Annotated in this window: 67 protein-coding genes (2 of these 67 running past the window's edge); 16 read left to right on the top strand and 51 right to left on the bottom strand. The window is 70.3% G+C overall.

All coding sequences use genetic code 11. The annotated features are described in order from the left end of the window. A protein-coding gene (locus tag ACIGG8_RS27450; protein ID WP_396551488.1) for a hypothetical protein crosses the window boundary here: on the top strand, positions 1–184 show its 3' portion. Its footprint begins 296 nt before the window's first position; only the last 184 of its 480 coding nucleotides appear in the window; its start codon lies beyond the left edge, outside the window; its stop codon occupies positions 182–184. Between the two features lie 130 nt (positions 185–314). On the opposite strand, the gene ACIGG8_RS27445 is transcribed toward ACIGG8_RS27450, so the two are convergent. From ACIGG8_RS27445 to ACIGG8_RS27395, 11 genes are all read right to left on the bottom strand, one after another. Further along, positions 315–593 (bottom strand): hypothetical protein, encoded by a 279-nt coding sequence (locus ACIGG8_RS27445; RefSeq protein ID WP_396551487.1) that lies wholly within the window; start codon positions 591–593, stop codon positions 315–317. A 112-nt stretch (positions 594–705) separates the two neighbouring features. Further along, on the bottom strand, positions 706–1,110 hold the full coding sequence (locus ACIGG8_RS27440; RefSeq protein ID WP_396551486.1) for a hypothetical protein: 405 nt from the start codon (positions 1,108–1,110) through the stop codon (positions 706–708). Beyond that, a complete protein-coding gene (locus ACIGG8_RS27435) occupies positions 1,107–2,315 on the bottom strand; it encodes a recombinase family protein (protein ID WP_396551510.1) in 1,209 nt (402 codons plus the stop codon). Before ACIGG8_RS27435 ends, ACIGG8_RS27440 begins: the two co-directional genes overlap by 4 nt. Before the next feature lie 5 nt (positions 2,316–2,320). Further along, positions 2,321–2,563, bottom strand: a complete 243-nt coding sequence (locus ACIGG8_RS27430) for a hypothetical protein (RefSeq protein ID WP_396551485.1) — start codon at positions 2,561–2,563, stop codon at positions 2,321–2,323. Continuing rightward, on the bottom strand, positions 2,563–2,994 hold the full coding sequence (locus ACIGG8_RS27425; RefSeq protein WP_396551484.1) for a hypothetical protein: 432 nt from the start codon (positions 2,992–2,994) through the stop codon (positions 2,563–2,565). The genes ACIGG8_RS27430 and ACIGG8_RS27425 overlap by 1 nt, the downstream gene beginning before the upstream one ends. Before the next feature lie 80 nt (positions 2,995–3,074). Further along, entirely contained in the window at positions 3,075–3,665 is a 591-nt protein-coding gene (locus ACIGG8_RS27420) for a hypothetical protein (protein ID WP_396551483.1), read from the bottom strand. 53 nt (positions 3,666–3,718) lie between these two features. Continuing rightward, positions 3,719–4,252, bottom strand: a complete 534-nt coding sequence (locus tag ACIGG8_RS27415; protein WP_396551482.1) for a hypothetical protein — start codon at positions 4,250–4,252, stop codon at positions 3,719–3,721. Continuing rightward, positions 4,249–4,983: a hypothetical protein gene (locus ACIGG8_RS27410; RefSeq protein WP_396551481.1), complete on the bottom strand. Its 735-nt coding sequence runs from the start codon at positions 4,981–4,983 to the stop codon at positions 4,249–4,251. The genes ACIGG8_RS27415 and ACIGG8_RS27410 overlap by 4 nt, the downstream gene beginning before the upstream one ends. Further along, complete coding sequence (locus ACIGG8_RS27405; RefSeq protein WP_396551480.1) at positions 4,980–5,708, bottom strand: hypothetical protein; 729 nt, start codon at positions 5,706–5,708, stop codon at positions 4,980–4,982. The genes ACIGG8_RS27410 and ACIGG8_RS27405 overlap by 4 nt, the downstream gene beginning before the upstream one ends. After that, complete coding sequence (locus ACIGG8_RS27400; RefSeq protein WP_396551479.1) at positions 5,689–6,210, bottom strand: hypothetical protein; 522 nt, start codon at positions 6,208–6,210, stop codon at positions 5,689–5,691. The genes ACIGG8_RS27405 and ACIGG8_RS27400 overlap by 20 nt, the downstream gene beginning before the upstream one ends. A gap of 124 nt (positions 6,211–6,334) precedes the next feature. Further along, positions 6,335–6,994, bottom strand: a complete 660-nt coding sequence (locus ACIGG8_RS27395) for a hypothetical protein (protein WP_396551478.1) — start codon at positions 6,992–6,994, stop codon at positions 6,335–6,337. Between the two features lie 98 nt (positions 6,995–7,092). Here ACIGG8_RS27395 and ACIGG8_RS27390 point away from each other — a divergent pair, with 98 nt between their 5' ends. Continuing rightward, positions 7,093–7,254: a hypothetical protein gene (locus tag ACIGG8_RS27390; protein ID WP_396551477.1), complete on the top strand. Its 162-nt coding sequence runs from the start codon at positions 7,093–7,095 to the stop codon at positions 7,252–7,254. Between the two features lie 131 nt (positions 7,255–7,385). Here ACIGG8_RS27390 and ACIGG8_RS27385 read toward each other — a convergent pair whose 3' ends face one another. The 5 genes from ACIGG8_RS27385 to ACIGG8_RS27365 form a co-directional block, all read right to left on the bottom strand. Beyond that, a complete protein-coding gene (locus ACIGG8_RS27385) occupies positions 7,386–8,090 on the bottom strand; it encodes a hypothetical protein (RefSeq protein WP_396551476.1) in 705 nt (234 codons plus the stop codon). Next, positions 8,087–8,605: a hypothetical protein gene (locus tag ACIGG8_RS27380; protein WP_396551475.1), complete on the bottom strand. Its 519-nt coding sequence runs from the start codon at positions 8,603–8,605 to the stop codon at positions 8,087–8,089. Before ACIGG8_RS27380 ends, ACIGG8_RS27385 begins: the two co-directional genes overlap by 4 nt. After that, positions 8,602–9,240 carry a hypothetical protein gene (locus tag ACIGG8_RS27375; RefSeq protein ID WP_396551474.1) on the bottom strand — a complete coding sequence of 213 codons (639 nt, stop codon included), beginning with the start codon at positions 9,238–9,240 and terminating at the stop codon, positions 8,602–8,604. The genes ACIGG8_RS27380 and ACIGG8_RS27375 overlap by 4 nt, the downstream gene beginning before the upstream one ends. A 110-nt stretch (positions 9,241–9,350) precedes the next feature. Continuing rightward, on the bottom strand, positions 9,351–9,776 hold the full coding sequence (locus tag ACIGG8_RS27370; RefSeq protein WP_396551473.1) for a hypothetical protein: 426 nt from the start codon (positions 9,774–9,776) through the stop codon (positions 9,351–9,353). A 33-nt stretch (positions 9,777–9,809) separates the two neighbouring features. Continuing rightward, positions 9,810–10,166, bottom strand: a complete 357-nt coding sequence (locus ACIGG8_RS27365; protein ID WP_396551472.1) for a hypothetical protein — start codon at positions 10,164–10,166, stop codon at positions 9,810–9,812. A gap of 171 nt (positions 10,167–10,337) precedes the next feature. Here ACIGG8_RS27365 and ACIGG8_RS27360 point away from each other — a divergent pair, with 171 nt between their 5' ends. Next, positions 10,338–10,652 (top strand): hypothetical protein, encoded by a 315-nt coding sequence (locus ACIGG8_RS27360; RefSeq protein ID WP_396551471.1) that lies wholly within the window; start codon positions 10,338–10,340, stop codon positions 10,650–10,652. A 147-nt stretch (positions 10,653–10,799) separates the two neighbouring features. Here ACIGG8_RS27360 and ACIGG8_RS27355 read toward each other — a convergent pair whose 3' ends face one another. Beyond that, positions 10,800–11,270 (bottom strand): hypothetical protein, encoded by a 471-nt coding sequence (locus ACIGG8_RS27355; protein WP_396551470.1) that lies wholly within the window; start codon positions 11,268–11,270, stop codon positions 10,800–10,802. A gap of 187 nt (positions 11,271–11,457) precedes the next feature. Between ACIGG8_RS27355 and ACIGG8_RS27350 the strand changes: the two genes are divergently transcribed. Next, positions 11,458–11,895, top strand: a complete 438-nt coding sequence (locus ACIGG8_RS27350; protein WP_396551469.1) for a hypothetical protein — start codon at positions 11,458–11,460, stop codon at positions 11,893–11,895. A 22-nt stretch (positions 11,896–11,917) separates the two neighbouring features. On the opposite strand, the gene ACIGG8_RS27345 is transcribed toward ACIGG8_RS27350, so the two are convergent. From ACIGG8_RS27345 to ACIGG8_RS27310, 8 genes are all read right to left on the bottom strand, one after another. Continuing rightward, positions 11,918–12,274 carry a hypothetical protein gene (locus ACIGG8_RS27345; protein ID WP_396551468.1) on the bottom strand — a complete coding sequence of 119 codons (357 nt, stop codon included), beginning with the start codon at positions 12,272–12,274 and terminating at the stop codon, positions 11,918–11,920. Positions 12,275–12,391: 117 nt separating this feature from the next. Beyond that, positions 12,392–12,727, bottom strand: coding sequence for a hypothetical protein (locus tag ACIGG8_RS27340; protein ID WP_396551467.1), 336 nt, complete (start codon positions 12,725–12,727; stop codon positions 12,392–12,394). A gap of 80 nt (positions 12,728–12,807) precedes the next feature. Next, the gene (gene mihF, locus ACIGG8_RS27335; RefSeq protein WP_396551466.1) at positions 12,808–13,122 is read right to left on the bottom strand and encodes an integration host factor, actinobacterial type; all 315 of its coding nucleotides are present in this window, start codon (positions 13,120–13,122) and stop codon (positions 12,808–12,810) included. A 302-nt stretch (positions 13,123–13,424) separates the two neighbouring features. After that, a complete protein-coding gene (locus tag ACIGG8_RS27330; protein WP_396551465.1) occupies positions 13,425–15,611 on the bottom strand; it encodes a hypothetical protein in 2,187 nt (728 codons plus the stop codon). Positions 15,612–15,627: 16 nt separating this feature from the next. Next, on the bottom strand, positions 15,628–16,638 hold the full coding sequence (locus tag ACIGG8_RS27325; RefSeq protein WP_396551464.1) for a hypothetical protein: 1,011 nt from the start codon (positions 16,636–16,638) through the stop codon (positions 15,628–15,630). A 16-nt stretch (positions 16,639–16,654) separates the two neighbouring features. Continuing rightward, positions 16,655–17,101 carry a hypothetical protein gene (locus ACIGG8_RS27320; protein ID WP_396551463.1) on the bottom strand — a complete coding sequence of 149 codons (447 nt, stop codon included), beginning with the start codon at positions 17,099–17,101 and terminating at the stop codon, positions 16,655–16,657. A gap of 140 nt (positions 17,102–17,241) precedes the next feature. Then, a complete protein-coding gene (locus ACIGG8_RS27315) occupies positions 17,242–17,457 on the bottom strand; it encodes a hypothetical protein (protein WP_396551462.1) in 216 nt (71 codons plus the stop codon). A gap of 136 nt (positions 17,458–17,593) precedes the next feature. Next, positions 17,594–19,258: a hypothetical protein gene (locus ACIGG8_RS27310; RefSeq protein WP_396551461.1), complete on the bottom strand. Its 1,665-nt coding sequence runs from the start codon at positions 19,256–19,258 to the stop codon at positions 17,594–17,596. Positions 19,259–19,373: 115 nt separating this feature from the next. On the opposite strand from ACIGG8_RS27310, the gene ACIGG8_RS27305 reads away from it, so the two are divergent. Beyond that, on the top strand, positions 19,374–19,571 hold the full coding sequence (locus ACIGG8_RS27305; protein WP_396551460.1) for a type II toxin-antitoxin system prevent-host-death family antitoxin: 198 nt from the start codon (positions 19,374–19,376) through the stop codon (positions 19,569–19,571). A 672-nt stretch (positions 19,572–20,243) separates the two neighbouring features. Here the strand turns inward: ACIGG8_RS27305 and ACIGG8_RS27300 are convergent. The 4 genes from ACIGG8_RS27300 to ACIGG8_RS27285 are packed head-to-tail and all read right to left on the bottom strand — an operon-like array spanning position 20,244 to position 22,793. Further along, positions 20,244–20,681 carry a hypothetical protein gene (locus ACIGG8_RS27300; protein ID WP_396551459.1) on the bottom strand — a complete coding sequence of 146 codons (438 nt, stop codon included), beginning with the start codon at positions 20,679–20,681 and terminating at the stop codon, positions 20,244–20,246. Positions 20,682–20,712: 31 nt separating this feature from the next. Next, on the bottom strand, positions 20,713–20,835 hold the full coding sequence (locus ACIGG8_RS27295; RefSeq protein WP_396551458.1) for a PmrA: 123 nt from the start codon (positions 20,833–20,835) through the stop codon (positions 20,713–20,715). Between the two features lie 45 nt (positions 20,836–20,880). Continuing rightward, a complete protein-coding gene (locus tag ACIGG8_RS27290; RefSeq protein ID WP_396551457.1) occupies positions 20,881–21,708 on the bottom strand; it encodes an endonuclease/exonuclease/phosphatase family protein in 828 nt (275 codons plus the stop codon). Further along, positions 21,705–22,793, bottom strand: a complete 1,089-nt coding sequence (locus ACIGG8_RS27285; RefSeq protein WP_396551456.1) for an aldo/keto reductase — start codon at positions 22,791–22,793, stop codon at positions 21,705–21,707. Before ACIGG8_RS27285 ends, ACIGG8_RS27290 begins: the two co-directional genes overlap by 4 nt. Positions 22,794–22,854: 61 nt before the next feature. On the opposite strand from ACIGG8_RS27285, the gene ACIGG8_RS27280 reads away from it, so the two are divergent. Beyond that, positions 22,855–23,466, top strand: a complete 612-nt coding sequence (locus ACIGG8_RS27280; RefSeq protein ID WP_396551455.1) for a hypothetical protein — start codon at positions 22,855–22,857, stop codon at positions 23,464–23,466. 53 nt (positions 23,467–23,519) lie between these two features. Here the strand turns inward: ACIGG8_RS27280 and ACIGG8_RS27275 are convergent, their stop codons facing one another. From ACIGG8_RS27275 to ACIGG8_RS27220, 12 genes are all read right to left on the bottom strand, one after another. Beyond that, a complete protein-coding gene (locus tag ACIGG8_RS27275) occupies positions 23,520–25,718 on the bottom strand; it encodes a radical SAM protein (RefSeq protein ID WP_396551454.1) in 2,199 nt (732 codons plus the stop codon). 173 nt (positions 25,719–25,891) lie between these two features. Then, on the bottom strand, positions 25,892–26,527 hold the full coding sequence (locus ACIGG8_RS27270; protein ID WP_396551453.1) for an HAD family hydrolase: 636 nt from the start codon (positions 26,525–26,527) through the stop codon (positions 25,892–25,894). Next, the gene (locus ACIGG8_RS27265; protein WP_396551452.1) at positions 26,527–28,470 is read right to left on the bottom strand and encodes a hypothetical protein; all 1,944 of its coding nucleotides are present in this window, start codon (positions 28,468–28,470) and stop codon (positions 26,527–26,529) included. Before ACIGG8_RS27265 ends, ACIGG8_RS27270 begins: the two co-directional genes overlap by 1 nt. Next, positions 28,467–29,249: a class I SAM-dependent methyltransferase gene (locus ACIGG8_RS27260; protein WP_396551451.1), complete on the bottom strand. Its 783-nt coding sequence runs from the start codon at positions 29,247–29,249 to the stop codon at positions 28,467–28,469. The genes ACIGG8_RS27265 and ACIGG8_RS27260 overlap by 4 nt, the downstream gene beginning before the upstream one ends. Then, positions 29,239–29,652, bottom strand: a complete 414-nt coding sequence (locus ACIGG8_RS27255) for a hypothetical protein (protein WP_396551450.1) — start codon at positions 29,650–29,652, stop codon at positions 29,239–29,241. Before ACIGG8_RS27255 ends, ACIGG8_RS27260 begins: the two co-directional genes overlap by 11 nt. A 49-nt stretch (positions 29,653–29,701) precedes the next feature. After that, the gene (locus tag ACIGG8_RS27250; RefSeq protein WP_396551449.1) at positions 29,702–31,207 is read right to left on the bottom strand and encodes an NAD(P)-dependent oxidoreductase; all 1,506 of its coding nucleotides are present in this window, start codon (positions 31,205–31,207) and stop codon (positions 29,702–29,704) included. Between the two features lie 47 nt (positions 31,208–31,254). After that, on the bottom strand, positions 31,255–32,112 hold the full coding sequence (locus tag ACIGG8_RS27245) for a GNAT family N-acetyltransferase (protein ID WP_396551448.1): 858 nt from the start codon (positions 32,110–32,112) through the stop codon (positions 31,255–31,257). Continuing rightward, positions 32,105–32,668: a hypothetical protein gene (locus ACIGG8_RS27240; protein ID WP_396551447.1), complete on the bottom strand. Its 564-nt coding sequence runs from the start codon at positions 32,666–32,668 to the stop codon at positions 32,105–32,107. Before ACIGG8_RS27240 ends, ACIGG8_RS27245 begins: the two co-directional genes overlap by 8 nt. Continuing rightward, positions 32,665–34,578 (bottom strand): glycoside hydrolase family 15 protein, encoded by a 1,914-nt coding sequence (locus ACIGG8_RS27235; protein ID WP_396551446.1) that lies wholly within the window; start codon positions 34,576–34,578, stop codon positions 32,665–32,667. Before ACIGG8_RS27235 ends, ACIGG8_RS27240 begins: the two co-directional genes overlap by 4 nt. Before the next feature lie 232 nt (positions 34,579–34,810). Further along, positions 34,811–35,221: a roadblock/LC7 domain-containing protein gene (locus tag ACIGG8_RS27230; protein ID WP_396551445.1), complete on the bottom strand. Its 411-nt coding sequence runs from the start codon at positions 35,219–35,221 to the stop codon at positions 34,811–34,813. A gap of 14 nt (positions 35,222–35,235) precedes the next feature. After that, entirely contained in the window at positions 35,236–36,042 is an 807-nt protein-coding gene (locus ACIGG8_RS27225) for an ATP-binding protein (protein WP_396551444.1), read from the bottom strand. A 1,056-nt stretch (positions 36,043–37,098) separates the two neighbouring features. Then, positions 37,099–37,758, bottom strand: coding sequence for an ATP-binding protein (locus ACIGG8_RS27220; protein WP_396551443.1), 660 nt, complete (start codon positions 37,756–37,758; stop codon positions 37,099–37,101). A gap of 343 nt (positions 37,759–38,101) precedes the next feature. Between ACIGG8_RS27220 and ACIGG8_RS27215 the strand changes: the two genes are divergently transcribed. The 4 genes from ACIGG8_RS27215 to ACIGG8_RS27200 all read left to right on the top strand — a co-directional run bounded on the left by ACIGG8_RS27215 (position 38,102) and on the right by ACIGG8_RS27200 (position 40,052). Further along, positions 38,102–38,983 carry a helix-turn-helix domain-containing protein gene (locus tag ACIGG8_RS27215; RefSeq protein ID WP_396551442.1) on the top strand — a complete coding sequence of 294 codons (882 nt, stop codon included), beginning with the start codon at positions 38,102–38,104 and terminating at the stop codon, positions 38,981–38,983. A 37-nt stretch (positions 38,984–39,020) separates the two neighbouring features. After that, the gene (locus ACIGG8_RS27210; protein ID WP_396551441.1) at positions 39,021–39,263 is read left to right on the top strand and encodes a DUF397 domain-containing protein; all 243 of its coding nucleotides are present in this window, start codon (positions 39,021–39,023) and stop codon (positions 39,261–39,263) included. A gap of 295 nt (positions 39,264–39,558) precedes the next feature. Then, positions 39,559–39,717: a hypothetical protein gene (locus tag ACIGG8_RS27205; RefSeq protein ID WP_396551440.1), complete on the top strand. Its 159-nt coding sequence runs from the start codon at positions 39,559–39,561 to the stop codon at positions 39,715–39,717. Next, entirely contained in the window at positions 39,714–40,052 is a 339-nt protein-coding gene (locus ACIGG8_RS27200) for a hypothetical protein (protein WP_396551439.1), read from the top strand. The genes ACIGG8_RS27205 and ACIGG8_RS27200 overlap by 4 nt, the downstream gene beginning before the upstream one ends. A gap of 414 nt (positions 40,053–40,466) precedes the next feature. Here ACIGG8_RS27200 and ACIGG8_RS27195 read toward each other — a convergent pair whose 3' ends face one another. From ACIGG8_RS27195 to ACIGG8_RS27170, 6 genes are all read right to left on the bottom strand, one after another. Next, on the bottom strand, positions 40,467–40,802 hold the full coding sequence (locus ACIGG8_RS27195) for a hypothetical protein (RefSeq protein ID WP_396551438.1): 336 nt from the start codon (positions 40,800–40,802) through the stop codon (positions 40,467–40,469). Continuing rightward, positions 40,799–41,077 (bottom strand): hypothetical protein, encoded by a 279-nt coding sequence (locus tag ACIGG8_RS27190; protein WP_396551437.1) that lies wholly within the window; start codon positions 41,075–41,077, stop codon positions 40,799–40,801. Before ACIGG8_RS27190 ends, ACIGG8_RS27195 begins: the two co-directional genes overlap by 4 nt. Positions 41,078–41,213: 136 nt before the next feature. Then, the gene (locus ACIGG8_RS27185) at positions 41,214–42,188 is read right to left on the bottom strand and encodes a hypothetical protein (protein WP_396551436.1); all 975 of its coding nucleotides are present in this window, start codon (positions 42,186–42,188) and stop codon (positions 41,214–41,216) included. Positions 42,189–42,359: 171 nt separating this feature from the next. After that, positions 42,360–42,863, bottom strand: a complete 504-nt coding sequence (locus ACIGG8_RS27180; protein ID WP_396551435.1) for a hypothetical protein — start codon at positions 42,861–42,863, stop codon at positions 42,360–42,362. A 240-nt stretch (positions 42,864–43,103) separates the two neighbouring features. Further along, positions 43,104–43,478 (bottom strand): hypothetical protein, encoded by a 375-nt coding sequence (locus ACIGG8_RS27175; RefSeq protein WP_396551434.1) that lies wholly within the window; start codon positions 43,476–43,478, stop codon positions 43,104–43,106. Further along, positions 43,475–44,017: a MarR family transcriptional regulator gene (locus tag ACIGG8_RS27170; protein ID WP_396551433.1), complete on the bottom strand. Its 543-nt coding sequence runs from the start codon at positions 44,015–44,017 to the stop codon at positions 43,475–43,477. The genes ACIGG8_RS27175 and ACIGG8_RS27170 overlap by 4 nt, the downstream gene beginning before the upstream one ends. A 1,676-nt stretch (positions 44,018–45,693) precedes the next feature. On the opposite strand from ACIGG8_RS27170, the gene ACIGG8_RS27165 reads away from it, so the two are divergent. The 6 genes from ACIGG8_RS27165 (at position 45,694) to ACIGG8_RS27140 (ending at position 50,967) form a co-directional block, all read left to right on the top strand. Next, the gene (locus tag ACIGG8_RS27165) at positions 45,694–46,323 is read left to right on the top strand and encodes a GNAT family N-acetyltransferase (RefSeq protein WP_396551432.1); all 630 of its coding nucleotides are present in this window, start codon (positions 45,694–45,696) and stop codon (positions 46,321–46,323) included. Positions 46,324–46,794: 471 nt separating this feature from the next. Beyond that, positions 46,795–48,132 (top strand): hypothetical protein, encoded by a 1,338-nt coding sequence (locus tag ACIGG8_RS27160; RefSeq protein WP_396551431.1) that lies wholly within the window; start codon positions 46,795–46,797, stop codon positions 48,130–48,132. A 15-nt stretch (positions 48,133–48,147) separates the two neighbouring features. Further along, entirely contained in the window at positions 48,148–48,627 is a 480-nt protein-coding gene (locus tag ACIGG8_RS27155; RefSeq protein WP_396551430.1) for a hypothetical protein, read from the top strand. Positions 48,628–48,642: 15 nt separating this feature from the next. After that, complete coding sequence (locus ACIGG8_RS27150) at positions 48,643–49,083, top strand: hypothetical protein (protein ID WP_396551429.1); 441 nt, start codon at positions 48,643–48,645, stop codon at positions 49,081–49,083. 252 nt (positions 49,084–49,335) lie between these two features. Continuing rightward, positions 49,336–50,238 carry an NUDIX domain-containing protein gene (locus tag ACIGG8_RS27145; protein WP_396551428.1) on the top strand — a complete coding sequence of 301 codons (903 nt, stop codon included), beginning with the start codon at positions 49,336–49,338 and terminating at the stop codon, positions 50,236–50,238. Between the two features lie 171 nt (positions 50,239–50,409). Next, complete coding sequence (locus ACIGG8_RS27140; RefSeq protein ID WP_396551427.1) at positions 50,410–50,967, top strand: hypothetical protein; 558 nt, start codon at positions 50,410–50,412, stop codon at positions 50,965–50,967. 87 nt (positions 50,968–51,054) lie between these two features. Here the strand turns inward: ACIGG8_RS27140 and ACIGG8_RS27135 are convergent, their stop codons facing one another. The 4 genes from ACIGG8_RS27135 to ACIGG8_RS27120 all read right to left on the bottom strand — a co-directional run. Beyond that, a complete protein-coding gene (locus ACIGG8_RS27135) occupies positions 51,055–51,345 on the bottom strand; it encodes a hypothetical protein (RefSeq protein ID WP_396551426.1) in 291 nt (96 codons plus the stop codon). 55 nt (positions 51,346–51,400) lie between these two features. Next, complete coding sequence (locus ACIGG8_RS27130) at positions 51,401–52,147, bottom strand: protein phosphatase 2C domain-containing protein (RefSeq protein ID WP_396551425.1); 747 nt, start codon at positions 52,145–52,147, stop codon at positions 51,401–51,403. A gap of 88 nt (positions 52,148–52,235) precedes the next feature. Next, positions 52,236–52,580 (bottom strand): MazG-like family protein, encoded by a 345-nt coding sequence (locus ACIGG8_RS27125; RefSeq protein WP_396551424.1) that lies wholly within the window; start codon positions 52,578–52,580, stop codon positions 52,236–52,238. A gap of 34 nt (positions 52,581–52,614) precedes the next feature. Beyond that, positions 52,615–53,141, bottom strand: the 3' end of a protein-coding gene (locus ACIGG8_RS27120; protein WP_396551423.1) for a lanthionine synthetase LanC family protein. Its footprint extends 697 nt past the window's final position; the window shows 527 of its 1,224 coding nt (coding positions 698–1,224); its start codon lies off the right edge, out of view — the gene reads right to left on this strand; it ends in the stop codon at positions 52,615–52,617.

Genomic DNA, 53,141 nt, shown 5'->3' with positions numbered 1-53,141 from the left:
TCAGGCCATCCAGATGGTCGAGGTCGTGGCAAGCGTGTCGGCCCGGCTGGTGGGGCACCCGGCCGATCCCCAGGTACTGGCAGTGGCATCGGCGTTCACCACAGAGCTGGCGCAGGACGTGACGGCCGAGCGGATGACCGTGGCTGGGCGGACCGTCGCCTGGCCGGGTCACATCTTGCAGTAGGCACGGACGGCGAAGGCGCGTAGCAGCAGCACGATCAGGGCGACGCCGGTGGCCCCTGGTGGGGGACGGTCGACGCTCCGAACTGGCTGGGGCGCCGCAGTCGGTCCGCCGCTCACAGCGGCGGACCGCCTCATCCGGACCGGACTGCGCCGTCGCAGATCGGGCAGACCCGCCCGGCCCACCGTGGCGGGTACCACCGGCTGCCCGGCCCGGGCGGCTGCCAGTGCTCGACCAGCATTGCGCCACTGTCGCGACCGCACAGCGTCGTCGGCCCGGGATCGCCCGGCACGTCCGGATCGGACGGCGCAGCATGGACCTGCCGGACCGCTGAAAGCTCGACCGGTTCCCCGCTCGCCGTGATGGTTCTCGCGTCGGCGGGCTCTGTGAGTTCCAGGAGCACGATCACCATGGGTCCACCGTGCATCGCAGGGGAGGACGGCGCACTCGGGGGCAGCTGGTAGGTCTAGGCGGGGCGCCGGCCGCGCTCGGCGCGGCGCCCCGCAGACCGCCTGCCACGGCCCCTATCCGCTCGGCGTGAGCGCGGCTGGCATCGGCGGTGCCGCTTCGGCGGCGCTGGGGTCCTCGCCGGGCGCCGAGCGCCTGGCGAGGATCCGCTTCACTCGGCTGGGCGGCACGCCGGTGGCCTGGGCGATGTCGCCCAGCGTCGTCCGCCGCAGCAATAGGGCGGCCACCGCCTCACCCAGGGCCGCCTCGTACGCGGCCTCGGCCGACCGCAGGTGCTCCAGCTCCGGCGTCACCGCGGTGATGGTGACCGGCGCGGTCACCCCGACGAGGGCGAGTCCTTCTTCGGTGTTCTCGCGTGCCGCTTTCAGCGTCCGCCCGTGCCCGTACACGTCGTGTTCGGGGACGTGCACCACCCAGGTCCGGCCGCGCCGGACGGCCTCACACTCGATGCTGTCGCTCACGCTGCGTTCCTCATGGTGTCGATGACTTGCTGGGCGACCATGTCCGGGATGGGCGTGGGCAGAGCCACCTGTCGGTTCCCGATCCGGTACAGCGTGTGCGTCTCGCTGTCACGGATCGGGGTGACGGTGAGCCCCAGGTGGCGGGCAGCAGCGCGGATGCGCAGCAGCGGGCCTCCCGCGTCGGCCCCGGCCCGAAGGCTTGCGGTGACCTCCTGGGCCAGCTTCCACTCCTGTACGGTGACCACGGGCTCGTGCACGATGCCCGGTGACCACACCCACTTCGAGATCGGGTTCAGCCGGGAGTGCCCTTGTCGGCCCGTCCGGGAGCACTTCCGGTTGTACACCTGGTAGCCCGTCAGCTTCGGGTTGGCGCAGAGGCCCTCGACCAGGTTGTGTGTCCACCGGCCCGGGTACCGGTCGGGCTCGGCCGACAGGATCGCGATGATCTCCGCAGCCTTCAGGTGCTCTTCTCGCCGCAGCCGGCACAGTTCGCGGGCTGCATCGAACCGGCGCGGGTCGGGGTGCGGGGCCAGCTTGTGCTTGAGTCGCTGCGCACCGAAGCGTCCGCTCTCCCGTGCCGGGGCGTTCTCATCGATGACCCGCACGTACGGGTACGGCGCGTAGCCGTGGTTCCAGCCGGCGAGGGCGTGCTGGCACTGCCCGCCCATGGACATCTCCATCAGCGTCTTCTTGAAGACCTCCGCCTCGACCTGGCCGTACCGGCGGGTGCGGAGCCTCCCGGACTCGGTGCCGCCGGTCGGCTCGTTGGCGTACACCACCTCCACGCCAATCCGCTCGAGCTCGTACTCCACGGTGAGGCTGGTCAGCATGGCGCGGGCGACCCGGTCGGAGCGCTCCGCCAGGACGTGGGTGAAGCCCATCAGTTCGGCCCGGTCCACCAGGTCCTGCAGTCCGCCGTGCCGAGGGGTCGGGACAGCGAGCGCGTCGTACATCTCCTGCGACCCGAGTCCCCGCAAGTGCGGGGGCAGCATGCCGGACTCGACGTCCCAGAAGTACGCGGCGAACTCCTCACCGGGCTCCAGGCGTTCGGAGGCGAGGGCAACCTGCCGGGGGATGGACGTAGCCGGGTTCTGGTTGTCCTTGGTGGAGACCCTGCCGACGAACACCGGCCGGCGAGGACGGTCGTCCTGCTGGAAGATCAGCAGGTCACTGAGATCGATAGGCGGCCCGAACAGGGCGGTCATGTTCGTCACGAGCGGGACTCCCGGTGGTCGGCACAGTCGTGGGTGGACCAGGCGTACTCGAGGGAGGTGCGGGGCGAGCCCGGGCGGCTCCAGGTGCAGGCCGTGCAGTGGGCGAGGTAGTCGCCGCGGCCGGCGCAGCCGCTCTCGGGGTCACGTGGCTTGCCGCTGGACGTCAACCGGTGGGGGCAGACGGTCTTGTCGGGGTGCCTCGACTGGACGAGCATGCGGCGGACACTGCGCTGGGGCATCAGTCGGTGTCCTCGCTCGGCTCGGGCAGGCCCCAACGGGTCAGCAGCTCGCTGACGATGCCCTGGAACTCCTCTTGGTGTCGCTCTCGCAGCACCTGGAGGGCTCGTTGCTGGATGCCCTGCAGGGCGGGGATGGCGTCCAGTGCGATGTCGACACCGAGCACCTTGTAGCCGACGGCCGTGCGGGGGTGGTACCAGCAGAATCCGTTGAGCTTGCGGTACGGGAGGGGGTAGCCGAGTGCGGGAAGGTCGCGCTTGCGCACGGTCTTGGCGGACATGCGTCGCATGACGGGTCCGAGTTCGACGGGCTTGACTCGCAGCGGGTGGCCGGCGTCGGTGCGGGCGTGGTTGAGCTGGAGGGCGATCTCGTGGATGTCGAGTGGGCGGTCGGCGCGGGCGAGGACGGCGAAGATTTCTCGGCTCAGGTTCATGGGGGTCTTCCGGTGGAGTGGGGTGCGGCGGGCGCTGCGTCCGGCCGGTTCGGGTAGCCGGACGCAGCTGGGGCGGCAGGTCAGCGGGGCAGGCGGCCCTCGAACTCGACAGTGAGGGCGGCAACCGACAGACGGCGCCAGGCCACGACACCGGACGGGGGCGTGAACACCTCGTCGTAGTGGGCGGGCCAGTGCTTGTCGGCGGGGTAGTGCTCGATCACGCGGATCGCGGTGTCCGGGTGCCACAACTTGCTCAGGGCGGCACGGACCTCACGCGCAGCGTTGGTGATGCTCATGCCGGTGCCGTGCTCGGTGACGAAGCAGGTGACGTGACGGGGGCCCGTGGCGAAGGCCCGCATGGGCCTGGTCGCGGGGCCGGAGGGGGTGTCGTACACGACCTCCGTCTGTTCCATCTGGGGGTACCTCGGCTCGCCGGCCGTCGGGCTCGGCTGTGCAGGGCACTGCTGGCTGTGCTCGATGACGGCCCGCAGGATCGGGTCGAGCTGTTCCTCGGGGGCGATGTCGGCCGTCGGGCCGTTGCACGGTTCGTGGATCAGCAGCAGGTCTGTGTCGTTGGCGGCACGGGTGAAGACGTAGGTTCCGTGGGCGAGGAGCCGCAGAGCCTCGGCGAGCTGTTGGTCCTGGGTTGATCGGTTGTCGGCACTGGACATGGCGGACCCTTCCCGGGGCGTTGGGGATGTGCTGGCGGGGGCGGTGACGTTGCTCAGATACGGAGCGACGCGTCGAGCTGACCGGTGCGCAGTTGGTCGTAGATCTGCTGAGTCGTACGCGCGAACTGCTTCGGGTGGCTCTTGGCCAGGACCTGCAGGGCGGCCTGTTGGGCCTGCTCCCAGAGCGCTTCGTCGTTGTGCTGCTCGTTGCGTTCCTGGATGGCCAGGGCGCGGCGTGCGGTCACGTAGTAGGTCGCGCCGACCTGTAGGTAGCCGCTGGTGTAGCCGCTGTCGCGCCACTCGTGAGCGAGCTTCCCGACGATCAGACCATCACGGGCCATTCGGTCGAACAGGCGCTCCGCGGCCGGGTAGTCCATGGTCCTTCGGGCCCAAGAGACGGTCGCGGTCGTGTCGTCGGGAAGACCGAACAGCTGGGCGCAGGCCAGGAGCGCCTGGGGCTTGGTGACGAGCACGGCGCGGGCGCTGTCCAGGACTACGAGGATCTGTTCCTTCGTCGGGGTTGGCTTCTCCACGGGTGCCGTTGTCAGGGGATGCTCGGCAACCGGGTAGGTGAGGGCTCGGGTCACTGCTGCTCCTGACCGGGAACACCCAGGACCTCTCGGACCTCTTCGAGGCGCTCTTGCAAGGTGTCGTTCGCCCGGCGCTCAGCCGCAGTGGACTCCGACCCTTCCCCGCAGAGCATCGCGAAGGTCTCGGCGAACTCCTCGAGGAACTTCAGCTCGTACCGGGAGATCGAGATGGTGAGGGTGTAGCCCTTGCCATGGGTGCGGCGGCGGCCGCCGCCGTAGACCGTCTTGAAGTCGATGGCGTCCTGGCCTTCGGAGGCGGTGTCCTGGTAGGCAGTGGTGCCTTCGAACCAGTCGCAGAACGGGCCGGGCAGGACGATGGTGGTCTTGGGGTCGTCGCTCATGTGGGTCTTGGTCTCTTTCAGGTGGAGGAACGGGTCGTCGGTGAAGCCGTGCACGGGGTCTTCGTAGACGGTGTGCAGGGCGACGACGGTGAGTACTCCTCGGCACACGCAGCAGTCGCAGGCCGGCCAGGCCCGGCACACCGGGCAGGTGTGGGAGTCGCACAGTGCGTCGGTGGTGAGTCCGTCCCAGCGGGTCTGGACGTAGTGGAGCCGGTCATAGAGCGCTCCGTGGCACAGCGGGTGCCCGGGGCAGCGGCCTTGTCCACCGTGGGCGTCGGCCGCGGCCCGGTTGGTCCAGGTCGCTCGGCACTCAGAGCAGCGAAGGCGCCCGCCTGCGACGGTCACCAGCTCGTGAGGGGTCACGGCGCTGACGGTGGGCTCGGTCATGTCCGTGACTTCATGCGGTGCCCGGCGGTGCCGAACACGGCCTGCATGGCAGCCTGGTGGCTGCGCCGGGACTGGTTGTCATCGAGGTGTTCTCCGCGGATGCATCCGGGCTGTTCACAGGCCCGGGTTACGGGGCCGACCGGTTCGCGCTTCCAGTGCGCCCTGAACGCGATGCGCCTGGCCGTGTAGCTGACGCCGTTGAAGGTGAGCATCTGCTGCCCTTGGGAGGTGACCGTTCCGGTCCATAGGACATGGCCGTCCTCGGTCGGCTCGGTGAGAGCAGCGAGTTTCGCCTCCGCACTGGCGTACTGGACGCGCGGCGTGTGCACGGGCCGATGGTCGGCCGTGTCGCGCTGATGAGTCGGCTCCACGCAGTCCGGCATCCCGCAGCCGGGCTTCGCGTAGCCCTCGGGGTCCTTGCCGTGCGCGATGCGGTAGGCAACCCTGGTGGCGCTGTAGGCCTTGCCGGAGTGACGCATGACCGGCTTGCCGCCGGCCGCGGTCCTCTCGCCCGTCCACTTCAGGTGGCCTTCGGGGACCTTGCGGGTCCGCTGGCGCCACTTCTGTTCGACGGTCAGCGGCTGCCGGGGAACGTCGGGCAGGCCGAGTTCGCGGCGAATTTGGCCGACGGTCTGCCGTTCCATGCGCAGCTGCTTGCCGATGGCCTTGTTGGTGAGGCCTGCAGAGATCAGCTTGCGTACGGCTTCAGTCTTCGGGTGAGGCATCGAGGGTGTTCCCGTCGGGCGTCGGGGCGTCGTCGGCGGGGACTTCCCACGGCTTGATCATGTGGGGCCAGTCGCCGGTCTGGGCCATGAACTCGGCGGCGCCCAGGTGCTGGGCGTGCCCGTCGGCCAAGTCGAAGGCGTTGCCGTAGCCGAGTCCGGCGGAGCGCAGGCCGTCTCCGTGTGCCCAGCGGCGGACGATCTCCTCGCGTTTCTCGGCGACGGCTTCCACCAGGCCGAGATCGTCGTCCAGGTCCTCGCAGGCCGCAAGGTCGGTAGCCCGGTGGGCGACCGCGTTCCACACGCGGTTCGTGGCGATCCGGACGGCCGCGGTGCGTAGCAGGTTGAACGACAGCGGCCGGGAGTTGTCGCTGAGGCTGACCGCGATGATCAGGGACTCGGCGGCCGTCTTGGCGGCTTCCTCAGCGGCCTGCAAGCTGGTGGCCTTTTGACGGCGAAGGTGGGCAGCAGCGTGCTTCTCGGCCGCGTTGGCGTGACGTGTCATCAGAGCACTCTCGGGTTCTGGGACGGGGGTGACGGGTGCCGCGTTGTCGGCGGCACGGCTGCTTGGGAGAGGGTGCGGCGGGGGCTGCGCCCGGCCGGTTCGGGTAGCCGGGCGCAGCGCTGGTTCAGCGGACGCGGAAGCCGCCGTGGTCCTTCGCCCGGTCGAGGTAGTCGATCCACCGGGCCCACGCCTGGGGACTCAGACGGCAGGCCTCAAGGACCCGGGTGATGTCCAACTCGTCCTGGGCGCGGTAGACCGCGAGACCGGCGGTGATCTCGCTGGGGGTCACGAGCCAGAAGTCATCGCTGCTCTCGTCGAGCTTGTGGCGGGCGATGCCCCCGTGGGTTTCGTCCTGGCCGTGCCAGCTGCGCACCTGTTCCCGGGCCTGCGCGAAGGCGACCGCTTCGGGCAGCGGAGTGCGGGTGGGGAACTGGTCGGGGTTCGTCGCGATGGCGATCTCGCCGTCGGTGAGCCCTTCGGGCTCCTCGGGCCACGCCGGGTGGGAGCCGTAGTCGTGGCACAGGCCGAGGAGCTGGCTGGCGATGGCGTGAAGGCCCATCTCCCCGCGTTCGAAGCAGAAGATCGGGGTGGGGAAGCCCTCCATGATGGCCGCGGTGCGGTTGGCTTCCGCCTCGGCGGCCTTGTAGTCGGCGTGGTCGGGCGGCACGTCGAGGGCGTGCAGGGCACGGTGCGCCTTGACGGCCGTGTCGCGCGCGGCCGCGAGTTCGGCTTGTTCCTCCTCGGTGGGAGCGGGTGTTTGCTCGAACAGCAAGTGGTGTCGCATGGGGTGCCCCTTCGGTATTCGGGCTGCACGGTGTCGGCCCGTGTACTAAGTTAGTGCCTAGGCACTTTATTGTCAAGAAAAGAAATGGACAAACGATCATGGTTCGCGCTCACCACACCAGCTACGCCTTGCCCGCTCTCCTCACACTCGCGGCCCTGACGCTGCTGCTCGCACACCCGAGCAGCAGCACCCTGGACTCGCCCCAGGACCACCCCACCGCGACCGTTGCCCCCGGAAAGCCGCCCGACCCGGGTCGGTGACCCCGCCCGGGGCCCGGCGGAAGACCTGCCGGAGCCCGGGTATGAGCCGGTGTTCGTGGACGGGTCCGATCCGGGCACATCGGCAGACGAGAACGGAGGCGTAGGCCTCGGGTGGCTCCCCCTGCTAACGGTCAGAGCTGGCGGTCGCAGTCCAGGGCCACCAGGTTGTAGCGGTCCACGGTTATCCAGTCATGGATCTCGTGGTCGTCCCCGCAGCTGGCACACGGAGAAATGCCCCACCAGGTCGTTCGCCCTGCGAGATGCCGGATCGTCTCCGCGTCGAGCCTGCGCCGACGGCGGCGGGCCACCCAGCCGGCGGCCTCCGCCAGCGTCGCCCAGGTGGACTCCCAGACGAAGGTGACCGGCTCGGACTCCGCGAAGACCAGCTGCTTCGGCGGCGCGTCGGCGGGCCGCGTCCTGCCCTCCCACAGCCCGGTCTCCGCGTCGTAGGTCAGCTCGCCGATCACCTCCGCCCGCTCCGGCCGTCTCACGCCCGGGCGGGTCACAAGGTAGGAAAGTGGCTGCCCCTCCAAGTCGCCGGTGCCTTCCGGTCCGGGCCACAATCGCACTCCGGCCATGTCCTGGTAGCTCTGGTTGAAGCCCGACTCGCTGGCGGTGGTGGTCTGCTGCTCCCAGGCGGCGGCGGTGTAGACGTGCTGCGCCGTGCAGATCGGACAGCACAGCCGGACCGCCAGGCTGCCGCTCTGCTTGTCGGGCCGCAACTGCACCTCCCACTGCCCGGAGCAGCGTTCACCAGCACCGGTGGTGATGTGGCCCGGCTCGATCCAGCCGAGCCAGGTCTCCTGAAGAGTCAGCAGCGGAGAGTCGCCGTTCATGTGCGGGCCTCCAGGGTGATGGCGCCCTCGGCGTCAGCGGACGCGCAGTCCTCTTCGATGCCACACCGGTGGTAGCCCATGGCCAGGCGGTTGATGAACTGCTGCACCGGGCGCGGCGTGTCCTCGGCGTGGGTGACCGCCTGCCGGTACCAGGCGTGGTCCGGATTCTCGTCCTCGCTGCCCGGCTCAAGGATGTGCCACACTGCCGGTCCCGCAAGATCGTCGGGTTCGGCGTTGGTGCCCTGGACGAACACGTGAACCTCGGTGCCGGCGTGATCGTGGTCCACGACCACGTCCACCCGGGGCCAGTACGGGATCGCACGGGACGCGCCGGATGTCATGTCGATCTCGACCGCGGTACGGGCCAAGACGTCGTATACCCCGAAGCAGTTCACCGGCCGCGGCCCAGGCCTGCGCATGATCTCGATCGCCTCCCCGACGGCGGCTTCGGGGTCGGTGCCGCAGACGCCGATCGACCAGGTCACGGTGTAGGCGCGGCTGGGTTCGGCGCTCACCGCTCTTCGCTCGCTTCCTCGCTGAGATCGTTCTCTTCGCCGCTCTCGTCCTCAGCCGGGCAGTTGCCGTCGCAGCCCTCGGCGTCCCGGTGGTAGCCGAGGGCGATCTCCTCGATGGCCTCCCGGACGGTCATCGGGGTGCCGCCCTCGTGGTCGATGCGGGATTGGTAGAGGTCGTGATCGTCTGCGTCGGCGGAGTCGAGGTGGTGCTCGACGATGTGCGTGCCGTGGTCCTCGGCGTCTGAGCCGTCGAAGTAGACGTGAATGCTGATGGAGCCGTCCTGGTCGTCGACGATGACGTCCACCCGCTGCGGACGGCCGTGCTCCTTCGCCTGGGTGAGGTCCCTCTCCAGCCGGGCGATCTGGCGCAGCAGGGAGCGTCGCTCGACCTGCCAGTCGGTGTCGTCGGCCTCAGGGTGCGGATGGACGCTGGTCGGCAGGGCGGCCAGCAGCTCCGGCGGTAGGGCGCGCAGCGCCATGTTGAGGTCTCCGAGCGCACCACAGTTCGGGTGGCGCAGCGAGGCCTCGCGTGCGCCGGCCGCGAGGCCGTGTAGGTGCTGGCTGTACTGGCGGATCAGCTCGCGGTGCTTCTCGTCGTGTTGGCTCTGGAGGGCGAGGGTGTTGGCGCTGGTCATCGGCGTCCTTGGTCGAGCGGTCGAGGAAATCGGGATGCGGCGGAGGTGTCCGAAGAGCGCGCTGCACCCGGCGGGTTCGGGTCGCCGGGCGCAGCGCGTAGGGGCGGCGGCTACAGGGTGAGGTCGAGTCGTGTCGTGCCGCCGACCGGGGACCCGGGGGGCTGGACATCGAACTCGAACGGGTCGCTGGGGCTCGTGGGGGCGGCCTCGCGGGGCCGGTAGAACTCGGCGCCGCGCCTGGCCCACTCGGGGGCGTCCGCGAGGGAGGCGCCTCCGGGGGTGGGGTGGCTGCGATAAGTGCTCTGGGCCGCCAGCTTCCCCGGCTGGTCGTTGGCCTTGATGACGAGGCCGGAGAGTTCGATGCTGTGCACAGCCCAGGCGTCGCCGTCCGGCCGATACTCGAAGCGGATGGTGTCAGCCTGCATCGTTCGGCCACGGTGAGCATGGCCGGTGATCACCGTCCGGGGTTCGCCCTCCAACGGGATCCTCTTGACCCGGCTGGTGTCCCACTCGGTGCTGTCAGGGTTGATCTTCATGGCGTTCCGTTCGAAGAAGGGTGCTGTGAGTGGTCAGGACAGGTCGACGGCGTCGGCGATGAGGCCGGCTGCGGCCGCCAAGCGGTTCGCGGTCTCGGCGTAGGCGTGAGCGGTGAGCGGCTCGGGGCACGTGAGGGCCCGGCCGAAGGTGCGTGCGACGTTGCCCCAGTTCTGGGCGGCCATCTCCATCTGGGTGGCGAGACCGTGGTAGTGGTCCGCGGACTCCCGGGCGGCGAGTGCGGCTTGCACGTCGGCTTCCAGGGCTGCGGCGTAACCCTCGGCGCGCAGCTTGGCGGCCTTGGCGAGTAGGTCGCGTTCGCGCCAGGCGGCGCCTCGTACTGAGCTTCGCCACACCTCGGCGTTCGGTGGGGGCGGTGCGTCGGGCGGCATCTGGGTGTCTCCAGGGGTTGGCAGGGACCGGTGGTGAGACCGGCGTGAGCGCTCGGGCTGCGCTCACTCTTCGAAAGTAGCGCCTAGGCGCTACTGCGTCAAGGAATATACTTGCTCTATTTGATGGGGGGCACTTGCTTCACCACCTGCCAGCTGGCTACCCTCGGCACCATGGCCGCTCCCAAGACGAACCCAAAGCCCGCCCCTCTGCCCGAGCTGTTCAAGGACCTGGAGGGTCTCCTCCGCTACTCAGACACTCCCGAAGGCCGCATGGCCGCCGCCAAGCGGCTGACCCAAGCGCTCAAGGAGATCCCCGAGCTGCAGACGGCGATCAGTGACGCGCGGCAGAAGGCGGTCCAGGAGATCTACCTGCGCGAAGGGATGACGTACAAGCAGATCGGCGCGGAGCTGGGCGTTGGCGCGGAGAGGGCGTCGGCCATCGCGCGTGGGCAGCGGTCACCGGCCGACCGGCGAAAGGCGCAGTAGGCGCCGGCGGTGCGGCCCCGGCCTGGCCCGGACACCGAGATGGCCCGCACCCGTTCCTGGGTGCGGGCCATCTCGTCGTCTGTTTTTCTGAGCGTCTGTCCGACGGCTGGGCGGTGATGGCCGGGAACACCGCCGAGTGCCCGCCACTCACACTGGGGCGTTCTCCTCGGCCGCCGCGTAAACGGCCAGCCGCAGCGCAACGTCCTCGGTGAGGTCGCCGATCTCCACGGCGATACTTTGCTGCTCGGTGAGCTGGATGCCCTCGGGAACCGGGGTCTCGGCTGCATCAAGCGGCAACGCGTCGAGCCGCCGTTCGGCCTGCAACTGCACCGCGGCGGCCACATCCTCGGGCCGGGGCACCGCCGCCCCGGCGACCAGCCTGTGAGCCTCATCGAACATGCTGCCCTGGGCGTCGATGCGATCACACAGCCAGCCATCGGATTCGGTCCAGAACACAACGTGGGTGCCGCCCAGACCGATGCAGACCGCTTCCGTGGGCGTCATGTAGCGGTCGGACCAGGTAAAGCCAGTGGTCGGCCCGGCCAGCGGACCGAGCGCGGCGAGCACCGCGCGTTGATAGGCGGACGCGGGCCGCTCGGGCTGGAGGAGGTTGTTCATGGCCGCCATGGTGCCCACCGGCTGCGGCCAGCGAGATTGGACACGCCGGTCCCGTTGGCTGGGCCGTTCTCGTCCTCCCCGACGCGCGGTCGGCTGTTTCCCGGGGAAACACCCTGGCGCCGCTGGCGGGTGACTTTCTCGGCGAACGCCGCCCCGGGTTGGGGACGTTGGCCTACCGTGGTCTGCCATGGACATCGAGCTGACTGACGATGAGCACCTGCGAGCACTAGCCGCCCTGGAGGCCGTCGTCGGAAATGACACCGATGCCCTGACGATCCTGGCAGGCGGCGTTGGCGAGCGCCCACTGCCGGCGCTGCTGGCCGCCTATGGGCAGCACACACTCCACCGCATCCTGATCGCCGCCTTCGGCATCGACGCCACCATGGACTACGACGAAACGGGCCGGCTGGTCGCGGAGATCAACAGTGACCCGATGGCTCGCATGGTCTTTGTCCTGACCGACGCCCTGCACAATCAGGCCGCCCCTGCAGGGAACGACCCAATGACCGCGAAGCTGGTCGGCCGATCCATCCTGATGGCGATCCACGCGTTCACCGACGCCGACGACCAGGATGCCCTGACCGTGTTGCGCGCATTGCGCAACCAGGTCCTCCGGCGTGACTGAACGACGGGGCACGTGGAGCAGGTCACGACCTGCTCAGGCCCCGAGCACTGATCCTGCGCGGCCTGGCACGCCAGCGGACGATCAGCGCGAACGCAACCAGGCCCAGGGTCCCAGCCACCTCGGCGGTGGCGTGACCGGCGATACTGGTCGCCTGGACCGTCAGCCCAACGACCGCCGTGACCACCGCAGCACGCACGCGCAGCGGATGGAGTCGGCGCCGGACCCCGGCCCGCAGCGCGTTGACCTCGGCGGCATACCCTTCCGCGTCCGCGAGGGCCACAGCGCGGGCACGAGATCCGGCCGGGAAGAGGGCGGCTTCCTCGGCACACCGGCGCATCTGGTCTCGGAGGTCTTTGAGCTCTCGCTCGCGGCCGGCCATCGCTCTCCCCTTGGTGACAGCTACCCGCCGTCAACAGCACACTGCTGACGGCCCGACAGGTCATCGTAGGCGCTGCCTCTCACAGCCCGCAGGGGAAGCGGTCAGAGCGCGCCCGCTTCAGCCGAGGATCGGCTTCATGTCGACCAGGAACTCGCCGTCGACCTGGCCGAAGTGCGCCACGAAGGGGAAAGGGGCGGCGACGTGCCACCGGTCGGCGAGGTCGGTGTGCACCGCCTCGGCCCAGCCGAGCAACTGGACCGGCAGCCGGTACTGGCCGTTGGGGATGACGATGACAGCCAGGCGGCGTTCCGGCGCGTAGACGACGTCCTCTACCTGGACCCGCCACCAGGCGGTGTGCGGTGCGTTCTCGGACGGTATCTCGGGGACGCTGAAGGTCTTGAGACGCATGGCGTCGGTCAGGTAGCGCTGGTAGTCGGCGCCAACGCGAAGCACTCTCACGGTCCCCCCGGGGCGTTCCTGAATAGACGGAGGGTCCCCGGCGAAGCACCGGGGACCCCTTGGCTGGCTGTACGTCAGCTCTGAGTGGCGAAGCGCTCCAACAGCACTTCGCGCTGGCGAGGGCCGAGGCCCTGGACGCGGCGGGTCTCGGAGATGCCGAGCTCGCCCAGCAGGCGGTCGGCGCTGACCGCTCCGACGCCGGGCAGCGCCGTCAGGAGACGACGGACCTTGGTCTTGGCGATGACGTCGTCCTGGCGCGCCAGGACATCCGGCAGGGACAGCGTCCCGGTCTTCAGAGCGGCCAGGATGTCGGCACGCTCCTTGCGCACCGCCATCGCCTTCTGCAGGGCCTCGGCGCGGACCTCAGGGGTCAGTGGAGGCAGAGCCAATGCGAATCCCTTCGTCGTGCGTGAGGTGATCATCATTGCCCACCACGTTGTTGATCCACCAGCAGGTTTGGCTGATCGGCCGCTGCCTCACCGTGTGGAGCGTCGGTCCGAATCGCTTCCGCGGGCTGCCGAACGGAGTAGTGCTCTTGAGCACGCATAGCGTCCGGCTCGCAGAGGTCCGGGCCCTCCCAGAGGGTGCGGGTGTTTGTGCACTCGCTCTGTCAAGGGGCCCCGGGGATTCCCGGGGCCCTTTGTGCTGGGGTGGGGCGGATGTCAGCGGCTCATTGCGTCCGCTCTCCCGTTCAGGCCATCGCGAATTCCGGGCTGCGTGCGACGCCCTGCCACTGCCCGGTGCCGTGCTTGATCACCAGCTTGTCGTCGGCGAGCCGGGTCAAGGCCGAGCTGACCGTCTTCGCGTTGGTCAGGCCGGTCATCTCCATCAGCTCGGCGTTCGTCCAGACCCGGTCCACGTCGGTGCGCAGGGCCGCGAGCAGGTCGGCGCGGGCTGAGGACCGCAGACCGGCCTTCGGCGTGATCAGCGCCGCCTCGGCCCGCGCGGCTTCCTCCCCGCCGGCCGGTACCCCGGGCACCGTGCCCGCAGGTACAAGAACGGGCGGGGCGGCAGGGGGCTTGGTGAGCTGGACGTTCACCGGCACCCGGACACGGCCCAGGCGTCGGTCCGCGCGCCGCTCCCGCCAGGTCCCGAACATCTCGCCGAGCGCGAGTTCGTCCTCGGCCTGGATCTCCGTCAGGTGCCCGGTCGAGGCCCAGTGGTACGGGTCCTCGACCTGGAAGGTCCTGAACGCGCCGCGGCGGGCACCGGGGACGTGCGCGAACCCCAGGCCGGCCGTTGACGACCCGTCGGGCCACTCCTTCTTGAGGAGGTGCGGTTGCACCGGCAGCGTGCCGTTGAAGGCGGCCTGCCCGGAGGAGGGCCCGCCGGTACGGAAGACGATCACATTCCCGGAGGCGACCATCTCCCGCAGGAGCGTGCTGTGGCCCATGGTGTCCAGGGTCGGCACGGGGGTGACCACTCGCAGGCGGCCGCCGCACTTGCGGCTCATCGCGCCGAACTCCTCAGTGGCCCGGACCATCTCGCTGTTGATCTTCAGCACCTTGTGGGCCTCCTCGATCGTCGTGCTGAAGATGGGCATGCCGAGGGTGACCGGGTCGAACGCGGAGACACCCCGCCGAACGCGGCCGTGCTGGTCGTACCACTCCAACGTCGCCAGCCGCCGGGAGCGGTCGTACATCAGAGCCACCGCGGCCTGCATCATGCCCAGGATCTCGTCCGGGTCGTCGGCGAACCAGTGCACTTCGTCCTGCCAGTCGGGCAGGCTCTGGCCGCCCTGTGGGTCGCCGACGAAGGACAGCATGTGCTGGGAGTGCCGCTCGTAGGCGAGCAGCATGCTCACCAGAGAGCTTTTGCCGGAGTCGGTGGTCCCGGAGATCAGGTCGTGCACGGGCCCGCTGCCCGGGCGCCACATCCGGTAGCGGGTCGGCAGCAGATCCTGGTAGGTGCCGATGGGTGCGATGCCGGTGGCCGGGTCGAGCAGGCCAGGGCCGTCCCAGGGCTGGGAGGTGGCCAGCGGGTCATGCTCGAAGATCGACAGCTGGGCGCGGCGCGAGGAGCCGGAACTGGTGGAGTCGATCGACACCGACACCTCCGGCACGTCGTAGGCGGAGGCGATCCGGTCAGCAGCAGCGTGCGCGGTGGCCAGTGAGGCCCGGCCGCGCGGCAGCAGGATGACCCCGCTCCAGCCGTTCGCGGTGACCGTGACCTCGACCAGCTCCGCACCGGGCAGCGGCCCGCCGGGGTTCGACACGAACTCCTCCCACACCTGGTGCTGGTCGCCGCCCGTGACGGGGTTTCCGTCCTGGTCGACGACCACCGGCGGCGCCTTCGCCGGCTCGTCCTGCACCACCTCGACGCCGTCGTCCTCCTCGCCCTGCGGGGTCAGAGCCCGGCGACGGGCCTCGAGCCAGCCGAAGGTGCCCACCGTGCCGACCGCTCCGATAGCGAACAGGGCGGGCAGCGGCCGCTCGGTAGGGCCGTCGGCGAGCGCCACGCCGAGCCACGTCCACGTGCCGGCCCACAGCACCACGGCACCACCCAACAGCCTGCGCGGCGGGGCGGCGGTACGCACCCACCATCCGCCGCCCAAGGCGCTTGCGGCAGCACCGGCCACCGCCAGTCCCGGAGAGACGTGCTCACCGTGGCCGAGGACGGCTGCCCCCCACACCGCGCCGGAGGCATACATCGGCAGGGTGGCCCGCCACTGCTGCACGGACCATCGTGCCGCCGTCCAGGTGCCGACTACCAGCCCAGCGGCGGCCTTCATTGGCAGCGGCAGCGCCCGCCAGCCGCTGTGCTCGGCCGCGGCCAGGGGCTGGCGGCGCGCTGCCGTGCCCTGACTTGGGGCGTGGAACGCAGCCAGGGTGTCGTTGATGCTGGGACGCTGACGATCCGTCTCCTCGTTCCGGAGCATCTCCTTCTCCTTCCCGTCAGCCTTCGAGGAACTGCTGGGACGGGATCGCGCCCTTTGCGGCCTGGGCGCGGTGCTGCTGCACATAGGCATCCCAGCGTTCGGTTACTCCGCGGAAAGCGATGGCGGCGTTACCGGCGCGCAGCGCCGCAGCGGTGGCGAGTGCTTGGTGGGCGGCGGCTTCGCTGCGGGCGGCCTCGGCGATCGCTCGGATCTCCGCGACCGTCGCGGCGTCCAGGTTGTGCCTGGCGACGCTGTCCGCCAGCTGTTCGAAGTACGTGGCGGTGACGGTGGCCCTGGCGGCGTCCTTCTGGGCGATCTCCAGGTCGTCCAGAGCGGAGTTGGCGATCAGGGGAAGCATGGCGCGAAGCGCGTCGTAGCCGACGGTCTCGGCGGACATGGCGGGGGTGCTCACGATGACTCCGGAGTGGGTGATGACGGTGGCGGGCAACAGGCCCGGCGCAGCGCCGGAGGCGGAAGGCGGCGCGGCCACGGCGGCATCTTTGTTGGTGCCGGGCCGGCCTCCAGGCGTGGGGTAGGGGTGGCTCGACGGCTCCAGTCCGGGCGGCGCCGACGGCGCGGACGGCTTCGGCTTCGGGGCGTTGGACGGGGCGGTTGGAGCTGGCCCTGCAGCCGGCTTCGGCTTGGGCCGGGTAAGGCCGGGCGGCTGCTTCGGCTCGGGGTCTCCGTGCCGGTCCTCTCCGTACCAGTCCGCGACCAGGTCGTTGACGCGCTCCCTGGCTTCCGGGAACTCGATCTTCCAGGCGCGCGTGTAGGCGGTAGCTCGCTGCGTCCACCAGTGGACGCGTTCGGCGTTGCGCTCTCCGGCCTCTTCGAGCCACTCGACCAGGTCTTCGCCGGTCTCGCTGACCCACCAGCGCACCTTGTTGCGGGTGCCGCTGATGACTCTGCCGGTCTTGGCGGCCAGCTCGTGCTTCTTCGCGGCTGCGGCCTGTCGGCCGTAGGCGAGGGTGCGGGGCCCGTAGGTGCGGGCGGTGGCTAATGCTGATCCGATCAGGATCTCGATCATCTGGTGGTCCCCCTTGTCAGCGGGCGAACCAGGAGCCGACCCACTGACCGAGGGAGTCGGCCAGCATGGACAGCACCGATACCGACCAGGCGCCGAAGCTGCCGGGGATCAGCGAGGCCGCGAACGGGGCGAGGCTCGCCATGGTGAGCGTGTTCTTGTCGATCTTGTTGTTGATCAAATCGAGAAGCAGGCCGACAACGCAGAAGGCGGCGGCGAGAGCAGAGATGGAGAACCCGATCCATCCGGCCTGGGTCGACCAGTGGTCCACGGTGTTGGCGATGGCGCGCAGCGGGACGCTGAGCAGCCCGGTGAGGCCCATCCCGCAGACGAGAGTGAGAGCGGCGATGAAGCGCGGTATCTGCCTGCGGATGATGGCTGGGCCGACGCTGACGCCCTTGGTCAGCAGCAGCCAGGCCAGCACTCCGGCGACGCAGCCCGTGAGTCCGCTCACTGCGTAGTGCATCACAATCCCTTTTCGATTATTGACAGTTGATGATTCTGCAGGTATCTCGCGCGCGCGCCTGCGCCCGCGCGCGCAAGGTGTTTCACCGCGGTCCGTCCGCACCCTCGGTGCGGACTGTGCGGACTGCGGACTGTGCGGACTCAGCGCCGCCGGTAGTCGGCCAGCGTCGCCCGCAGCTCTCTCAGGTGGTCCTGCATCAGCCGCAACGCCTCGGCCTGCCGCTGGTCGGGCACCTTCGCGAATACGGCCTTCACCCGGTCGAGCTCGACGGCCAGTTCCTCCATCGGGCTCGCGGCGGCGGCCAGTCTCTCGGAGTAGAAGTTGTCCCGGCGTTGCTTTCCCTTCGCACCTGCCATGGTCGTCACCTCCGCTCTGGTGGTTAGATCCGGGCGGGCCGCCGTCCGTACCGGGTGCCAGGGAGCCCGCGAGTCCCTGCGGACTCCAAGCCGACGGCCCCTTCTCCACATCCTCGGATCGATTACTGTGCGTTAGTTACGCGGCGACGCCGATCTGGTACGCCGCCTCCGGTTGTTCGCTCTTGCCGGCATCGCTCTCCTCCGCGATCTGCTTCTCGATCTTCTTCCGGAACTCCGGTTCGTTCTCCAGCCGCAGCTTGGCCGCCGCGATCCGCGCCTGCCCCCAGCGATCGCCGTATCCGTACAGGCGACCGAACTCGGTGCCGGTCAGCACGATGCCCTTCAGCTCGTTCTGCGCGGCCCGCCCTTCGGCTTCCTCCTTGATCCGTGCGGCAGCCTGGCGGGGCGATTCGTGCGGATCCGCAGCGATTGCGTGCGCCGATTCGTGCGGTGAGCGTGCGGTCGGCAGGAGCGTTTCATGCGCCGTCCGGACGTGTCCATTCGGTTGACCGTTCGATTCTGCGTGCGCTACAGAGACCGCTCCGTGCGGCTCCCGAAGCGTTCCGTTCGCCTCTCCGTGCGCCTCGATGAGCAGACTCCGTTCGCCGGTGAAGACGGGACGCACCGTGCGCCGTGCGGCTCGGTCCGCAGAGTCTGCACGCCTGCGTTCGGCTTCCAGCGCACGCCGCTCATCTTCGCGTTTTGCCTGTTCAGAAGCCATTCGGGTCTGCTCCGCAAGTGCGTTCGCCTCTGCCTGCGCACGGATTCGTGTGGCCTCGGCTTCGGCCTCCGCCCTCACCAGCCGCTCCTTGCGTTCGGCTTCCCGTTCGGCTTCCTCAGCCGCACTTGCGGCCGCACGCTCGGCAGCCTCCAGCCGAAGTCGTTCGATTTCGGCGGCCGCACGGACCTTGGCGTCGGCCTCGGCCTGTGCAGCCTGGACTGCCGCACGTGCGGTCTCCGCGGCTGCCGCACGGTTCGCTTCGGCGGCCTGCGCATCCAGGCGTCGGCGCTCCAGGTCGGCGTCCCGTTCGGCAGCCAGCCTCCGCTCCTCGGCCGCACGGACCTCCGCACGAACCTTGTCGTCGTGCGCCCGCTTCTTCTCCAGCTCGGCCGCCCGCTCGGCCCGCTCCTTATCGGCCTTCTTCTCGGCGATCTGCTGCGCCTCGATCTTCTGTGCGTGCGCCTTGTCCGCCTTCTCCGCCTCGCGCTGCTCCTCGGCGGCGCGCTGCTTCTCGGCCCGCACGAACGCGTCCCAGTTACGGATCGTCACCTCGCACAGGGCTATGCGGCGCGCGAAGTACCGCCGGTACCCGGCGGCCGCCTCAGCCAGGAGGATCACCAGGATCGGCACGACCGAGTGCAAGAGGACACCACCAGGGTCCGCATGGGAGAACTCCAGCCTCCCGGTGGGGAACACCGACGGCCAGCAGTTCATCACCCACGTTGCCAGCCCGGCGAAGTTCCGCAGCAGCAGCGGCCAGCCCGACGGCCGGTAGCCGGAATGCCGGGACAGGCGGCCGTCGACGTACAGAACGAGGAGCAGCGCCGAGGACACCAGCGGGTCGAGCAGCCATGCGATCTCCAGCAGGGTGCCGTGCCGGGTCGCGAACTGCGTGACGTTGACCGCGGTGAAGGTCAGGCCGCCCACTCCGATGCTGACCAACCCGCCGGTGACGATCTTCGCGAGCCTCTCGAGCTCGGCGATGTCCGCGCGAGCGCGCTCGACATCCTGCTGGCTCGGGGGACCGGCCGGCGCCTTGGGGGCAGCGTCGGCCGGTGCGGTGCGTCTGGCGATCCTCACGGTGGGTCTCCTGCTCGGTACGGCGTCCGAGGCCGGGGGTTGCTGACTCCTCGGCACAAGATCACGGTACACAGTGTAATCACGGTACACAAGTTACCGTGTGTATCCTCTGACCATGTCGAAGAAGGCCGCCACCATGGGCATCCGCGAGGCGAGGAACGAGCTGGGTCGACTGGTGGAGGAGGCTCACTTCCAGAACGCCCCGACCGTGCTCACGCACTACGGTGAGCCGCGCGCTGTCCTGGTCTCGCACGCCTGGTACTTGAGGGCGTGCCAGGCACTGAACGAGGAGCCAGGGACAGCAACTACGTGACAGAGCCAGCTGAGCCGCGCAACTGTGACGACGACTCAGTACGGAGGCAGGAAGCGCCTGGAGGTCTGGTGGCCGTGCACTCAACCGGACGTCTGCGGCGCGCGATCAAGCCCGGCAGCGCTCAGCCCGATCCGTCAACACGATGATGATCAGTTCACGAGGCGCGTCATCGTGAGCTTGTGCCATCAGCCCGGGGTCCTGCACACCGCTAACCCGTCCGTGGCGGCACGTTCCTCAGGGCGGCCCATTTCGGCCCGCCCGCCGCACCTCCGCCATGACCCTGCACGCGGCCCAGCAGGACGGCGTGCACTCCGTACTGGTGGCGGACGACGAGATCGTCCGGGCCCGCCAGGCGCTCTGGGACCACCGGCGGATCGCGGTCGAGCACGGCACCGCCACAGCTCTGGCCGGCCTTCTCACGGCCGACCAGAACGTGCCGACCGGGACCTGCCGACCCGGCCGAAGACGCCGAGCCGCAGCTACCGGCCCGCCAGCGGCGAGAAGGTGTGCGTGGTCCTCTGCGACGCGAACACCGACGTCAGCCAGCTCATGCAGCCCAGACCGCACGAGCCCGGAGGGGGCAGCCGAGCGGGGACCCGCCCGGCTGCCCCCTCCGCCGTGTCCGGCCACCATCCCGCGCGGACCGGGCCGGCCCGGTCCCGCCGACGGGCACTACCCGGGTGGTGCCGTCAGGGACTCGGAGAAGTCCTTCACACCGATCGCCGCGTTCGCGCTGGTCAGCGGCATGAACTCGTTCAACGCCATGGTCTTGTTGACGGCTGTGTGTACCCGCTGGCCGGTGGCGCCTTCGCGTACCCGCTTGCGCCAGGCCGCCGTACGACAGGACGACCGATCGTAGATGGCATCGCTGCGGTGCCCGTGACCTGGGACGAAGCGGTTCCCGCAGACCGGGCAGGCCCGGGAGACCTCGGCCTTGCGCCCGTCGAGGATGGCGAAGCCGATCCGGACCGCCTCGGCGTGGTGGCGCCGGGCCCGGCGGTGGGCCGCCTTGCAGGCTGGCCGGTCGAAGCGCGTGTCGGAGCGGGCACTCGCTGGCAGCGGCTTCCCGCAGTGCAAGCACCGGCGAACATCCTCGCCCGCGTGGGCCATGCCTTCACCGTACGCCCGCCCACCCGGTTGCTCAGCTCCGGCGGTGGGCGGCCTGGTCCTGGGCGGCGACGTGCCGGGCGAGGGCGTCGACGCCGGGGCGGGCGTACCGCTCCAGGGAGCGGACGGAGGCATGGCGCGAGCGGGCCAGCAGCATTGGGGTGCTGGTGCCGTTGGACCTTCGCGGGGCAGCCCTGGGCGGTCATGGTGCGGTCTTCTGTCGGAGGTCGATGACGAGTTCCAACGCGGAGTGGTCGCTCAGGCCGTTCTCACGCGGTTCGTGCAGGTAGCGGCAGGTGAGGATCCGCGTGCGGTGGGCAGCGGTGACCAGGGCGTGGTCGAAGCGGTAGCCGTCGCCGGAGCGGCGTCCGAACCAGCTGTGTTCGACTGCCTCGGGGAACAGGGTGCGGAAGGCGTCGGTGAAGCCTGCCGCGGCGAAGGAGGTGTAGAAGTCGTACTCCCACTGGCCGTAGACGCGGTGGTGGGGGGTGTGGCCTGGCTCCACCACGTTGAGGTCGCCGGCGGCGACAACCAGGCCGCCGCGGGCGGTGAGGGCGGGCAGCGCAGCGCTCACCGCGCTCTGGAAGGCCCGCTTGTCCTCGTTGCGCCGCTCCTTGGGTCCGCGGGAGGGCACGTACAGACCGGCGACGGTGATCGGGGTGTCGGCGAGCGAGAGGGTCGCGGTGGGGAAGCGGTGGGGCAGGAAGTCCGCCGGGCAGGGCGCGGTGACGAGTCCGGCGTGACGGGAGGCGATGACCGTGCGGTAGTCGTCACCGCCCCACGGTGCGATCACGGCCCGGTACCCGGCGTCGCTCAGCTCCTGCACGAGCACATCACCGCTGCCTCCGCCGGAGACCTCGGTGAGGATCGCGACATCGGCGCCCTCCTGGCTGGCCAGCCAGTCCACCTGCCGCACGGTGCGGGCGGGCGCCGCGTGCTGGACATTCCACGTCATCAGCCGAAGCCGGTCCGTGGCCGGCTCGTGCGTGGCGGTGCGGTGGGTGAACAGCGCGGCCTGGTCGGCGGTCACGGCTTCTCCAGCTCGTCGAGGAAGACCTCTCCGGCGGCGTCCAGTTGCTTCTGGATGCGCCCGCAGGTCTCCCGGATGAACGCCATGTCGTCGCCGGACAGCTCGTCGCCCAGGCACAGCAGGTTCTTCTCGACCTGCTCGGCGGAGGTGAATCCGGTCAGCACGGCGCAGTTGTCGGCGTGCTGGAGAACGTACCGGATCGCGACGCGGGCCAGGTCCGCTGGCGAGCGGCCGAAGCGCTCGCGCAGCGGCTCCAGGCCGTGCTGGATGATCCGCAGGAACGGCTCGGTGAACCACGCCTTGCGTGCGCGGATGTCACCCTCGCCGAAGGCTGGCGGCCGCTCGGGGTCGTACTTGCCCAGCAGCAGTCCCTGCGCGAGGGGCTTGTTCGCCAGCACCGACACGCCGCGCTCCGCGGCGAACGCGAACAGGTCCTGCTGGCCCTCGCCCGGGAGTGGGGTCAGGGCGTTGAAGCGCACCGACAGGTAGTCCGGGCGAATGATCTCGAACAGCTGGCGGAACCGGGCGTGCTTGTCCTCCCGCTGCGCCTTCGGGAGCGTGAGGCGGTCGGTGGCCAGGCGGTGCGGGCCGCGCATCCCGACGGCCCGGATGAGACCCCGGCGCTGGAAGTCGCGCATCTGCTCGACGGCGCCCTCCAGGTAGCGGTCCGCCTCACCGAAGGAGTTGGTGTGGAAGAAGTAGATGTCCAGGTGGTCGGTGCGCAGGTTGCGCAGGGTCGTCTCCAGCTGGTGGCGCATGTGCCCGGGCTCGTAGGCGTGCTCGGCGGTGCCGGCGAAGTACCCGACCTTGCTCGACAGCACCACGGAGTCCCGGTCGACGTCGGCCAGGAACCGTCCGATCAGCCGCTCGGAGTGGCCGTGGCCGTACACGTCGGCGGTGTCGAACAGGTTCGCGCCGAGCTGGTGGGCCCGACGCAGACCGAGGAGCGACTCGCGGTCGTCCGCGTTCGCCCAGCCCATGGGCAGGCCCAGGTTGTGGCCGGGGCCGCCGATTGCCCAGCAACCGATCGCCACCGGGTTGATCGTCAACTCCTGTGCCAGGCGACGGTTTTCTACACCCTTCACTTCTCTACCCTTTCGTAGGTTTACGCCACAAACCGTGACGAAGGTGACTATGGTGTGGCGCGTGAACACCGACACCGAACTCGATCTCAGCGCGATCATGGCCGCCGGATGGGCGACCCCCGCAGACTTCACCCCCGCTGAGTACGCGCGAGCCGAGGCGTTCTACGCCGCGATGCGCGCCCATGACGCCCGGCTGCTGGCTCTGCGGGAGCAGGCTGCCGGCCTCATCCGGGGGTGGACGGGACGCGAGCCGCGCGACGTTGGCTCGCTCGGTACCCGCCTCAACCTCGAGACGTCCGACCTGGACCTCGGCATCGGCTACCCGGTCGCTAAGCGGGACCACCTGATGCAGGTCCTCGCCGACCGGACGACGTTCCTGGGGGAGCGCAAGACGTCGTTCTCCACGACCCGGCTCGTCTTCTCCTTCACCTTGGAAGGTGTTGAGGTCGACCTGTCCGCGTTGACGGAGGAGGACTTCGTGGTCGCCTGCCGGATGCTCGACCAGATCGCCGAAGCGATGACCGAGGAGGAGCGCGTCTGCCACCTGTGGGTCAAGCACCTGCTGCGCGAGCAGGGCCGCCTCGACGACTACGCGAAGTGGAAGCTCGTCACCTACGCCCGGTTCTGCCCGGAGTTCAACTGGGTGCCGATTCCGGAGAAGGCCGCTTCCTGATTCGCGCCGCCCGCAGGTGGGCCGCCCCCAGTGCCGGGGGCGGCCCACCTGCGTCAGGTCCCGCACGGGTCGGCCGCGTTGATCAGCGCCCAGTCGTGGCTGCCCGCCCAGCGGGCGTGCTCCGCCCGCAGCAGGCTGGCCCGGCTGGCGGGCAGCACCGCGGCCGCGGCAGCCACCGCCTCCTTCACCCGCGGCGCCAGGTCGGCGATTTCCGCGTCCAGTGCCATCCGGAGCCGCCCGTGCAGACCGGCCCCGCCTCCGTCCAAGCCCACCGCCAGCGAGGTGCTCTCGATCGCGTGAAGCATGTGACCCAGCACCGTGTACGCCGCGTCCTTCAGGACCACCCGGGCCGCGCGTACTGCACGCCACGCATCGCCGTGCTCCAGCACCTTCTCCAGCGACTTGAGCGTGTAGTCCAGGGCGAAGTTCCGGTCGACCCACAGCTGCGCCCACTCGGAGGCGATGCCGATCCGCCAGTCCGCGAAGTCGGCGTCCTGGCGGCCCATCGACGGTCGCACGTCCCGGGCGAGGCCCTCGGCTTGGACCATCCGGGTGTAGGCGGCGCCGATCAGGCACTCCATGGAGACGAGCATGTAGGAGATGCCCTGGTGGAGCGGCCGTCCGGTGGTGTACTTCGCGACGAAGGCCTCGTCGCGCACTCCGGCGACGATCTCCTCGACGGACAGGTGCGGCAGGGGACGAAGGAGCAGGTCGGTGCGGCCCTGGAAGGCCTGGGTCGCCTTCAACTCCGGCAGCGTCATCAGGTGGTCGAACGTGATGTACGTGTACCTCGTGGGCACGCCGAGCGCGGACAGGGTCCGGATCGCCAGCGCGTTCTGCTCCCCGGTCGTCTCCTTGTTGAAGCGCTCCAGGACGGAGTCGACGCCGGACTCGACGCCGAACAGGCAGCGACGCAGGCCCCGCTCGACCAGCTCCCGCCACATGGCCGCCCGCTCCACGTGCCAGTCCTCATCGTGGTCGGGGTGCACCACCTGCTCGACGCGGCAGCTGGTCTCCCACTGGAATCCCGCGTCGTGGATCGTGCCGGCCACCGCCAGCGCCCTTTGGACGGCGTCCGGACCGCGGCCGACGAACTCCTCGTCCACCACGTACAGAACCCGGCTGGTGTCGGGGTGACGGTCGAAGACCAGGCCGACTTCGTGCAGGAACCACGGGAACAGGCTGGCGCTCGCCCCCGCCCATTTCCCCTTGTGGTCGCGGGGACAGAACGAGCACGCGCTGACACAGCCGCGCGAGCACTCGGCCTGGGCGACCCCGTGGCAGTCCAGGGTGGCGTCCAGCAGGTCGAGCTCGGGCAGCAGGTCGCTCTCCTCACTGCGGGCCGCGACCGGCTTGGCGGTGCGGCGGATCACCAGCGTGCCCTCTCCGCGTGCGGCGCCCTGGTAGCCGATGCCCGGGATCTCCTCGCGGGTGATGTCGCCGTGCCAGTGCGCGAGGATGCCGCGAATCGTCGGCGCCCCAGCGCCCCGGGCTATCAGCAGATTCGGGTAGGCGTCCAGGAGCTGCTTCTCGTTGCGGACGGTGAGGCTTCCGCCGGCCACCACCAGCGGGGGCTCCGGCAGCGAGTAGGCCGCGTCCAGCACCTCCACCATCAGGTCGTGCTGCCCGAACGTCGCGGAGATGCCGAGGATGTCGGGGGTGTTGTCGGTGACTTCCTTGAGCAGGTCGGGCAGCGTCACCCCGAGCTGCATGTCCATCAGCTCGGTGGTGCCCATGAGGGTGGAGCGCGCCCCCCGGGCGACGTCGCTGATGCCGAGGGGGAAGCGCGGCAGCGGGAAGTACTCGGGGTGGTACAGAGCCGCCAGGAGCAGCCGCGGCCGTGACAGCCGGGCGACGGCGTACTCGTCCAGGTCCGCGAGCGAGAGCCACGAGTCGGGGTCGTCGAGGTCGATGTGGCCGGTGAGCCACGCGGGCCAGTGGCGGCTGTCGTGGGCCTGGCCGGAGAGGTCGGCGACGGCCCAGCGGCTGTCGGGGCGCTCGATGAGGACGAGGCGGCGGTCCAGGGTGCCGGTGACGCGCACGCGGCCGGCGAGGCCGCCGAGATGGGTCTCCAGGTGCTGGCGCAGCTCGTTGGGCCGGGTTCGGGAGGTCTCGGCCTCGGCCGCGGCCCGGCGGAGGTCGGCGCCCGGGGCGACAGCCTCCAGCAGGGGCATCAGCCTGTCGGCCAGCGGGCCGGGCAACGCCGGCCGGTGCGGTAACGGCTGGCGGTCGGACTCTTGGGTGTTGGACATCGATCCTCCGAAAGGTAGAACGTCACCGCAGGGCCGGGGGGACCAGCAGCGGCGCGGGGAGGGGACAGGAAGGTGCGGCGCCGATACCGGCGTCGCGGGTGTGTCGATTCGAGTCGTGGTCAGGGCGCGAGCACGGAGCGGGTTCTGACCGCTCTCGCCGCGGAGCTGGGTCGTTATCGCCGGGCTGGTGCAAGGCACCAGGCGGCGAGGCTGGCGGGAGTGGCCAGCAGTTGGTCCGGTCTGGCGGCGGTGAGGTCCTCGAGGTTCGCGTAGCCGTAGCTGACGGCGATCGCGGTCAGACCGGCGGCGTGGGCATGGCGGACATCGCTGCCGGTGTCGCCGATGTACGTCTTCGCCCCGTGCCAGGTGCGCAGGAACTGGAGCTTGTCGGCCTTGCTGCCCTGCTCGTCCCTGGAGAGCAGCACGCGGGGCATCGCCTCCGCGGGCAGGTCACGGGCGAGCAGGGCGCACACGGTGCTTCCGTGGCTTCCGGTGACCACCGCGTACCCAGGCCCGGCGGCCAGTTCGGCCAGAGGCCCCACCAGCTCCGGGATGACGCCATGTGGCTCTTCGGCGGCGGCTTGGTCCGTGAGCTGGGCGTGGAGCTTCCAGAACCGCTCCGCGGTCTCGAAGTCGATCCAGCGAGTCAGCGAGGCGCTTAGCACGCCCTGGTAGACGACGGGCAGGTCATACGGGCCGGCCAGGTCGGGAAGGTCCCACAGCTCCATCTCACGGCGGGCGTCCTGGTAGCAGCGCCAGGCCCGCTTGCGGGAGTCGTGCAGGACGCCGTCGAAGTCGAAGACGAGCATCAGGTCATCCCGCCCAGGGACACGACAGGCACGCCGCACCAGGCAAGCAGCCCGGCGTGAGGCAGCAGCCCCGGCAGCTCGTCCAGCGCGGCCCGGGCCTTGGGCCAGGCCGAAGGCGCGTCCAGCGGGGCGAGCAACAGCACGTCGCCCTCCCGCACCGGATGGAACCGGTTCCGGGCCCACCGCTCGACCGTCTTCAGCATGAGCGCCTGTTCCTCACGTGCCGGGCCGGGTCCAGCCTGGGGCACTGGGGTGCCGCCGAAGGGCAGCTGGGGCTGCACCAGCGCTGCGGGCGGCTGCGCCCACCAGGCCACGACCGGCTCGGCTGCTCGCGGGCCGGCCACAGGCTTGGTCAGGGTGCGCTGCAGGAGAGCGGCGGCCGCGGTCATGCCGCGCTGGAGCCGGTAGGCCTCCCTGGCGGTCTCGGCCGCGCGCTGCGCGTTGTAGGTCCGGGGGAGCTGTTCGCCGCGTGCTGCGCCGTAGCACAGCAGGGCGACGGCGAGCGCCTCGCGCCAGGGCTGTTCGTCGGACAGGCGCCTGGCGAGGCTGTGGGCCATGGCGTCCAGGGTGCTGCCGAACGTGATGGTGAGTGCGGCCAGATCGATCAGCGGGGTCAGCAGCTCGTTGTCGCGGCGGTAGGCGTGGGCGAGGTGCCCCGTCTTACGGAGCTGCCCGGCGGCGTCGAGGACCCACTTCTCCGCCTCGCACCGGTTGTCGGGCAGCGCCGGAGGGAGAACGGCCAGCAGGTCGTTCAGCACCGTGGCGACCTCAATGCCGTCCGTGCCGGTCAGGGCCTGCGCCACCGCGAGCAGGATTGCGGGGGTCGGCCCGGCGGGGTCAGCGGTCCGCATCGGGAGCTGGACGGCACGGGAGAATGCGTAGTCCATCGCCTCCTCCAGCCGGTCGGATCCCGGCTGCGGGCCAAGCGGGGCCGCAGGAGTGACGTCCTCGGTCACTATGAGGGAGGGCGCCACGGCGAGCGTGGCGGGCACCACCGGGTGTTGCAGCGCTGCGGCTGCGGCACGGGCGGAGTCGCCGAAGATCCCGGGCGGCACCCACGCCGCTACAGCCGCGTGCCGGGCCCCGGTGGGTGCGAACAGCTGGACGGCGGCCCGGGCGGGCGAGCGGCGGCGAACCCCCGGCCACGGGACCAGGGCGGAGTTCTCCCGCCCGAGTATGAGGGCGTCCAGGAGCAGCGACCGGTCCGAGCCAGGCCACTTGGCGTGGGCCTGAAGGTAGGTGGACAGGGCGCCGAGTTCGAGGCGGCGGGTGGACTGCCACTTCTCGCGGGGCAGCACGGTGACCGGGATGCCCGCCTGCAGAAGTGGCTGGACGTCGTCGGGGTCGAAGACCGGTACCAGCACCTCGGCTCCGGGCATTTCCCGGGCCAAGGCCAGCAGCGTGCGGCCGGTCAGCGGCGGGTCGTCCACAACGAGAATCCGCCGGTTGTCGGCCTCGAGCTGCTCGCCGGGTCGGACACTGGTCACCTGCACGTCGACGCCGGCGGCCTCGAGGTGGGCAGCGATCAGCGGGGCCAGGTAGGCGCCGCCGGTGCGCACGCCCGCCACGAGGACCGGACCGGTCTCGTGCCGGGCGTCCAGCCAGGTCTGGGCCAGAGCGAGCATGTCCTGCCACTCGACTCCCTGGACGGCGAGGGACGCGGGCAACCGCACGACCGACCGGTCCGACCGGAGCCAGAGGGGCAGCCGGCCGGCGACGGGGGCGATGAGGGTGTCATCACCGGCCGCGAGTAGCCGGGCCGCCCGGTAGGTCGCCTCGCGCAGCACCTGTTCGCCCGGCCGGCTGGTGTCACGGCAGCGGGTCCACAGGGCCGCCAGCGATTCGTAGCAGTGCAGGGCCGGGACGGGCCGCCCCGCCCGGGACGCGAGGTCCCGGGCGAGACGGCTGATGGTGAGCGGCCGGATGGCCGTCGGCATGCTCACGCGGCGGCCTCGCGGCGGGCGATGGCGTGCACCAGGCGGCCCAGCTCGCGGTAGGGGCTGCGGCTGGAGGCGGCCCACTCCGTCTCGAGCGCTTCCTGGTACTCCGTCTCGGTGGGCTTCCAGTCGTTGCGGTGGTCGTGGAAGATCCGCACGCCCTGCCACGGCAGCGGCGTAAGCCCGTTGGCCCGGGCGAGGTCGTCCAAGTGGGCGGGGGTGTCGCCGCGGGTGGTGATGCCGAGGTTGCCGACGCTGGCGGCCTGGCCGCTCTCGATCTGGGCCCGGGCCGAGGCGTACCGGCCGGTCAGAGCCTCGCGCACGCCCACGGCGAGGCTGTTCTTCGTCAGGACGCTGAGGATGCCGCCGTCGGCGACGAGCCGGGCAAGGTGGGCGACGGGGGCGGCGGAGTCGGGCAGGTACATCACGACGCCGTGGCAGACCACCGCGTCGAACGAGGCGTCCTCGAACGGCAGGTGGTAGATGTCGCCCTCGGTGAGCGTCACTCGCTCGCTGATCCCGGCGGCGGCAACCCGCTGGGCCGCGGCGGCGAGCATGTCCGGAGACTTCTCCACCCCGACAACCTGGTGGCCGGCGGCGGTCAGGCGCAGCACCATCTCGCCGTCGCCGCAGCCGACGTCCAGGACGCGGGCCGACCGGTCGCCGAGTTCTTCGAGGACCCGGCGCGCGGTGAGGTCGTGCCGCAGGCGGCCGCGGCCGCCGCTGGAGTATGCGGCGTAGCCGGTCTTGACGGTGCCGAAGTCGGCGGAGGGGTCATTGGTCATGGGTGTACTCCTTCGTCAGGGTGGGCCAGTGCTGGGTGAGGTAGCGGAACGAGGGGTAGCGGTCGCCGGTGGCCAGCTCGGTGCCTGCTGCTCCCGATGGCGTGAAGGTCCCAGCGCGGATGGCCTGCCGGATGCGGATCAGTCGCGGGATCCGGCCGGCCAGGTACGGGACCCGGTCGCGGGCGTCGGCCTGCGGGAGCCAGGCTGTGAGCTGGTGCGGGCGCATCTCCTCCCACACGACGACGTCCATGGATGCCTCGCCCAGTTGCAGGGTGAGGAAGTGCGGCACGGCGGTTGTCCCGGGGCCGGCTGTGCGGTGGCTCAGCATGGTGACGGTGCCGGGGTAGCCGGTGCGCAGGGCGCTGAGGTGGCGGGCGAACGCGGCGTCGAGCCGACAGGTCACGCAGGCGCATCCCGACCCGTCGGTGAGGTCATCGAGGGTGAAGATCCGCTCAGGCACGCCCGCCGCCGCTGGTCGGGCCGTAGAGCCGGTAGTAGTCGTCGACGATGCCGGACTCGGCGAGGATCTCGTTGGTGGCGGCGAGGTTGTGGCCGGGCTGCAGCCGCTCGTCGCCGTGGGCCAGGGCGACGGCACCGACCGCGAGCCCGGCCAGGACCAAGTCCACGTAGCGGTTGGACAGGGACTCGGCGTGGTGGAAGTTGATGGGCATGCCGTGCCCGAGGACGAGGACCTCCGGGCCGTCGGCCAGCTGGTAGCTGGTGCCGAGCACGCCCCGGTCCGTCACGGCGGCGCTGCCTTCGCGGAGTTCGTCCAGTCCGAACTCGTAGTTCCTGCTGGTGGTGCTGACCAGGACCGCTCGCGGCGGCAGGAGCCGGGCCTGCGCGAGACCGAAGCTGCGGCTGCCGACGCAGCCGAACACCAGCCGCGGCTGGTGGCCCTGGACGAGCCGGTCCAGTGAGCGGTCGGTGAGGAAGCCTTCCTCGTGCGCGGCGACCAGGCGGGTGATGTCGGAGTCGTACACCGCGACCCTCATCCGCCGGCTCTCCAGGACGCGGGCCACCTCCTGGCCGATCCGGCCGAAGCCGAGCACCAGGGCTGCCTGCCCTTCGAACTTCTCGTCGGGCAGCAGACGCAGGGTGTTGCGGACCGCCGCGTCGGCGATGCCGTAGGACTCGATCATGCCCTTCATGTCGCTCTCGGCGACGCTGAACAGCGGCAACGGCAGGTCGAGGCCGTCCACCTTCCGGATGCCGGAGGTCGTCTGCTCCACCAGGCCGATGAAGTGCCCGGCCTGGTCGGGGAGGTCGCGCAGGACGACGGGCAGGACGTAGCCGCCGTCGTCCATGACCACGGTCCGCTTGCCGGCGGCGGACACGCGGGTGATGTGCTCCGCGATGCCCTCGCGCAGGTCCCGGTAGCGCCATACGGCGATGCCGTGGCGGTGGACGAGGTGGGCGTCGACGCGGTGGGTGTGCGCGTAGGGGTACTCCTTGTCGATCACGGTCATGTGCGCCGGGTCCACCCCGAGGGCGAGCAGGCTGTCGACCAGGACGAGGAAGTCGCGCATGTGGTGGATCGTGAGCAGCACGCCGACTCCGGCCAGCGGCTTGTCCGTCCAGCGGTCGGCCAGGCGGCTGGTGAGCGGCAGCTCGCCGACGGCCGCGGCGATCTCGGTCTCGGTGAACGGCAGGTGCCGTGCGACCGAGAAGAAGGCCTCCGCCTCGGCCGGCGTGCCCTGTTCGAAGGTGGCGATGAGACGGTGCGCGTGCTGGGCGGCGGCCGCCGGGTCAGCGGGGGTGGCCAGAGCCAGTCGCCCACTGCCGCCGCTGGTGAGGGTGCACAGCCACGACGACGATGCCTCGTCCCACTGCACGCTGCGCACGGAGAGGCAGGCGCTGAGACGGGTGGCCAGGTCGGTGGCCAGGTGACGGATCTCGTCCGTGCTGGCGGCGACGTCGACCGCGTGAACGAGCGGCGAGCTCACGGATGCGGGCACGGGGCCCTCCTTTCGGGCGGACTTGGGTTGATCGGGCGAAGCGGGAGTCATCGGTGAAGGGTGAAGGTGGCGCAGCGGCCGGTGATGTGCATGCCGCATGCGACGAAGTCAGCCGGGCCCTGCCGGGTCACGGCCCGTACGGTGGCCAGGTGCTGGGCGGCAGCCGCCGTGTGCGCCGCGGTGATCAGCTTTCGGCTGACCTCCGGCGTCGCGGCCCAGACCTCGGCGAGCAGAAGTTCGCTGCCCACCGCGTTGCGCTGGGCCAGGGCCAGCAGGAGCGATCCGGTTGCCGGGTCCAGCAGCAGGTTCCGGGCCTGGAACCGGGCGTCGTCCCGCCACCGCTGCAGCGTGGCTCGGGCGAACGCCTGCTCGTGGCAGCCGAACTGCCGCGCCGATGCCGCCACGTAGGCGTCAAGGTCCTCGACGCCCTCGGCGGTGACGGCGTCGAATGCTCTGTCAGCCGGTGCCCCGTGCAGCACGGTGATGGTGTCAAGCGGGGTCCAGCCCGACCGGAGGAAGAAGTCAGCGGCGCCGTCCCGGTCGGCCGGGACGTCCGTGGTCATCAACGGCCACGGGGCCGCTTCAACCACCGTGTCCAGCAGAGCCGTGCCCAGCCCGGTTCGGCGGGCCGACGGGGCGACGACCGGTCCCCACAGACGTGCCCGCGCTTCGCCAGGCTCAGGCCGGCGCACCGCGCACCAGCCGACCATCTCCTGACCATCACGAGCCACCGCCAGCACGGGAGACTCCCCGGTCAACGCGTTGGTCAGCCGGGAGCGCACCAGCGAAGAGCTCACCGGGCGGTCGTCGCTGAACCCGGCGATGCAATGCTGTGCAAGGGCGGCGAGCTCCTCACATAGATGGCCGTTCAGCCCGTCGGCAAGGACAATCTGCGGATCAGACATCGCAGCGATCTCCAGACGACTTGGGCGCCTTGGACAGCACGAGAGAGGGGAACAGCGGCGAGATCGCTGAGAGCGGGACCAGGTCACAGGTCACCGCGAGGAAGGCGGCCTGCGGGCGACGGCCGGCTCCCAGTTCCTGGACCGCCTCGGTGAGGTAGCCGTGTGCGGTGTCGCGGGCCACTTCGAGCTCGTCCGCGATCTGATCGTCGGTCAGGCCGGACAGGAGCAGTTCCAGTGCCCTGCGTACGCGCGGCGGCATGCGCAGGCCAGCACCGAGGCTGGTCGGCAAGCCGATCTCGGGAGCCGCGACCAGCCTGTAAGCGGCCGCGAGAGCCGATGCCTGGGGCAGGTGCTGCGCGCCGAGCAAGTCGCAGATCTTCTGGTCGGCGCCACGAAGATCCTCAACCCGCAGACCTGCCTTGGCACGCCGTCCAGCCCTCGGCCCTGGGGCGAGGACGAACCGGATGAGCCGAAGATCGCGGTCGTCCAGGCGCGGAGCCGCGGGCATGAGCGGCGCCCCCGCTATGGCCGCCGGCGGAGTCGTCATCGTGCTCACCGGGCCACACCCGCCACCGTCACGGTCCTGGTGTCGGTCCGGCCGGAAAGGCCGAAGGCGTTCTCACGCACGTCATAGCCCGAAATCACGCCCACGCAGGCGGCCAACCGCAGGGCGGTGTCGATCAGCGAGACGTGGCTGAAGGCCTGCGGGAAGTTGCCGACCTGGCGCTTGAGCCGCGGGTCCCACTCCTCGGCGAGCAGGCCGACGTCGTTGCGCAGCGACAGCAGCCGCTCGAACAGCTCGCGGGCCTCCTGCACCCGGCCGATCATGGCGAGGTCGTCGGCCAGCCAGAACGAGCAGGCCAGGAAGGCGCCCTCATGGCCGGAGAGACCGTCCACGTTGTTGCCGGACTCGTCGTGGGTGGGGTAGCGCAGCACGAAGCCGTCCTCGGTGGAGAGCTCGCGCTGGATGGCCTCGATGGTGCCGATGACCCGCTTGTCGTCGGCGGGTAGGAAGCCGACCTGGGGGATGAGCAGCAGCGAGGCGTCCAGCTCGTGCCCGCCGTAGTACTGGGTGAAGGTGTTGCGCTCGGGGTCGTAGCCCTTCTCGCAGACGTCCGCGTGGATCTCCTCGCGCAGCGCCCGCCAGCGCTCCAGCGGGCCTTCGGTCTCGGTCTGCTCGATCAGCTTGATCGTCCGGTCGACGGCGACCCAGGCCATCACCTTGGAGTGGACGAAGTGCCGGCGCGGCCCGCGCACCTCCCAGATCCCCTCGTCGGGGGCCTTCCAGTGCTCCTCCAGGTAGCTGATCAGCCGCAGCTGGAGCAGGTGGGCGTGGTCGCTGCGGCCCAGGCCGGTCATCTGGGCCAGGTAGAGCGCCTCCACCACCTCGCCGTAGACGTCCAGCTGGAGCTGGCTGGCCGCGCCGTTGCCGACCCGGACCGGGGCCGAGTCCTCGTAGCCGGGCAGCCAGTCGAGCACCGACTCGTTCAGCTCGCGCTGACCGGTGATGGAGTACATGATCTGCAGGTTCTCCGGGTCGCCCGCGACCGCGCGCAGCAGCCACTCGCGCCAGGCCCGGGCCTCCTCCCGGTAGCCGGTGCGCAGCAGCGAGGAGAGGGTGATCGCGGCGTCGCGCAGCCAGGTGTAGCGGTAGTCCCAGTTGCGCTCGCCGCCGATGTCCTCGGGCAGCGAGGTGGTCGGTGCGGCGACGATCCCGCCGGTGGGGGCGTAGGTGAGCGCCTTGAGGGTGATCAGCGAGCGGACCACCGCGTCCCGGTAGGGGCCCTGGTAGGTGCACTGGGAGACCCAGTCGGACCAGAACTCCTCGGTCAGCGCGAGCGAGGCCTCCGAGTCGGGGACTCCCGGCGGGGCCAGGTGGGAGTGCCGCCAGGTCAGCGCGAATGTGACCCGCTCACCTGCGGCCACCGTGAATTCGTGCTCGGCGAGCTGTTCGGGGGTGGTGGAGGCCGGGGTGTCGAGCCAGAGGGAGTCGGGGCCGGCGACCGCGGTGGTGCGCAGCGTGGCGTCGGCGGTTGTGATCTGGTGCAACCAGGGGAGGATGCGGCCGTACGCGAAGCGGGCTCGCAGACTGGAGCGCATCCGGACGCGTCCGGCTATCCCTTCCACGATGCGGATCACGACCGGGGTGTTCGGCGTGGCGGGCAGCTGACGCGGCGGCATGAAGTCGATCACCCGCACGGTGCTGCCCTGGGCGTCCCACTCCTGCTCCAGGATCAGCGAGTTGCCGCGGTAGCGCCGTCGGTCGGCACGGAGCGAGCCGGCGCTGTCGGAGGTCGGGGTGGGGGAGATCGTCCAGGAGCCGTGCTCGTCGCTTCCAAGCAAGGCGGCGAAGACGGCGGGGGAGTCGAACTGGGGCAGGCACAGCCAGTTCAGGGCGCCGTCGCGGCGGATGAGGGCGGCGGTGTGCATGTCGCCGATGAGTGCGTGGTCCTCGATGGGTGCCATGGGGGTCCGATCTGACGGGTGGGTGGGTGCACGCGTTGCGGGGCGGCTACGGAGGTGGGCAGGGGGAGCTGGGCCGCAGCGGAGACGTGGCGCTGGGCCGGTACGGCTGTCTGCCGGAGGCGTGGTGCGGCACGTCGACGCGGTGCAAGAGTTCCGGCGCCCCGGCCGGAGGGGTGTCGGCGGCGTGGGTCGGACAAAGCCCGTGGTGGCAGGCCGGCGGGCGGCCGGGACGTCAGGCCGCTCCGGCGGAGACCGGTGTCATGGAGTCGGCCAGATGTCCCAGCTTCTCCTCCATCACGCCCAAGGGGGCTTCGCCGGTCCCGGCCAGGGCCAGCAGCGAGCTGTCGCCCGCGACCATCAAGAGCAGCAGGGAGCCGTCCTTGTAGACCGACACGTTGTGGTCCAGGGCCGGTGGCGCGGTCGGTGCCAGGCCAGGGGCGCAGCCGCGGGCGCAGGAGACCAGACCGGTCACGGCGGCGGCGAGGCCGTCGATCACGTCGGCGGGGCGCTCGGGCCAGTGGGCGAGGACGAGCCCGTCGGGGCTGACCTGCAGGGCGGTGGTGGCACCGGGGATGCCGGTGACGAGGTCGGCCAGTTGCTGGGGCGCGAGGGCCCGGGGGCCGGACTGCGAGAAGAGGGACAACGGGTGCTCGACTTTCAGGAAACGGAGGCGGAGACGAGCGGCGTACCGGGTTCGGCCGCCGGTGCGGGTGGGGGCTGTTCGACGGCAGAGGCGGGCAGGTAGAGGCGGGCGCGCGTGCCGGTCCCCGGAACGGAGGCCAGTTCGGCGTGGAAGCCGCCTGTGGCGCAGGCCAGTGCGACGGTCCGCAGTCCGAGCGGCCGGCTGCTGGTCGGGGTGGGGAGCGGTGGTCGGAGCTTCAGCAGGGTGAGGGCCTGCGCGAGGGTGAGGTCGTCCATCCCGGGGCCGGGATCGGTGATGGTCACCACGGCGCCGCCCTGCGCGGTGCGTTCGACTGTCATCGTCGCCGCCCCGTTGACTCGGGTCGCGGCGCGCGCGGCGTTGTCCAGCAGCTCGGCGATCGCCGCGAGCAGTGGCTCGACCACCGCACCCGGCACGGCGAGGGCAGCGTCGCTCGGGCCGATGTGGACGCGCTGGTAGTGGGCGATCGCGCACTGGGCGCCCCGCGCGACCTCCAGGAGCGTCACCGCGTTGGCGCGGCTTTGGGGCCAGGGGGCACCGGCCAGCACGCTGGCGCGGCGGGAGGCCCTTAGCGCCATGGCGTTGGCGTGGTCGATCGCCACTACGTCCTTGAGCTGTTCGGAGTCGGTGACGTCGGCGTGCCGCTGGTCGAGGCGTCGGCGTTGCTCGGTCAGGACGGCGTGCAGCGGCCTGATGCTGGCCAGCAGGTCCTGTCGGGCGTCGTCCTGCGCGCGGTGGAGCAGACTCGCGAGCTGCCAGGCGGCTTGCCGTACCTCCGGTGGAGCGTCTTGGGGCAGAGGCATTCCCATGCACACCGCGCGGGCGATCCCCGGGAGGATCGTTCGGACGAACTCCTCAACGGTGGGGGCAGGCCTGGTCCGAGTCTTCACCGGGGTCGGTGCGCCGCCGGGCTGCTGAGCGGTGCGGCGGAGCTCGGAGTGATCGCCGTACGCCCGCGAGGCGGGTAACCGCCGGACCATGGGTCTTCTTCCTCTCTCGGCTCCTGGAGACACCAGGCGGGATTCCGCTGCCGTCGCGTTCTGGGTGCCGCTGACCGGCCGGGCGCAGTGCACCGGGGGTCCAGCCGGTCAGCGGCGGGATGCCGCGATCGGGCCCCGAGTGGGACCATCGCGGCGGTACGGTGGGGCTCCGGCTCCCGGGGGGACGCGCAACGACGAGGGCGCGGACCGCCCCGGGGGCTGCCCGGGCTTTCCGGCTGCTGGTCAGGGCCAACGGCTGTGACCCTGACCAGCCCGGTGCCGAGGACCGCGGACCCCTCGCCTCAGGTCGTGCGAGACCGGGGCCGACATTCCGCCGTCCTGGCACCTCGCCGGCCTCGTCACTTCCTCACCGAGGCCGGGCCGGGGGAGGGGACACCCACTCGGGGTGTGCTCCCGGAGTGCGCGGTGAGCCTGGCGCCCCGAAACGAAGCTGGTGCGCTGCTCTGCCGCGCCCCCGCCGAAGCGGCGGGGATGGGCCCCGGCGGCTGGCCGGGAAGTGCACAACCGGCCGCCGGGTCTTGCGGCGGGGCCACCGGCGCAGTTGGTGGCCCCGCCCGTTCTAGGGGCCTGGCGGCGCTTCCACGCGCTGGGGCCGGGATATCGGCCACCGGCAGCGAACCGGCGGCACCTGCTGTCCGATGACGTGCTGCAGCAACCCTGCGATCAGGCCCAGGAGAGCCGCAGCGCTGGGCCGGGCGTCGTCGGTCACTCGTTTGCTCCGGGGCTCCGCTGCCATCACCAGCTTCTGGTTGATGGTCCGGTCCGTTCGGCGTCGCCATGCCTGCACGGTGTGCTGGGCACGGCCCGGCGAGCGCCACATCCTGGGCAGCGGGGTGTACACCGCTGTGAGTCGAAGGCTCACGCTGCTGCTCCGTCATCACCGATGACGCCTCGTCGGCGCGTTCCTATCGTGCCGATCCACGGTGCGGGGCGCTCCTCCTTGACCCGGCGGTAGGCGTCCAGTACCGCGACGCGCTGCGCCGCCTGCTGTCGCTGCTGTTCGGTGGAGGTGAGGGGCCCCGAGTCGGCCGTCTCGTCGTCCGGACGGTCCTGGGCGAGGGAGAGAGCGACTTCGAACCAGGTCGTCTTCTCGTCCGCCAACGCCTCGTAGCCGGAGTCGGCGGCGTACAGGTTGATCAGGAGCAGGCCGCGGCCGGTTGTGGAGTCCGGGCCGGCGTCGCGCGCCTTGGGCGGCACGTCGGGCGCGGGGTCGGTCACGGAGATCCGCAGACGGCCGGTGTCGCTCCGGAGCTCCGCCTTGACCTTCAGCTTGGCGTCCGGGTCCTCGGTTTCGCCGCCGAACCCGTGCTCGATCGCGTTGGTCAGCAGCTCCGACAGGAGAAGCTGCACCGTGTCGGCCTCGTCCTCCTCGAGGTGGAGACCGGCACGGCGCAGCTCCAGCACCATCTGATGCCGCGCTGCCCCAACTGCCTTGTGTTTCACTGCAGTTGTTAAACCTACCGAAAGCATGATGGTCCTCCGGGTGCCGATGTCGGCTGACGGACGCAACGCACGCATGCGCGATCCGGTACTCGCCTGGGGCGATGACCCTCCCCGCGCGAGGGCGGACTCCAAGTCCGCTCGGACGCGGGTGGGCAGCGTGCGGGACTGCCTTGGCCGCTGATCGCCTGGTAAGGCGGCGTGCTGTGCAGGTGACATGGATGACCCCCGTGGAGAGCACGGCAATGATCACTGACCGTGTGACCTGAGCCACCACCAGTGAGTGCGCTGTACACACTCCCGCACCCGAGAGCAGAATGCAATAGAGCGTCAGATGTAGAACTACATAGTTGCGAACTGGCATTTGATCACTCGGTGGACCACACTTGATGACACATCAGTCAACGATGGGGGCGGGCACATGGCAGCAAGGGCGAAGAAGACGCAGGACTTGCCACCCTTCCTCCGACAGGTCCTCGGTAACAAGTTCCGACGCCGGCGCGAAGCGCTGAAGCTCAGCAGGGAGCAGGTCGGCCAGAAGCTCGACATCGCGGACTACACGGTCATGCGACACGAGACCGGCGACACTCTGATCACCGTGCCGCTCGTCCGCGCGTACTGCGACGTCTACGAGATCACGGACGACCAGGAGCGCACCGAGCTGATCGAGCTTGCCAAGATGGGCAAGCAGCGCGGCTGGTGGACCACCTACGGGGGCAGTCTGCAACCGTCGTACTCCTACGTCGTGGAAGCCGAGCAGATGAGCCGATTCGGCTCCGGGATCCGCACGTGGGAGCCCTTGATCGTTCCCGGCCTGTTCCAGACCGATGAGTACACCGGAGCCCTGTTCGAGCGGAGCCAGCTCATCTGGAAGGAGGACAACCCGCTCCCGCTCGACCAGGCCGTGGAGAGCCGAGCGAAGCGGAAGCTGCTGCTGGACGGGGACAACCCGCCGCAGATCTGGGCGATCCTCGGCGAGGGCGCGATCCGCACGCCGATCGGCGGCCCGGACGTGATGGACCGACAGATCCGCCACCTCTTGGACCTGTGCGAACGGCCCAACATCACCATCCAGATCGTGCCTTACGACACGGGATACAACCCGGGCACCGATGGTCCGTTCGTTCTCTACTCCTTCTCCAAGGCCGCCGACGACGGGGTGGTGTACTACGAGGTCAGCCGGTCGTTCAGCGATGACGTGGCCACTCTCGCCCGTCACACGAGGCAGTTTGACCTCCTGCGGGCTCAAGGGACGCACCTTGCTCAGGCGCAGCGATACTTGCACGACGCCCTCTCCAGCTAGGAGTCGGGCACACCTTCCCATCCCTGAAAGGCATGACATGGGCAATCCCCTGGACCGGAGCGCCGACGAGGAAGTCGTCTGGCACAAGTCCAGCTACAGCGGTGGCCAGAACGGCAACTGCGTCGAGGTCGGCCGCCCGATCGGCACCGGGCGTCGCATCAAGGTGCGGGACACCAAGGACCGGGAGGGCGGGACCCTCAGCTTCTCTCCTGAGGCCTGGAGTGCTTTCCTCAGCAACATCGATGCCGGCGACCCGCGACTGACCGGCGACGTGCTCTAACAGCGCAGCAGACGCAATGTGGGGACCTTGACGCAACTACCGCCGAGGTCCCCACACATCCTGCCTACCAGCCGGATCTGACAGGCGCCCGCGACGACGCCGGAAGATCACGGCGGGCATGATCAGTGTCCCCCGACGCCGGGCGGAGAGAAAAGACCTCCCCCGATCGCCACTCTGCCGCCATTCCGGCTCCACCGGCCCGTGACCCGCTCAGAGCCGCGGACCTGGAGCTACGCGAGCGACCGGTCGCTCTGCACGCCGCGCCCACCGCCGCCGACCGCGAGGAGGTCTCCCGGTGATCCCCAGTCCGCATCGGATGAAGGGCGGCGCGATGCTGCTCGGCGCCGAGGAACCCGGACGACCCGGCCCGTTCGGCACCTGGACCAACAACGCGGAGCCGACCAGAGCCCCCATCGAGGACACCGACCCGGCCGGCCAGGAGGAGGCGCGGTGAGCGGGGAGTGGAGCAACCCGGCATACGTTCCCGTCTACGACATGCTGCTGGAGCTGGAAAAGCGCCTCGACGCCCTGCGGCACGTCGGTCCCGTCGACGGCATCGACCCGCGGGCGACCACCGCCCTGCACGCCGTCCGGCTCGCCGCGGCGATCCTCCAGCCCGTCGTCCCCGGCACCGAGCCGCCACCGTTCCCCGGCGACACCGACCGGCTGCTGAAGCTGATCGCCAACTGCCGCGACGCCGCTCTCGGACTCGGCGAGTTCGCCCCCGCCGGCCCCGCCCTGCGGGTCATCCCCGGCGGCCGGGAAGACCGCCCCGGGCCGGCCGGGTAACGACCGGTCGTCGCCTCCGCCGTGCTCCCGTAGCCACTTCTCGGCGTCGTGGACCTCGTGCACCCGGTGGCCCGTGAGCTCGTGGAACAGGTCCATGTCGCCGGTGTCGAGGGCGATCAGGATCGCGGTGCCGCGCAGGGCGGAGGCGACGTTCAGCAGGTCCTCGTCGCTGTAGTCCTGCATCCGCCAGCCGACATCGCCCATCCGCTCGACCAGCAGCCTCAGGCCGCCCGAGACAGCCGCGGCCTGGCGGGCAAGAGCGGCAAGCTCGGCGTTCCGGTCCTCGGCCACATCTCCAGCGTGCGCCGGTTCAAGCTGGGCCGCCCCCGGAGCCAGGATCAGCCCGGGGATGTGGTTGTAGAAGGTGCCGGGACTCACCGCGAGGAGCTTGGCAATCGAGGTGATCGGCTCGGGTCAGGCCACCTTCGGCGTGCGGATCCCGGTGATCGTCACAACCGGCGGCCGGGTCGAGGGGCTGACCATGTAGGTGACCGCCAAGGTGCCGATCAGCGCGACTCGGTCGTCTTCGCCGTCCGCAGTCCGGGCGAGAGACAGGCCGCCGAAGGGATCGCTTGCTACGTCCTCTAGGCCAGCCAGCAGTTCGCCGAGCACCGTGCCGGCCAGCAGTGCGCGCAGTGCCTCGCGGCTCAGCACTCCGGGGATTCCAGCCAGCCGCTCAGCGCCGTCCAAGGCGCGCAGCTGCTCGCGGGCCGCGTCGGTGAGCACGACCTTGTAGCGGCTGGCGGTCACCAGGTGGCCAGCGCGGGAAAGACCTCGCCCAGCTCGTGCACCGGGGCGTTACCCGTCCGCACCGCGGCCGCTGCGGCGTCTATGTCGGCGTCGGTGGCGGTCTGCGCGAGCGCAGCCCACTGCCCGACCAGCGTGAACAAGTCAGCCGGGTCAGCTTCGTCCAGCGCCGTCTGGAACGCCGGGCGCAGCTCGGCAGGCAGGGCACGACGGATCGCCCCGACCGTGCGGGGCCGGTCGATGGGTCCCAGCGGGTAGTCGTGCGCCTGTGCTGTCATGGATCCCTCCCGGTACCGGCGGCCTGCGACCACCCTACGCGCGCCAGCAACCGGCGTCAGCCACTCAGTGCCTCGTCCCGGCGAGGCTGGCGGTCGGGACGAGGCACTGAGGCTAGCCTGCCAGGCGCGGCAGCTCCTAGTGGCGGACCAGCTTCACCGACCGGTTGGTGATCGTCACCAGCCGGTCGAGGACGTAGAACGTCGCCCGAAGCCGGTGGTCCGAGATCGCGTCGGCCTCCGGAGTCACCACCAGCTCGGCACCGGCCACCGCGGGCAGCAGCTCCTCGGTGACGTACGTCCGGTCGATCGCCGACAGGCCTCCGGGAGGCAGATCGTCCTGCGGGACGGCCTGGCGCTCCTTGTCCGGGCCGTGTCCGGAGGTCGCCCCGTCCGCACCGAGGCATCCGAGGTGCTCCGCGGCGTAGCCGTGGACGTACACCCAGCCGTGGCGGGTCAGCATTTCGTCGGCCTGGGTGTCGGCCACCCACCGGCCGGAGGCGTCTTTCACCGACCGGCTGCCCGCGTAGTTGCGGTCAGCGATGCCGTCCATCGACAACGGCGCCCGGCCGACAACCCACGCGTTGAAGTCCGCGTCGATGTGCCCCAGGCGCAGGTCCTTCACCACAACGCCCGCCCAGAACCGGGCCTCGGCCAACCTGAATTCGGGGTTCCAGTAGCAGGCGTGGTCGCAGCCGAAGAAGATCTGCCGCTCGCTCAGGTTCCCGTCACGGTCCCGCACCCGGGCCGGAACGACCACCGGCGGATGCCACAGCCCTGTCCAGTGCTGCTCCCATTCCATGTCCGGGACGATCGGCCCGTCGGGGTCGAAGAAGAGGCCGTTGCCGTTGCGGACCCTGCTGTCCTGCTCGCTGACGCCCGGCGGCGAGGCCGGCGCGAAGTAGAGCATCCCGAGTTCCTTGGCGATCTCCTCGCCCTGGCCGGGCTGCACCTCGTTGAGGCTGATCACCGCGGCCTTGCGGCCGCTGTCCTGCTCCCGGCGCTTCAGGTACGCCAGGGCCTCGGCCATCTTCCAGCCGTGCTGGACGTTCCAGTGCAGCACCTCCACCAGCTCGCCCGGGTCACTGCCCAGGGCGTTCCCCCCACTGCTCACGCTGCCCCTCCCGCTGCTTCATCCCGGTTGCCCCCGCTCCGGGATCCTTCTCGGTCACGGTGATCGTCCCAGCACGGTGCAGGCCGTGGCGGGGCCTTCAGAGAACTTCACCGCTGCCAAGGGGCGCACGTGGGTGACGACCCGGCGCGCGCGAGTATCCAGGGCAGTCGTTCACGCCGGGGGCCGGCGGCCGATGTCGGCGACTGCGCCTTCGGGCAGACCGTCGTGGAGCAGGTCCGTCATGTAGTCGATGTCGAACAGCGTCGCCTCACAACCGGCGAGGCCCGGCCAGAGGTCGCGGTCGAGGATCGGCACGCCGAAGTAGGCGGTGCCGGGCACCTCCCAGGTGGGATCCACGACGGTGCCGTCCGGGGTGACGCACCAGGCGTGTTCGAGCTGGAGGTTGAATCCGGCGGGGACCGCCCAGCCCTCCACGTACAGCAGGTGGTGTTCGGCGGCCGTCCATGCGGAGTTGAGGAAGCACCGCCGGGGCTGGAGCAGGTCGATGTGGCCGGGCAGTGGTGCGGGGGTGTGCAGGCGTCCCTGTGCAAGGACGAGTTCGGCGACGTTCTGCCAGCGGAAGGACGACTTCGCCAGGGTGCGGTTGAAGGTGGCGAGAAACTTCGCGTAGGCGATCAGGGAGGCTTCCGCCTCTGCGTCGAGCAGGCTCTGCATGCCTGGCGTCCTCCCCCAGATTGACACCGGCGGTGACCGGTTCAACGGCTCGCCGCTCGACGCTTCACGACTGCCAGCGCTCACTCGCATCTCGACGGTGTGGAGGCCGACCATCCGCGGCCCGCTCCTCCGCGCCTCGGTCCGGGCGGGGTGCTGGGCGCTCGGTGGTCCAGCCCTTCGCGGTCCGGTATGCCTCCCCGGCGACCGCGCGCTGGCCCAGCTTGGTGGGAGCGCGGTCTGCTAGCTGACCGCCGCCAAGTGCCGCTTCTTCGACGGCTGTGCCGCGATGGGGGGAAGCTCGCCGTCTGCGATCTGCTGGAGCGCGTCGGTGATCGCTGTCTCCATGTCGTTCTCGGTCTCGTAGCCGGCCACCAGCGGGTGCAGCGTGTACTTGTACCGGGTGGTGCGCAGGACGATGTTCAGCTCGCAGAGTCTGCGCATGGCCCTGGAGAGCACGCTTGGACTGGTCTCCAGCGTGGCGGCCAGCTCCTGCTGGGACTCCGGGATCGCACCGCCAGGCTGCTGGACCTCGGTCAGGAGGTCGAAGAGGTTGCGGGCCGAGATGGGCAGCCCCAGGGTCCGGATGTGCCCGAGCACCTCAGTCCTCATGATCATGGCTGCTGCTCCTTCTTCGCCCGGGGCTTTCGGGGCTTCGGCGTCGGCACCACCAGGTCCGGGAAGTCTCCCGGACTCAACCGCATCAGCATCGCAGCATCAAGCATCTCCTGCTGCGCATCTCCGTTCCCCTTGAAGCACAGGGTCGGATTGACCTGGTACATCGTCCGGTCCGACTTATCGCGGCGGATCATGTGCCAGTTCTCAATCCTGGTGAGCGCGGCCGAGACGTTGCTCCTGGGGAGCACCAGGAAGTCGGCGAGTGCCTGTTGGGTCCTGATGACCAGGATGCCTTCCTCCTGCTCGCCCATGCAGTACAGCAGAACCGCGACCTCGGTAGGGGTCATGCCCTTCGCCGCGATGACGGGGGCCAGTACCTGGGAGAGGAACGCGTTCGAGACGACTGACCATCCGCGCTTGCCCATCATCTTGTGGGGGGCGCGCGGCCTGGCGTACTCGAACTCGGTGACGACCCGCACAGGCCGCTTCTCGCGGGGAAGGTGCTCTCGCGCGGTGGAGGCTACGGCCTGCGCGAGCAAGGACTCCAGGCTTGGTCGTTCCTTGGCTGGGGACGACTTCGACTTGGCAGGCTGCGGCTCCGGAGAGCTCTGGGCGGCGGAACGGGGCATGAGGCGGCCTTTCACAGCGCGGGTGATCCGCAACTTAGCGTGACTTGCCTGCCAAGTACAGTCGACTTGCCCGTAGCGGCGAGTCGGACTTTGAGGCGTCGTGGCAACACGACACTTTCACCGCCGAGTTGCCAGAACAGGCAACTCGGTGTCGTGAAATCACGACACCCCCTCCCGAGATCCCACCACTCTGAGTGGGCGAGCCCATCGTGATGCGAGCATGCCAGCAGTGCTGTGCGCCTGCATGTCGTGATTCCACGACATGGACTTGAGCGTTTACGCAGGTCAGGACACTGCAGAGGGAAATCCCTCTTTTCCTTATGTCTCAGCCCGCAGAGGCTTCGGGGCGGTACGGCCGCGGGCGGGCGGGGAATGCTCCCTGCGCGAGCGTCGCCCGATGTGCCTCCGAGTTGCCTGTACGAGCAACTCGGGGCGCGAAGTGTTGATGTCATCACGACACTCCGGCGTTGGAGTGTCGTGATTCCACGACGACGGCTTCGGCGTTCTTGCAGGTCAGAGCAGTGGGAAGCTGCTCGCTCTCTTTTCCTCTAAACGCGCGCGGGCGCGCCCGCGCGAGCCACCGCGCCGCCTGCCGCTTCCGCAGCCCTGGTTGCTCCCCGTCGAACGGGACCCGAGTAGTTGGCTGGGCTTACCGCGCCGATCGCGGAGGTCCGGCTGCCGCCGGACACGGGCCCCAGGGGGCCCTCTCCGCGCTCCTTCAGCAGGATGGCTGGGACCCGTGCTTCTCGGCCAGCATTGGTGCTGCTCGCACTCATCCTGGCCTTCACTGGTCTCTCCTCCCCAGGAGCGTTGCCCGCGGACTGTGGATCTCTTATCGGCGCGATCTGACGGTGACCCAAGGCGGTTATCGGCAAGTGCTGCGGATGGTCCAGTCCGTACGGAAGGTAGACCCGCCCGAACGGGGGCAAGCCACTGTCTCGATGGGCGGGGGCCAGGTCGGGCCGTCCACGGCCCGACCGGTGAGGCGGCGGGCCGGTGGCGGGGCCGGCCACGGCCCTGCCACCGGAGCCGGCGGCTCAGGCCCTCGACCGGGGGCTGGTCCAGCGCAGCCAAGGCGCTGGCCACGGGTGCGGGGGCGGAGCACGCCGCGCCCAGCCACCTACGTCGCGGCGGTCCGCGACGGTCCGCGGTTGCCGCCCGGACCCGGTGAGAGGCGAGGCCCCGTGGTCAGCACACGTCACGCCAGGAAGCGGTGACAACCCGAAGAACTGGCGGCAAGGAAAAAGCTAGATTAATACGCGCCTAGACACTAAATTGGATGCATCAAGCATCTTCGAGACACGCGACAACACCAAGGACGCCATGGACATCACCGTCAAGGACCTGGCCGTTGAGCTACACCTGCGCATAAGCGACATATCAGTTCACGTCTCTGCCCTGTGCAGGGAGCAGGGGCCCGACCAGGTCGTCCGTGCAGCCTGCACAAGCAACGGACCCACGCTCCTGCACGGCACAGCTGCCGACGAGATCCGCGCCCGTATTCGCGCCCTCGCTGGGCAGCCCAGGCTCACCCCGTCCTCCTGAACCGCCTGCAGCACCTCGCCATGACTCACACAGGAACAAGCGTGAACGTCGCACCCCCTCCCTCCACCACCGACATCCGACTTCGGCCAGCGACCGTCGCTGACAAAGACGCTGTCGCCGCACTGGTCTCCCTGGTCGATCTTCAACAACCGGCCGAGAAGGTGTCCGCTGTCCTCGACGGCATGCAGCAGGCTCTCCAAGCCACCGAAGGCGAAGCACTGTCGCACAGCCGAGTCAGCTTCCTGATCGCCGAGGGACCCAACGGCCAGCAAGTCGGCCTCGCGGTCTGCGGACTGGCCAAATGGATGACGGAGGCACCCCGAGTCCTCCGGCATCAACTCATCCGCCGGTTCGCGACAGTCCAGGTCCTGGCCGTCCGTCCGGATTCGAGGCAGCAGGGCATCGCACGTGCTCTGCTGCAGCAGACCGAACAAAGCTTCCGCGAGGCCGGATACCAGGCATTGACGCTGCGTCACGGCCGGGAACTGACCTCGTTCTACGAGAAGGTCGGTTACACCAGCGCTGCGCGTCTGTCGCTACTCCTGCCAGCCGAGACGCGCCTGACACTCGCTGACCGCGGCTGGAGGCAAGCCTTCAAGATCCTCTCCCCGTCGGTCTCAACCACGGAACGGCAAGGTCACCCTGCGATCATCGACCACTTCTCGGACTGAGTGCGGCACGGCTTCGCTGAAGCCCGATGCCGGCACGTGGTCCTTCGGGGGCTTGGCCTGTTGCTGCCAGGCCAAGCCGCCTGTCCGCAACTCGCGGAGCTCGCGGTCGCCACCGGGTCGAGCAGGCCGCATACGCGGCACCCCACCGCCGAGCAGGGCAACGTGACCGTCCAGGGGTACGGGCCGTCCGGCCGCCGTACGCCGGATCACGCTGTCAACACGGCGCCGGGGTACGCGCCGGGGTGACGAGTTCGCGTGACCACCCCTTCCCCCGCACGACCGTGCGCTAAAGTGCTGTCGGCCGACCGCTGCGGTAGGCCAGGGCTCAGCCGTCCGGCCCGTGACCGGACGCGCGATGACGGCCCCCACCACGCTCAGCGGGATCTGCAGCCACCTCAGAGTCTTCCCGGTCGCCCTCGCATCATCGGCGTACCCGGGTCACGGGACCGGTGTACGCGAAGGGCTGGACCAATGGGCGAGAAGAACCGCGCGTTGAAGGCTGCCGTGCGGCAGCGAATGGCCGAGACCGGTGTGCCGTACCGGGCCGCGATGAACGCGGTGAAGGCCGAGTACGAGCGCGGCGAGCACGCCAAGCGCACGGACGACAGTGCTGGCGACACCCTGTTCATCGTGGACTTCCCCGCCCCGGTACTGGCCGGGGCCGACCCCTGCCCGGCCTGCCACGGCGCCGGCCTGGGCTCCACGCAGTACGAGCAGCGGACGGACAGCGGCATCGTCCTCATCGCGGACACCGCCTGCACCACCTGCTTCGGGTGCGGCCGCGCCGAGCACGAGACGCGGTGCCTGCCCGGCGATCACGCCACGGACGACCCGAGCGAGATTGAGGATTACCAGGAGCTGCTGGATCTCGACGCGGAGAAGCGGGGCGAGGACCCGGAAGAGCGTTGCTACTCCTGCCGGGGGCGCCGCTTCTGGTGGGCGCAGGCCATCAACGAGGAAGCCGCGGAGCAGGGGCATGCCGAGCTCCAGAAGCGGGCGCAGGCGCGCGGGGTGAGCATGGACCAGGTCCAGGCCGCCAGGGCCTGGGGCGAGCTGGACCAGCTCCTCGGCGACGGTACGCAGGCCCTGTTCCACCAGGGCATGGAGTTCGTACGGATGCCCTGCGGCTGCACCGAGGGGGAAGGCCGGCGGCTGACCCGCGCTCAGTTCGAGGCGGAGCAGGAGAGCGCGGCGCAGGTGCCCGGCCCGCGCGACGGCGGTCGCACGTACGAGGTCGTCACGGGCGGGTGGACTTACGTCTTCACCGGCTGCCCCGACCTCGGCAACGACATCCCCAGCACGGGGCGGGCCGGAGAGGAGCCGGGGCACGTCATCATGGCCGAGCGGCGGCGCCAGGCTGGGGTGATCGACGGCTTCGTGATGGTGCGGCAGGTCGGCCGGAGGGTCACCTACCGCTGGGTGGCCTCCGGCGAGCCGGAGACGGTACTGCCGCAGCTTCTCGCCGCCGTCACGGCCAACCCCCCGGCCCCGCCGGTCGAGGAGGAGCCCGAGGTGGTGGAGCCGGCGGAGCAGCAGGTGCGGCAGGTGGTGTACGAGGGCGGGCCCTGGGACGGCCAGGAGCGCACCGAGTCGCTGGCCTTCGTGGTCGGCCAGCAGGAGGTGCCGACGAACGGCGGCGGCCGCCTGTCCACCTGGGGCGAGCACTGGGCGGACGACATGCCGCGCTACATGCCGGTGCAGGACGGTCCCCGTCGCCTGCGCATGGTCTGGGCGGCCCCGGCCGACCCGGGCGCGCCGAGGGCGTACGGGCGGCCGGAGCCGCTGGACGACTTCGGCGACCACGACTGAGCGGGGGTCAGACCCATGGATGAACTGGAGTACAGGTTCCCTGAGACGTGGGCCGGGGCGCTGAGCCTCTGCGAGTACCACGCGCCCTTCTTCACCGAGCCGGAGATGGAGGCGATCAAGGAGTTCTACACCTCCTACCCGCTCGCCCTGGCCTACAACGAACTGCCCGACTACGACGCGGAGGACCCGGCGGAGGTACTGCGCGAGCACGCCGCCTTCCTGGGCCGCTGGCACGCCGCCCTCTCCACCCTGCTGACCGATCCCCGCATGGCCCGCCCGCACGATCCGCAGGGCCCGCGCTCGCAGCCGAAGTACACCGAGGCCGTCACCCGGTTCCTCAAGATGGCCGCAAGCAACTACACCCTCCAGCGGCAGTACTTCGAGGACGGCACCACCCGCTGGGCCCTCGGCCTAGGCGACGAGGATGCCTACCCGCCGTTCACCAGGACGGTCGACCTCACCGGCAAGACCCTCACCCCACTAACGGACGGCTGAACGATGAGCTTCGAGATGAGCGGAGCGCCGGCCTGCGCCGCGCTGGTCCGCACGGCGGCGCCGGATCCGGACGGCGGCGGCCCGGTCCCGATCCTCGCCATGGTGGTGGAGGGGTCGGTGCCGAGGGCGGAGGTGGAGGAGTTCGCCGCCCGGCACTCCTTCGCCCCGAACGGGACCACCGCGCGGGCTGCGGACTCGCAGACCCGGTGGTCGGTGGAGGCGGACGGCCGGGTGGTCTTCTCCCTGCTGGCCGAGGAGGGTCCGGCCAGCATCGTGATGCACCCGGGCCCGGGCCTCTTCCCCTGGACCACCCTCGCCCGTTCCCGGGGCGGCACCGTCGCCCTCGCCCTGATCCCCGGCCTGCGCTCGCACGCTCTGCCGGAGATCGCCCGGGCGCTGGCTTCCCGCGACCCCGCCGCGTATTGGCAGGTGAGCGCCGGCCTGCTCACCGAGTAGATCGGCCCGGGTGGGGGGTACCCGCCGGTAGGGCCACGACTGGGTTCCCAGATGGTCTGCCGTAGCCAGGAAGCGGTTGAGGCGCTGTACGGCTCCGCCCGAAATGGCGCCGCCCGCCGGTACCTACCGGCGGGCGGCGCCTGGACTGACGTGCGTTGACGACGAACGAGCGGCGCCGCACCACTGCCAAACCGTCAGCGCTACTGCCTGAGCCGGGGAACCAGCGGTCCGGTTGTTGCGTCCAGTGACTGTATGAACTCAAAGAGTGTCGAAGGGTGTGTCGTCGCCTGGCCCCTCGTATGGGCCCGCTTCCTGCTGCGCGACCTCGAGGGACGGACTCTCTGGCTGCGTAAAGCGGCGGACAGCGACCGCTGGGACTCACCCGGCGGCAACGTCGAGCACGGGAAGAGCCCCTTCGCCACTGCTCTGCGCAAGACCGAGGCAGAGATCGGCCTCGATCTGAGGGAAGTGAACCCCGAGCTGATCGCCCGGCAGAAGCTGATCGCGATGATCTACCAGGAGACCGACGCCACCCGGCCGATCCCCTCCATCGGCTGGGTCTTCGACGGCGGCACGATCACCGAGGAGCAGAAGGCCGGCATCGTTCTCGACCCGGGCGAGCACATCGAGTGGCGCTTCGAGACCGACTACAACTGGCGCGACCACATGGTCCCGAAGCAGTACCGCGAGATGCTGCAGGTGGCCCGCGCCGCCCGCTCCGACACCGTGCTCTACCTTGAACGCCCGGCCCCGGAACACCAGGACTTCGAGGGGATCGTCGTGTTCGTGACCACCCCCGAGGGTGAGCTGCTGATGCACCATCGCGACGACAAGCCGGGTATCGCCTGGCCTGGATTCCGGACTCCGATTGGAGGCTGGCGCGAGGGCGACGAGACGCCGGAGGAGACCGCGGCGCGCGAGGTTCTGGAGGAGGCCGGCATCACCATTGCGGGCGTGCGGCCGCTGCCCGGCCCCCGGCACGAGCGCGTCTCGCCGATGACCCGCGTCCTCCATGCGGTCTACACCGGGCCGAAGGACGCGATCCGGCTCGGAGACGAGGGACAGGGCATCGCGTGGGTGCCGTTCGCCGAAGCCGCCCAGCTCCAGACACCGCCGTACGTCCCGTACTACCTCGATCGGATCGCGACGAGCTGAACCGGCTACGCCACGGGGGTGGTGAGGCTTCCTGCCTGGATCGCGTCGAGCACCGCGTTCTTGATCGGGAGCGGCATCAGGTTCAGCAGACCAGCCCGGGAATCGGAACGACCAGTAGCTACTTCGGACAAAGCGGCCCACCGCCCAGCTAAGCCGGGCACACTGGGCGAGATGACGATGCACCAGATCACCGACCGGTGGCCCCTGACCATCGACCGGAAGCACTACACCGGCCTGCCGGACCCGCCGCGCACCGAGGGCCTGTTCCTGCGCGGTAACAACGCCGCAGTCCACCTCGGCCGGGACCTGGAGGGCCACCGGCTCCACCCGCCGCAGCCGAAGGGGGGCCAGCCACAGCGGGCGGCGTTCAGTTCGACCTACCCGGTGCACCCAGACGACTGGCCGGAGGGGGTGACCTTCTACGCCACGGTGATGTTCTTCCCCAACACCCAGATGGCCCTCTCCCGAGCGGCCTGGGAGGACAACTGCACCGCCGACGTCCTGGGTGAGTGGATGGCCGGCGCCCGAGAGATCGCCTTGCACCTCGAGACGCTCGGGTACAGCACGGGCCTGCGCGAACGCCTTCACCCGCCGCAGGACCGGCGGGACCGACACGTCCTGCGTTCGGTGATGGCATGGCGCACGGACGGCTTCTGGGACGAGCAGCACCGATACCACCCCGGTGACGGACTCCACCCGTCTGATCGCATCCTGCCCGCTGGCGAATGATCTCTGCGGGGTGTTCTGATCCTCTCCGGAGGCCGGCCACGCTGTCCGAGCTGCTGCCCGGAGGGTGACCAGCGGGCTGAGCTGGCGTTAGCCCTGGTTCGGTTGTCCGGCCTGGACGCGGGCGTGGTCCACTCCCGCCTGGATCTGCGCTACCTGGATGTCCCGGGCCGCTTCGATCCGGGTCCGGTTGGTCTGGCCGCGCTCCTGGATACCGGTCCGGATCAGGTCCGCTGTGCCCTTGGCAGCGGCTCCGAGCCCGGCGAGGCCGCCGAGGCCAACGAGGCCGGTGACGGCCGACTCGACCAGGCCGAACGAGCCGGATTGGTGCGGCGGTGGGTCGTTGACGAGGGGACCGCGTACTACTTCCTTGTCACTCATGGGGCTCATGGTGGGACGCGGCTCGGACAAACCGGCCAGGACACGCCGGAGCAGGTCAGGCTGGGTGGGGCAGGCGGATCACGATGGCGGTGGCGTCGTCGTACTGCTTGCCACGCGGTGGCGACTTCACCGCCTCCTGCTCGCGGGTCAGGCCGATGACGGCCCGGGGGCCGAGGTCAAGCAACGCCTTCATCAGATGCTCCCAGGACCAGCCGTAGTGGTCGGCCAGGCGGGAGGCGCCATCGGTCAGCACCGCGACGGCGGAGACCTCGGCCAGCGGCAGGGTAAGGATGACGGCGCGGTCAGCGGATTCGGGCCGGGTGGAGGCGACCCAGAAGCCCCGGTCGGTGTTGCGCAACTCGCTGAGGTCGGCCGGGGTGTAGCCGGGGAGCGCGCTGGTGCGGGTGTCGGTGACCACCTGCACGTCGCCGTTGGTGTGCAGGACGAGGATCGGGGAGTCGCACAAGACCAGGAGCTCCACCTGGTCCCCGTCGACCCGGGCGATGGCGACGGTGGACGACGGGCTGTCCGGGCAGGTCATGTCGCACGTCCGGCCGTGGACTGCGACCAGGCCGGATATCGCGGCGCGCAGCACCTCGGGCAGCGGCGCGGTGGTGGTGGCCAGCTGCAGGCCGAGGTGGGCGGCGAGTTGCTGGACGTACCAGCGGACGGTGTGGGTGCAGCCGGTGGGCATGCTGTTGGCGGTGGCGCCGTCGAGGGCGACGGCCCAGTTGGTCCCGGTCAGCGCGTAGTCGTCGCCGAGGGTGCCGGGGGTGGGGACGGTGGCGCAGGTGATTTCCACGGGCTGGGTCTCCTCCAGGGGGTTGGGGCACGCCGCTCGCTGACGCACGGCGCAGGGGGCGTCAGCGAGCGGCCAGGCCGGCAGGGGTTCAGGCGAGGCTGAGCGTACGGTCGGCGACGAAGGCCAGGCGCTCCTGCAGCTTGGCCCGGGCGTCGTCGCTGACGGTGGTGAGGGCGATCAGCGCGGTGAAGACGACGTCGCACAGCTCGTTCTGGACCTTGGTCCAGCCCTCCGGGTCATGGCCCTTGCGCAGGTTGTGGCCGAGGGCGCGCGACAGGGCTTCGTGCACCTCCCCGACCTCCTCGGAGATCTTCCCGAGGCGCATCACGACCTCGAGGTCTCGCGTCAGCGGGGTCACGCGGTCGAGCGTCGCGGTGATCTTCTCGATGGTCTCCAAGAGGTCGAGCTCCCTGGGCTGGTCCGTGTCCTGCATGTTGCTGCTCCTCTTGCTCTTGATGGTGCGGTGGTCAGCTGGTCAGCAGTAGGCCGTCCCACTGGATTTGCTGGCTGGCCGGTTGGCGGCGGGTGGCCAGGGCGAGGGCGGCTCCGGCCCGGCCGGTGAGGAAGCCGGTGCCCGGCTTGGCCTCGTGGAAGGTGGCGGCGGTGTGGCGGGCGGCCGCGTCGGCGAGGGGGCGGTGGTTCAGGCGCACGGCTACCTCGAGGACTCCGGCGCTGCCGTGGCAGAGGCCCGGGCCGGTGGTGTCCCAGGTGGCGGGCGGGCGGTGGGCGAGGGTGTCGAGGGCGCAGCGGGCCAGGGTAAGAAGGGTGGGGTCGTTGAGCGCCCGGCCGGTGTGGTGGAGGGCGGTGGCGATGCCGGGGGTGCCGTAGCACCAGGCGTCGCGGCGGCCCGGGGCGACGGCCAGACGCTCGGCTTCCGGCGGCTGGGCGAGGTCGTCGCCGCTGACGTACGGGGGCCAGGACGGGCCGGGCGCGGCCCAGTTGAGGAGCCAGTGAGCCGCGGTGGCGATGGCCGTCTCCTGGCCGGGGACGGAGC

It is taken from the genome of Kitasatospora sp. NPDC085464 (assembly GCF_044541955.1).
Lineage (GTDB): Bacteria > Actinomycetota > Actinomycetes > Streptomycetales > Streptomycetaceae > Kitasatospora.
This window is presented reverse-complemented; position numbering and strand designations above follow the sequence as displayed.

Coding starts and splice junctions, on each gene's coding strand:
- ACIGG8_RS27445 (WP_396551487.1), bottom strand. CDS start 593: ATGGTGATCGTGCTCCTGGAACTCACAGAGCCCGCCGACGCGAGAACC.
- ACIGG8_RS27435 (WP_396551510.1), bottom strand. CDS start 2,315: ATGACCGCCCTGTTCGGGCCGCCTATCGATCTCAGTGACCTGCTGATC.
- ACIGG8_RS27430 (WP_396551485.1), bottom strand. CDS start 2,563: ATGCCCCAGCGCAGTGTCCGCCGCATGCTCGTCCAGTCGAGGCACCCC.
- ACIGG8_RS27425 (WP_396551484.1), bottom strand. CDS start 2,994: ATGAACCTGAGCCGAGAAATCTTCGCCGTCCTCGCCCGCGCCGACCGC.
- ACIGG8_RS27420 (WP_396551483.1), bottom strand. CDS start 3,665: ATGTCCAGTGCCGACAACCGATCAACCCAGGACCAACAGCTCGCCGAG.
- ACIGG8_RS27410 (WP_396551481.1), bottom strand. CDS start 4,983: ATGACCGAGCCCACCGTCAGCGCCGTGACCCCTCACGAGCTGGTGACC.
- ACIGG8_RS27405 (WP_396551480.1), bottom strand. CDS start 5,708: ATGCCTCACCCGAAGACTGAAGCCGTACGCAAGCTGATCTCTGCAGGC.
- ACIGG8_RS27400 (WP_396551479.1), bottom strand. CDS start 6,210: ATGACACGTCACGCCAACGCGGCCGAGAAGCACGCTGCTGCCCACCTT.
- ACIGG8_RS27395 (WP_396551478.1), bottom strand. CDS start 6,994: ATGCGACACCACTTGCTGTTCGAGCAAACACCCGCTCCCACCGAGGAG.
- ACIGG8_RS27390 (WP_396551477.1), top strand. CDS start 7,093: ATGGTTCGCGCTCACCACACCAGCTACGCCTTGCCCGCTCTCCTCACA.
- ACIGG8_RS27385 (WP_396551476.1), bottom strand. CDS start 8,090: ATGAACGGCGACTCTCCGCTGCTGACTCTTCAGGAGACCTGGCTCGGC.
- ACIGG8_RS27375 (WP_396551474.1), bottom strand. CDS start 9,240: ATGACCAGCGCCAACACCCTCGCCCTCCAGAGCCAACACGACGAGAAG.
- ACIGG8_RS27370 (WP_396551473.1), bottom strand. CDS start 9,776: ATGAAGATCAACCCTGACAGCACCGAGTGGGACACCAGCCGGGTCAAG.
- ACIGG8_RS27365 (WP_396551472.1), bottom strand. CDS start 10,166: ATGCCGCCCGACGCACCGCCCCCACCGAACGCCGAGGTGTGGCGAAGC.
- ACIGG8_RS27360 (WP_396551471.1), top strand. CDS start 10,338: ATGGCCGCTCCCAAGACGAACCCAAAGCCCGCCCCTCTGCCCGAGCTG.
- ACIGG8_RS27355 (WP_396551470.1), bottom strand. CDS start 11,270: ATGAACAACCTCCTCCAGCCCGAGCGGCCCGCGTCCGCCTATCAACGC.
- ACIGG8_RS27350 (WP_396551469.1), top strand. CDS start 11,458: ATGGACATCGAGCTGACTGACGATGAGCACCTGCGAGCACTAGCCGCC.
- ACIGG8_RS27345 (WP_396551468.1), bottom strand. CDS start 12,274: ATGGCCGGCCGCGAGCGAGAGCTCAAAGACCTCCGAGACCAGATGCGC.
- ACIGG8_RS27330 (WP_396551465.1), bottom strand. CDS start 15,611: ATGCTCCGGAACGAGGAGACGGATCGTCAGCGTCCCAGCATCAACGAC.
- ACIGG8_RS27325 (WP_396551464.1), bottom strand. CDS start 16,638: ATGATCGAGATCCTGATCGGATCAGCATTAGCCACCGCCCGCACCTAC.
- ACIGG8_RS27320 (WP_396551463.1), bottom strand. CDS start 17,101: ATGCACTACGCAGTGAGCGGACTCACGGGCTGCGTCGCCGGAGTGCTG.
- ACIGG8_RS27315 (WP_396551462.1), bottom strand. CDS start 17,457: ATGGCAGGTGCGAAGGGAAAGCAACGCCGGGACAACTTCTACTCCGAG.
- ACIGG8_RS27305 (WP_396551460.1), top strand. CDS start 19,374: ATGTCGAAGAAGGCCGCCACCATGGGCATCCGCGAGGCGAGGAACGAG.
- ACIGG8_RS27300 (WP_396551459.1), bottom strand. CDS start 20,681: ATGGCCCACGCGGGCGAGGATGTTCGCCGGTGCTTGCACTGCGGGAAG.
- ACIGG8_RS27295 (WP_396551458.1), bottom strand. CDS start 20,835: ATGCTGCTGGCCCGCTCGCGCCATGCCTCCGTCCGCTCCCTGGAGCGG.
- ACIGG8_RS27275 (WP_396551454.1), bottom strand. CDS start 25,718: ATGTCCAACACCCAAGAGTCCGACCGCCAGCCGTTACCGCACCGGCCG.
- ACIGG8_RS27270 (WP_396551453.1), bottom strand. CDS start 26,527: ATGCTCGTCTTCGACTTCGACGGCGTCCTGCACGACTCCCGCAAGCGG.
- ACIGG8_RS27260 (WP_396551451.1), bottom strand. CDS start 29,249: ATGACCAATGACCCCTCCGCCGACTTCGGCACCGTCAAGACCGGCTAC.
- ACIGG8_RS27245 (WP_396551448.1), bottom strand. CDS start 32,112: ATGTCTGATCCGCAGATTGTCCTTGCCGACGGGCTGAACGGCCATCTA.
- ACIGG8_RS27235 (WP_396551446.1), bottom strand. CDS start 34,578: ATGGCACCCATCGAGGACCACGCACTCATCGGCGACATGCACACCGCC.
- ACIGG8_RS27225 (WP_396551444.1), bottom strand. CDS start 36,042: ATGCCTCTGCCCCAAGACGCTCCACCGGAGGTACGGCAAGCCGCCTGG.
- ACIGG8_RS27220 (WP_396551443.1), bottom strand. CDS start 37,758: ATGCGTGCGTTGCGTCCGTCAGCCGACATCGGCACCCGGAGGACCATC.
- ACIGG8_RS27215 (WP_396551442.1), top strand. CDS start 38,102: ATGGCAGCAAGGGCGAAGAAGACGCAGGACTTGCCACCCTTCCTCCGA.
- ACIGG8_RS27210 (WP_396551441.1), top strand. CDS start 39,021: ATGGGCAATCCCCTGGACCGGAGCGCCGACGAGGAAGTCGTCTGGCAC.
- ACIGG8_RS27190 (WP_396551437.1), bottom strand. CDS start 41,077: ATGACAGCACAGGCGCACGACTACCCGCTGGGACCCATCGACCGGCCC.
- ACIGG8_RS27180 (WP_396551435.1), bottom strand. CDS start 42,863: ATGCAGAGCCTGCTCGACGCAGAGGCGGAAGCCTCCCTGATCGCCTAC.
- ACIGG8_RS27175 (WP_396551434.1), bottom strand. CDS start 43,478: ATGATCATGAGGACTGAGGTGCTCGGGCACATCCGGACCCTGGGGCTG.
- ACIGG8_RS27160 (WP_396551431.1), top strand. CDS start 46,795: ATGGGCGAGAAGAACCGCGCGTTGAAGGCTGCCGTGCGGCAGCGAATG.
- ACIGG8_RS27155 (WP_396551430.1), top strand. CDS start 48,148: ATGGATGAACTGGAGTACAGGTTCCCTGAGACGTGGGCCGGGGCGCTG.
- ACIGG8_RS27150 (WP_396551429.1), top strand. CDS start 48,643: ATGAGCGGAGCGCCGGCCTGCGCCGCGCTGGTCCGCACGGCGGCGCCG.
- ACIGG8_RS27145 (WP_396551428.1), top strand. CDS start 49,336: ATGAACTCAAAGAGTGTCGAAGGGTGTGTCGTCGCCTGGCCCCTCGTA.
- ACIGG8_RS27140 (WP_396551427.1), top strand. CDS start 50,410: ATGACGATGCACCAGATCACCGACCGGTGGCCCCTGACCATCGACCGG.
- ACIGG8_RS27135 (WP_396551426.1), bottom strand. CDS start 51,345: ATGAGTGACAAGGAAGTAGTACGCGGTCCCCTCGTCAACGACCCACCG.
- ACIGG8_RS27125 (WP_396551424.1), bottom strand. CDS start 52,580: ATGCAGGACACGGACCAGCCCAGGGAGCTCGACCTCTTGGAGACCATC.